Raw genomic sequence first — 57,671 nt, 5'->3', positions numbered from 1 at the left:
TGCTGCTCGTAAAAAACGATCTGCATCAGCTAATGATGAACCTCCAAACTTTAAAACGCGCATCCCTTTCTCCATAAGTCATAAAAATGGTACAAAAAAAGGCCTGTATCTTGTTGGATACAGGCCTTTTTTTTTAAAATCCGTTACTTAGCAGCCTGCCCCAACAATGTGAATGTCGGTAATAATAATGGTGGTGGTCATTACTAGGTGGCTTACGTGCTGCATATCAAATTCTCTGCTTGTGCTTTACTCTACGTGTATCAATTTTTAGCACTACACGTCAATGAAAAGTTGATTTTTTTTTACATTCACACCATTTTTCAGAGCAAACCGCCATTTCAGGGATAAAACAGCGGCTATAAGCCTACAATTCAAAGGTTGGGTTTGATATCAGAACAACAAAGTTAACCCATTGCATATATAGCCATAACAAAATGCTATATCGATTGTGCAGCGAACGTACAGATCTTGTGCTTTAATTGAACGATAACGTTCGAAGAACAATAATAATGACATCAGGAGTGGGAAGTGAAGAGATTACTTATTCTTTTAGCCTTTGCTATGCCTGTTGTTTGTTCAGCGAACAGCCTACCTCTGTTAAACAATTTGCCTTTGCTACCCAGTCAAATCGATCGTTCTGCCCATAAGTTTTTTATCTCCACACAAAATGCATCAAGTGAAAGCTTTGACACTTGGAAAGTCGATAGTGGCTATTCTTACAGTCTGTTTGCCGATGTAGATCTTTATGTCGGTACACGTATTAATAGTGATTCACTAAAATATGAGAGTGGATTCTTGAGTGGTGTCAGCTATCAATTCTCAGAGAGAGTCTCTTTCAACAGTTCTCTGCACACTTATAAAGATGAAACCGAGGACAGTGAAAAGTCAGTCGCCGCTGAGGTTTCAAGCCGAGTACAACTGACCGACAATCTAGATTTGCATGCCACCCTTGATTATGAAGAGTGGCAGCAAGGTGTTGAAGTGGGATTAGGATTTCGTTTCTAATCTATCTCACTTCTTGATTGATAAGTCCGTTAAGATTCAATCAACAATTCCGTTGAAATTAACACACCATTCCAATCAGCATATATATAGTCACCAGGCTGAATCAGTTGATTGTGTACCGTGAGCGTGACATTAACTTGCCCAACACCGTGCTTCTCAGTTTTGAATGGTGATGCCCCAAGCGCTTGAATACCAAGATCCATCTGCGCCATCATCGCTACATCACGAACCGCACCATTCACAATGACGCCTTCCCAACCGTTTTCTATAGCTAGAATCGCCAATTGATCACCAAGCAGTGCTTTCTGACACGAACCATTACCGTCTACGACGAGCACTTTGCCACTGCCGTCAGTCTCTAAAACCTCGCGAACCTTGGAATTATCGTGATAACAACGAACTGTTACAATTTTTCCCCAGAACGCGCCACGTTGACCGAAGTTCTGCAATGGCATGTTCAGTTGGGTGACTTTGCTTTCAAACTCGTCACACAAATCAGGTGTTATATCGTGCATATATCCTCCGTGAGTAAGGCGTTGCCGTCTAATGCGGGTGTGCCTCTATGCTTTTATATGTTGTTAGAATTAATCCTTTGTTTTCATTGTTCTATGCTCAATTTAATATTGAATTAGAGTTGATTGCGCATATTTATCTACTAGACTCTAAGGACAGCTTTCAGCTTCCTTGGTTCAAAATCTGGTCTTTAGCAAGCGAGATGTGAGAACTATCTCGAATAATCATTCTAGTTTTGCTGCTAAATAATCACCATAACATTGGTTAAGTTGTAGCCATACTATTAAAGTTTGTTGCGATACGGCAATTGATGTAAATCAACAAAGTGAATGGAATTAACATTCTCGCGTTGTTAGCATGCTGTTAACATTATAGAATCCACTGCAATCACTAACAGAATGATTGAAAGGCGTACTGGATCTACGTTATTGGGCAATACTTCAAGGAAGGCAGATAGCTGGAAGTAAGTGTTTTTTTGAAAACTTTAAGTTATCATCAAAAATACATTACCTGTATGTTATGTTTTTGCCTAGAATTTATTCTATTAGCACAGTTTCGTCACAAATTTAGGTACCGCCAAATGCAAACCCCGCAGATTCTTATCGTTGAAGATGAGCAAGTAACTCGTAACACTCTAAAGAGTATTTTTGAAGCAGAGGGATATGCTGTTTTTGAGGCTAGCGACGGTGAAGAGATGCACCAAGTGCTATCTGACAACCAAGTTAACCTTGTAATTATGGACATCAACCTTCCTGGTAAGAATGGCCTACTACTTGCGCGTGAACTACGTGAGCAAGCAAATGTAGCGCTTATGTTCTTAACGGGTCGTGATAATGAAGTTGATAAGATCCTTGGCCTAGAGATCGGCGCTGATGACTACATCACTAAGCCTTTCAACCCTCGTGAACTGACTATCCGTGCACGCAACCTTCTGAACCGTTCAATGAGCACAAGCTCTGTTCAAGAAGAAAAGCGTAGCGTTGAGAAGTACGAGTTCAATGGTTGGGTACTAGACATCAACAGTCGTTCTCTGGTTAGCCCAGATGGCGAAGGCTACAAGCTACCTCGTTCAGAGTTCCGCGCTCTACTTCACTTCTGTGAGAACCCAGGTAAGATCCAAACACGTGCAGACCTTCTTAAGAAGATGACTGGCCGTGAGCTTAAGCCACACGATCGTACTGTAGACGTAACAATCCGTCGTATTCGTAAACACTTTGAGTCTGTTTCTGGTACGCCAGAAATCATCGCAACGATTCACGGTGAAGGCTACCGCTTTTGTGGTGACCTAGAAGACTAATTCGATTCGCGCTTCGGGCCGTTTAGTTCTTGTAGTCGGTTAGCTGTTCTAAACCGATAGCACTTCTAAACCGTTAGTACTTATAAACTGATAGTACTTATAAACCAATAGTACTCCTAACAGTCGAAGCGTAATCAATAGTGATTAAAAAGGGAGAATGCCAACGCATTCTCCCTTTTTTATTGTTCATTGATCGCTAAGGTTTTAGTAAACCGTATCAACCTTAACGTCTTTCTCGACGAGCCACTTCACGGTTTCGCCGTCTTTGAGTTCAATCGCAACATCAACAGGCTTGTCACTATCGATCTCTAGCTGCCATACAAAAGCGACTTCCCACTGAGTTTCACTGTGTGTTCTTAAATCAAGATCGTCAGCTGTTACCAACAAGGTATCCGCACCCTGTTTAACTGTCACACTCTCAACCGCAAGCGTTGCTGGTAGTTGTGAGTCAGACTCTAGGTAGATAGAACCGTGCAGAGTCTTATCTTGAGCCTCTCCAATCGTAGGCATCTTGTTGTGCCACAGGTTGCTTTTCATTGTGACTGTCGCTGCAGATATTTCTACTTGGTTATCTTGCTGCCATTCTACTTGTGGTGCAGAACAACCCGCTAATGCCACGACATATGCGGCGAATGCTAATTTTTTCATTATTCTTCTACCTTTGATTTAACCAACTCTTTAAGACTTCAATGTCATTCTGGTATTCGTTATTTATTTCATCAACCCAATCTGAAATGTTCTCCCACCACGCAGGCATATCTGGAGATTGAGCTTTCTGAGCAACTTGCTGTATGCGCTTCAGGCCAATTGAACCTGCCGCACCTTTAATCTTATGCGCTTCAGAAACGATGCTGTCTTGATCTTTCGCCACCATGTTGGAATTCAATATTTCCATATATTCCGGCATCATATCTTCAAACATCACGATGCTGTCCAAAACCGGTTTCGACCCGACAATGTCAACATAAGACTCTAGCATATCAATATCAAGCAAAGTGGTATCAATCGTTGAAAGAGCAGGCTTACTCGCTACTACTTTTTCAGCACCTGTTACTTTCTCAATACCGGTTACTTTTTCAACATCCTTTGCAGTATCAATCCCCTTGGCTGTATCAATACCCTTAGCTTTCTCAATAACCTCTGGCGCATCCTCGATAAGATCACTGATGACATCCTGGATTGCACGAACCGACAGTGGTTTACTGATCGCTTCGTCCATGCCTTTCTGGAAGTACTCTTGCTTGTTGTTTAATACGTTCGCGGTTAATGCCACCAAAGGCGGCAGCTTGCTATATTTTTCGCGGTAGTATTGAGCAATATCGAAGCCCGTCATATCTGGTAACTGGATATCCAGTAATACCAAGTCATAATCTTTCGGGTTGAAAACGATTTGCGCCTCTTTACCCGTCATTACGACTGTCACTTCATGACCAAGGCTTTCAAGTAGAGAGCGAGCTACTGTGATATTAAGCTCAATATCTTCGACCATGAAGATCTTAAGATTGGACTGCTTTCTTGGCGTTTTGATCAGAGCCTGAGTATCGTGATTAACAGGCACTCGAATAGAAACCGTAAAGGTACTACCAAAGCCCTCTTCACTGGTGACTTCAATGTGACCATCCATCATATTGATCAGCTGTTGAGACACGGCAAGACCAATACCAGTACCGACAGCGTGTAGATTATCTGTTCCCGACTTCACCTGGTAGTACATCGCGAAGATCTTCTCGATTTCACTTTCAGGAATACCAATCCCGGTGTCTTCTACTTCCATGGTGATGTTGGCAAAGTCGCCATCAATTTCAGCGCTGACTGTCATCACCACACCACCATCTTTGGTGAACTTCATGGCATTACTAACAAGGTTCCACAACACCTGTCTAAGACGAGTGCCATCCACTTCGACCGCAGCAGGAAGATCCGATAACCTTTCAAGATCAAACCTTAACCCTTTTTGCTCTGCCATTAACGCAGAAATACTCTCGATTTCGACAACGAAATCTTCAAAGTTGAGCGGAGTTGGGAATAACTCAAGTTTACGACGATCAAATTTGTCCATATCGATAATATCGTTAAAGATATTACCCAATGTCACCGCGCTCACCTTGATGGTTTGCATCTGCTTGCGCTGCTCGGTCGTCAGTTGGCTATCCAACAACATACGACTCAAGCCGATGATGCCATTGAGCGGCGTTCTTAACTCGTGGCTAATGGTTGAGATAAAGGTGGTCTTATCACGACTGGCTTTCTCCAATGACTCTTGGTGCTCTTTACGCTCAGTAATATCACGGCCAAAACCGACCAAGCCCAAGTGACGACCTTCTTTACTGTAGAAAGGCACCTTACGCAGTTCGAAGTAGCTCTTACGACCATCAGGGTATTCCAACCATTGGTCATAAGTCAGTGCTTGGTTGTCAGCAAATACCTTCTTATCGGTTTCAACAACTTGTTGAGCGATCTCTTTGCTATAAACATCCCAAGGCGTTAAGCCAACGAGATCTTTTTCTGTCTTGCCAGTAAGCTCTTCAACTGCACGGTTACAACCAGAGAACACACCATCTTCATTGCGATAGTAAATAAGATCAGGAGAGGCATCGATAAACGAGCGTAGCAATGCCGTACGCTCTGCGAGTTCAAGCTGAGTTCGCTCACGCTGGAACACCTCATTTTCGAGATCGTGCATTGCTTCTGCACGCGCTTCTTCCGCTTTTTCACGCTCTTCAATTTCTTGATTAAGCTTCTCGATATTGAGTTGCAGTTTATTGTTGAGCTCTTGATCTCGCTCTCGCATGTCACCAAGCTTAGAGACCAATTTCGCCAACCTTTGACGAGACTCTTCCAGCTGGTCTACGACCACTGATAGGAAATAAACCGCCCAAGGCGTGATCACTAAACCGAAGAAAACCGAACGGACAATGTCGATATCATCAACATTACCTTTGAGTGCGAGGGTAATACCCACTTGCACAACAACTGCGAGGGCTACAAGCGCTAAGGCGAGTAAGATAGAAAAGCGGACAATCCCCAGTTTTACGAGTAGATCCACGTAATACTGAGCGAGATTTTTCATGGGTTTCATTTAACGCTCCATGCGATAAGACTAGCAATATTCTACCCTGTTTAAAGAGAGGAGGTAAGCTAGCTACATCACACGCAGCAAGAGAGCTACAGTTATATTGTTTAAAACAGATAAGTGGGATAAATAGAGGGGCAGCAAGAGATAAATGTGCTTATCGAATTGAGGAAGGATGCACCATCGAACGGTTTCGACCGTCGGATTTAGCTTGATACAACGCACTGTCAGCCAAGGCAACCGCCGAATCCATTTCATCATCAGGTGTCGGAATGTAAGAGATAATACCAATACTCACCGTGATGAATTCAGAGACATTCGATTTCTCATGCGCCAGTTCCAATTTAAGGATCCCATCATGGATACGCTGTGCCACCAGCTGAGCACCCTCAGCCGTGGTATTCGGTAGAATAAAGCCGAACTCTTCACCACCGTAACGAGCCACACAATCCGATGAACGGTTCAGCACCTGCTTAAATGCCTGAGAGACTTGGATCAGAGCATCATCACCTTGTTGATGTCCGTAAAAATCGTTGTAACCTTTAAAGAAATCGATGTCACACAGCATAATCGTCAGTGGTAATTTCTCACGCACATGATAATGCCACAGCGTCGAAAGCTGTTCATCAAAACGACGGCGGTTGGAAACCTGAGTCAGGCTGTCCATAAAGCTAAGACGCTCAAGCTCAAGGTTGGCTTCTTCAAGTTTCTGCTCCGCAAGGTAACGTTCTGTAATATCACGCGCCATGATCAACACACCATTAGTGCTTGATGCCAGATCTCTAAACGGCGATTTCACCACATCATACCAAGTGTACTCGCCATCACTAGAGACGACCTTATCGATATAGCGTAATGACTTACCTTGATGAAGCACTTGGTGATCGGTGTCTGAAATACGCATATACATACTATTAGGCACCACATCTTGCAGGCGCTTACCGACCAAATCACTCACTTCAGAGATACCCAGCGCAGCCACAAATGGCTTATTACATGCTTGGTAAACCATATTTTCGTTGAAGATACCAATCGAGTCAGGGCTCGCTTCCAAGATGTTTTGGAGGATGGTGTCACGTTGGGCAAGCGCGACTTCAGTATCTTTTCGCTTTTCCATTTCGCCGCGCAGCTTTTGCTGCATGTTGTGCCAGTCGGTCACATCATGGCTAATTGAGAGCGTACCTATGGTTGATCCATCTTGCGAGAGCAAGACACTTTGGTAGGTTTCAAGCAAGCACCCCTTACCGTCTTGATCCGTTGTCCACGAACGTTCACTGACTCGACCTTTTAAAGCCCCACCAGAAACACTCAAAGTGCCCTCTTCAGAGCGTCCATGCCAAAACTTTTTAAATGAGCGATTACTCGTCACCAACTCACCCTTTTGATCTTTTACATAGATCAGCTCAGATAAAGAATCCAAAGCGGTGCGCGCGACATTAAGCTCACGAACTTCTTGGGACACCTCTTCATCTGTATTTTTATACGGTGATGCGTGAATCATCCACGCTTTCTTACTTCTAAAACGGATCCTGCGACCAACCAAATTGATCTTAAAGGACTCAAATTCAGACAGCGCCCACAGGGAGACCTGCTCAAATGATCGAGAGTTGATGTGATTGGTTAAGTAATGACGAAAGCTATTCTCGCTTTCAACGGTAGGAAATCGAAAGTTAACGCCAACTTGGCGAATACCAAGCAGCTGCATAGCTTGGCGATTGGCATATAAGATCTCTCCACTTCGAACATCAACAAAGTAGAGTGGCGATGGAGTAGCGAGTAGAAGTTTTTCAAGATGCGACTGATAACGTGAATAAAGATGCCAGCAGATGAGAGCAATCAGCAATACAACAACGATATAAATACCGTAGCCATACGCCCTGTCCCACAACCAAGTCATTACCAGTTCCATTTACTCTCAATCTATACCATAAAATCTGTGAGGGAAATGTTACCACTATTTGTTGGTTTTATCTGCTGTTACCGACAGTCACCATTTTCTATCAATTGACTGCGTTTAAAACGGGCAGTGTGTACTCGAATGCAGAGCCAGTTTTGATGCCTTGTGCGCCAGTTTTATCAAGCGAACGGCCAATCTCAGTCATCGCTAACCAACGGTTCTCACACCACAAAGGAGAGAGTAACGTCGGGCGTCTCGCCGCAGAAGATACTCGGTGATAAACCACGTTTGCTGGAGTGCGTTGAATCACCTCAGTCGCGATATCAATGTACTCCTCAAGGCTTGGTGCTTCTAGCTTTCCGGCCTTCCACGCCTTAGCCATGGTACTGCCCTCTACTATATGGAGCCCGTGCAGCTTAATACCGTCGGTGCCAACGGCTAATACCTTATCTAAAGTTTCAAGGTTATCCGCTTTGGTTTCTTTGGGCAGGCCAACAATAAGGTGAGTACATATATTGATCCCCAAAGCACGAGCACGCCGAGTGATCGTTTCATACACCGCGAAATCGTGGCCACGGTTAATTCGCTTGAGGGTTTTATCATTGGCCGTTTGTAGTCCGAGCTCTAGCCAAATCTCATAGCCTTGTTTCACGTAACCCGACAGCAGTTCCAATACAGAATCAGGCACGCAATCGGGCCTTGTACCAACGCAAAGGCCAACAATATTGGCACCCGGAGCTTTAAGGGCTTCTTCGTACATGTTCTTGAGCACCTGCACTTCAGCATAAGTGCTAGTGTATGCCTGAAAGTAAGCAAGATACTTCTTAGCACGGGCAATCTCACCCGCACGGTCTTTTAATTGATCGGCAATACTTTGAATCTGAGTTTGTTCGTCGGAAAAAGACGCCACATTGCAAAAAGTGCAACCACCGCGACCGATTGTGCCGTCTCGATTTGGGCAGCTAAAACCACCATGAAGTGTCAGCTTGTGAACCTTTTCGCCATAACGACGTTGAAGGTCTTGGCCGATAGTATTAACCAACTCGTGTAATTGCATATTTTCAAAGTGCTCAAGTAAATAAAAATGAATCTCAGTCTTTTTCTGAAAAAAAATTACATCCCTGCAAAATTCGACCAATTAGTTTACGCAAGGCTTTTTGCGAGCAACCTATCAAATATCAATAAACATGCAAAAAATCGGCTCTATTTGCCTAATGTTGCACATTTGTTAGACATTAAATTCAAAATAAAACGAAAAAAATGGTCTACATGGAGCAACTTTCATTGCAATTCGCCTAGACAAAATTGTAGGATACTTACACATATTGGCTATTTTTGAGTATTTACTTACATCTAAAACTTGCCAATAAGTCGGTGATACCCATATCCCACCTATATAAACCACTAGTTTGTGGCTAAAAATAAACGGATATCACTAAGGATTGTTTTTCTCGCAATACTTTTCCTGCGAGATACGGAAAGGATTCAAACCGCCAGCATAGGCAGGTTTAGACCCATAAATATAAAAGGACAAGGCTAACTTAATACAAATAAGTTGCGCCTAGATTTAACTGGAAGGATGTATCTATGGTAGATCAAGAGCAGAACTCACAGGGTCTGTATACTCCTGAATTGGAGCATGACGCTTGTGGTATCGGTTTTGTTGCGCATCTAAAGAATCGCAAATCTCATGATGTAGTAACTCAAGCACTCGATATGCTTGCACGTATGGAACACCGTGGCGGCCAAGGCTGCGATCCGTGTTCTGGTGATGGTGCAGGTATCCTGCTACAGAAGCCGCACGAATTCTTACTAGAAGAAGCCGTAAAGCTTGGAATTAAACTGCCATCTTTTGAAAAATATGGTGTTGGTGTTGTACTTTTCCCTAAAGATGAATACAAACGTGCACAGTGTCGTGACATTCTAGAACGCAATGCACAACGCCTTGAGTTAGAAGTTATCGGCTACCGTGAACTTCCAACTGACAATTCAATGATTGGTGCTGACCCATTAAGCACTGAACCTCAATTTGAACACGTATTTATTTCTGGCGGCCCTGGTATCACACCAGAAGAGCTTGAGCGTAAACTGTATGTTCTACGTAACTACACGGTTCGTGTATGCCTAGAAAGCGTTTCAAATATCGGTGATGACTTCTACATCAACTCTATGTCTTACAAGACATTGGTGTACAAAGGTCAGCTAACAACTGAACAAGTTCCTCAGTACTTCCTAGATCTGCAAAACCCAACTATGGTGACAGCTCTAGCACTCGTACACTCTCGCTTTTCTACCAATACATTCCCTCGTTGGCGTCTAGCTCAGCCTTTCCGTTACATCGCGCATAATGGCGAAATCAATACGGTTCGCGGCAACCTGAACTGGATGAAAGCACGTGAAGCAATCCTAGAATCGGATCTGTTTACACAAGCTGAAATCGACATGCTGCTTCCTATCTGTCAAGAAGGTAGCTCAGACTCATCAAACTTCGATATGGCGCTTGAGCTGCTTGTTCTTTCAGGTCGTACTCTGCCGCATGCGTTGATGATGATGATCCCGGAAGCATGGCAAGAAAACAAAAACATGGATCCAACTCGTCGTGCGTTCTACCAGTACCACGCGAACGTAATGGAACCATGGGATGGCCCAGCGTCAGTATGTTTCACCGATGGTGTTCAAGTTGGTGCAACTCTTGACCGTAACGGTCTGCGTCCTTCTCGCTACACAGTGACAAAAGACGACTTCCTAGTGATGGCGTCTGAGTCTGGCGTTGTTGAGATCGCACCTGAAAACGTTGAATACCGTGGTCGTCTACAGCCTGGTCGTATCTTCGTTGCTGACCTTGAGCAAGGCCGCATCATTTCTGATGAAGAAGTGAAAGACGGTATCGCTAAGTCGCAACCCTACGAAAAATGGGTTGAAGAGAACCTTCTGAGCTTGAAAAAGCTACCGGATGCGAGCAACGAATTTAACCAACCTTCTCCAGAGAAACTGCTTCACAAACAACAATCGTTTGGTGTGAGCTCTGAAGAAGTAAACGAAATCATTCTCCCTCTTGCAAAAACAGGCTACGAGCCACTTTCTGCAATGGGTGCTGACTGGCCGCTAGCGATTCTTTCTCATCAATCGCAGCACCTTTCAAACTACTTTAAGCAGTTGTTTGCACAAGTAACTAACCCGCCGATCGACCCGATTCGTGAGCGTATGGTTATGTCTCTGAACACTTACCTAGGTAAAGATCAGAACCTACTTGCTGAAACACCTGAGCACTGTCAAAAAGTGGAACTTGAGTCTCCTGTTCTTTCTAACTCAGAGTTAGAGAAACTGCGTGCAATCGATAATGAGCACCTTCAATCGAAGACGCTGGATATCGTATTCCAAGCAAACGGAGACCAAGGTAAGTTAGAGCGCGCACTTAAACGTATCTGCCAATATGCAGAAGATGCAGTTATTGATGGCTACTCTATCATCCTACTGACTGACCGTGCGGTTAACTCAAACCACGCAGCTATCCCAGCAATGCTGGCGGTTGGCGCGGTTCACCACCACCTAATCCGTAAAGGCTTACGTGCTAAGTGTGACATCGTTGTTGAAACGGGCGATGCTCGTGAGACACACCACTTTGCAACCTTAATTGGTTACGGTGCAAACGCAGTTAACCCATACCTAGTTATCGAAACGATTGTTGAACTGCAACGTACTAAGAAGCTAGATCCAAACGTTCATCCACGTGAGTTATTCGATAACTACCGTAAGGGTGTTAACGGCGGTCTACTGAAGATCTTCTCGAAGATGGGTATCTCTACGCTGCAGTCTTACCACGGCGCTCAAATCTTTGAAGCACTTGGTGTTAGTAAATCAGTGGTTGAAAAATACTTCACTGGTACTGTTTCTCGTATCCAAGGTCTAACGATCGACGATATCGCACGAGAAGTATTAGTTCGTCACCGTGTTGGTTACCCTGCTCGTGAAATCCCAGCTCAAGTTCTTGATGTTGGCGGTGTTTACCAGTGGAAACAACGTGGTGAGAAGCACTTATTCAACCCAGAAACCATTTCTCTACTTCAAGAATCGACGCGTAACAAAGATTACGGTCAATTCAAGAAGTACGCGAACGCCGTTGATGCTCAAGGCGACAACGCAGCAACACTACGTAGCCAACTTGATTTCATCAAGAACCCAGCAGGCTCTATTCCTCTAGCGGAAGTAGAACCTATTGAGAAAATCCTTAAGCGTTTCGCAACAGGCGCAATGAGCTTCGGTTCAATCTCGCATGAGGCTCACTCAACACTGGCTGTCGCGATGAACCGCATTGGCGCGAAATCAAACTCAGGTGAAGGTGGTGAAGATCCAGCACGTTTCGAGCGTAAAGAAAATGGCGACTGGGAACGTTCAGCAATCAAACAGGTGGCTTCTGGTCGCTTTGGTGTAACGTCTTACTACCTATCTAACGCTGATGAGCTGCAAATCAAGATGGCTCAAGGTGCGAAACCTGGCGAAGGTGGTCAACTACCTGGTGATAAGGTTGATGACTGGATCGGTGCAACGCGTCACTCGACTCCGGGCGTAGGTCTTATCTCTCCACCGCCACACCACGATATCTACTCAATCGAAGATTTGGCTCAGCTGATCTACGATCTGAAAAACGCGAACCGTAACGGCCGTGTAAACGTGAAGCTAGTATCAGAAGCTGGCGTAGGTACGATTGCATCAGGTGTAGCAAAAGCGAAAGCTGACGTAGTACTTATCGCAGGTTTTGATGGTGGTACGGGTGCATCTCCGATGTCTTCTATCCGTCACACCGGTCTGCCTTGGGAGCTAGGTCTAGCGGAAACGCACCAGACACTGCTGAAAAACGGCCTACGTAACCGTATCGTTGTTCAGTCTGATGGTCAGATGAAAACACCACGTGACCTTGCAGTTGCAACCTTACTTGGCGCTGAAGAATGGGGCGTAGCAACAGCAGCACTTGTTGTTGAAGGCTGTATCATGATGCGTAAGTGTCACAAGAATACATGTCCTGTTGGTATCGCAACACAGAACAAAACTCTTCGTGAGCGTTTCGACGGCCGCGTAGAAGACGTAGTAACGTTCTTCCAATACATGGCTGAAGGTCTACGTGAAGTAATGGCTGAACTTGGCTTCCGTTCTATCGATGAGATGGTTGGTCAATCGCACAAACTTAAAGTTCGTGATGACATCGGTCACTGGAAGTACAAGAATCTAGATCTAACACCGGTACTGCACATTGAGCAGGCTCGTGCAGAAGATGGTATCTACAACCAGACAACACAGAATCATAATCTTGAAGACGTTCTAGACCGTAAGTTGATTCAGGCTGCAATCCCAGCGCTTGAGAAGGGTGAAGCGGTTACCGCTCAGTTCCCTATCATCAACACGGATCGTTCAGCAGGCACGATGCTGTCGAACGAAATCTCGAAGGTTTACAAAGACCAAGGTTTACCACAGCCAATGAACGTTAAGTTCCACGGTAGTGCTGGTCAATCTTTCGGTGCGTTCCTTGCGAAAGGCGTTAAGTTCGAAGTAGAAGGCGACGCAAACGATTACTGGGGTAAAGGTCTGTCTGGCGGTACGTTGGTACTGTACCCAGATGCAAGATCTACTATCGTTGCTGAAGATAACATCGTGGTTGGTAACGTATGTTTCTACGGTGCAACCTCTGGTGAGTCTTTCATTCGCGGTATGGCTGGCGAACGTTTCTGTGTTCGTAACTCTGGTGCGAAGGTTGTTGTTGAGGGTGTTGGTGACCACGGTTGTGAATACATGACTGGCGGCGCGGCAATTATCCTTGGTTCAACGGGTCGTAACTTTGCTGCAGGTATGAGTGGCGGTGTCGCTTATGTTTGGGATAAAGCAGGTGACTTCGAGACTAAGCTCAACGCAGAACTTGTAGACCTAGATCCAATTGAACAAGAAGATAAAGATCTTCTACTGGATATGCTAACTAAGCATGTTGAATTCACAGGAAGTGAAGTTGCTCAGTCTTTCCTAGACAACTTTGAAGCAAGTGTTGCATCGCTAGTTAAAGTAATGCCTCGCGACTACAAAGCGGTTCTTCAAAAGCGTAAAGCTGAAGCACAACAGGCACAAACGGAAGAAGTGGAGGCAGTATAATGGGTAAGCCTACTGGATTTTTAGAACACGGTCGTGAGCTTCCAAAGAAGCTCGACCCGTCAGTTCGAATTGAAGACAACAAAGAGTTCGTACTTAACGAAGAGTTTGGTGAAAAGATCAATACTCAAGCATCTCGTTGTATGGACTGTGGCGTACCTTTCTGTCACAACGGCTGTCCGATTGGTAACATCATCCCAGAATTCAATGACGCTGTTTATCGCGACAGCTGGGAAGAGGCTTGGAACATTCTTAGCTCTACCAATAACTTCCCTGAGTTTACAGGTCGTGTTTGTCCTGCTCCTTGTGAGAGTGCCTGTGTTCTTGGCATCAACCAAGACCCAATCACTATCTGTAATATCGAGAAAACGATTGTAGAAACTGCGTACCGTGAAGGGTACGCAAAGCCTAAAACACCACGCTCTCGCACAGGTAAAACTGTCGCAGTTATCGGTTCAGGCCCTGCAGGCTTAGCCGCAGCTGAGCAGCTAAACAGTGCCGGTCACTCGGTAACGGTATTTGAACGTGACGAGAAAGTGGGTGGTCTACTTCGCTTCGGTATCCCAGATTTCAAACTGGGTATGGACGTAATTGATCGTAAGATCAACCTAATGGCTGAAGCTGGCGTTGAATTTAAAGTTAACCAACACATCGGTGTTGATGTTAATGCTCAACAGTTACGCCAAGAGTTTGATGTGGTATTGCTAACGGGTGGTTCTACGGTTCCACGCGACTTACCAATCCCAGGTCGTGAGCTTAAAGGCGTTCATTTTGCCATGGAATTCCTTGGTCAAAATAATCGCCGTGCCAACGACTTAGATCTTAAGACACAAGAGCTTCACGCTAAAGATAAGCACATTGTGGTTATCGGTGGTGGTGATACAGGCTCTGACTGTGTAGGCACATCAAACCGTCATAAAGCAGCAAGCATTACTCAAGTTGAGATCATGCCGATCCCACCAGAGAAACGCCCTGCAAATATGCCTTGGCCTCAATACCCAATGATCATGAAAACCACCACTTCTCACGAAGAAGGTTGTGAACGTCATTGGAACATCTTAACCAAAGAGTTCATTAGCGACGATCAAGGTCAAGTAACGGGTCTACGTATCGCTGACATCGTTTGGCAAGACGCAAAACCAGGCGAACGTCCAGGTTTTGATGAAGTAGCGAACTCTGAACGTGTTATTCCATGTGACATGGCATTCCTTGCAATGGGCTTCTTACACCCAGAGCCTACAGGCGTGCTTGCTCAACTAGACATTAAACTGGACGAGCGCGGTAACGTCGCTTCTGAAGGTTTTGCGACGAACCAGAAAGGCGTTTTCGCTGCTGGTGATATGCGTACTGGTCAGTCTCTGGTTGTACGTTGTATTAATGAAGGTCGTGAATGTGCAATTGCCATTGATGACTTCTTAATGGGTAACTCAAACTTAGAAGCAAAAGCTGATTCACTCATGCTTTCCGCATAATATTTCTCGGGCTAACGTCGATGACGTTAGCCTAGAGGAAAAGCAACACCCTTCCTAACTTTTATGTTTGGCTAGCACTCGATGCTAGCCTTTTTTCTATCTGCCTTACGGCTCCTGGGACATTCCCTTCGTTGCACATGTTAAATCCCATTAACATCTACCTTTTATATCCCTTTGATATCATTCTACTATTTTAGATTATTACGTGGTTAATCGCGTTTACGCATGATAATTAACCATGAACTTGACCTTAAACACAATTAGCTATACGTTGTAAAGCTGGTGAAAATAAAACCAATAGGTTTTGTTAACACAACCAATAACGTTTTAACTAGCTAAAGACAAACTATAAGCTTATAAAAAATAACAAGTATATGAATAGTTAGTCATTTACTGTCTGGATGACAGAGAAGCAAAAGGGAGAATTGCAATGGCTCTATATGATCCTAGTCTTGAAAAAGACAACTGTGGATTTGGTTTAATAGCGCAAATGGAAGGCCAACCGAGTCATAAGTTGGTACGAACTGCTATTTCAGCCCTCGATCGCATGACACACCGTGGTGGTATTGCTGCGGATGGTAAAACAGGAGATGGCTGTGGCTTATTGTTACAGAAGCCAGACTCTTATCTCAGAATTATTGCAGAAGAGAATAACTTCAAGCTCGGCAAGCAATACGCTGTCGGCATGATTTTCTTCAGCCAAGACCCAATCAAAGCGCAATCCGCGCAAGACATCGTCAATAAAGAGCTCGCGCAAGAAACGTTAACCGTTGCAGGTTGGCGTGTCGTGCCGACCAACACCGACGTATTGGGCCCAATCGCCAAAGATTCTGTTCCCAATATTCAGCAAGTGTTTATCTCGGCACCTGCTGGGTGGCGTGAACGCGATATTGAACGACGCCTTTATATCGCTCGTCGTCGAATTGAAAAACAGATCACCGAAGACAAAGATTTCTATATTTGTAGCCTTTCGACACAAGTCATGGTTTACAAAGGCCTGTGTATGCCGGCCGATCTTCCGCGATTTTACCTCGATCTTGCTGACTTACGTATGGAATCGGCGATATGCCTGTTCCACCAGCGCTTCTCAACCAATACTCAGCCGCGTTGGCCACTGGCTCAGCCATTCCGCTATTTGGCGCACAATGGTGAGATCAATACCATCGAAGGTAACCGTCAGTGGGCTAAAGCTCGTGCCTATAAATTCTCTTCACCACTGCTGCCCGATTTACAAACGGCCGCACCCTTTGTGAATGAGACAGGCTCAGATTCATCAAGCCTAGATAACATGCTCGACCTGTTCCTTGCCGGTGGTATGGATGTATTCCGAGCGATGCGTATGCTCGTGCCGCCCGCTTGGCAAAACCACCCAGACATGGATCCCGATCTGCGTGCATTCTACGACTTCAACTCCAAGCACATGGAACCGTGGGATGGCCCTGCAGGTATCGTCCTTTCTGACGGTCGTTACGCTGCGTGTAACCTAGATAGAAACGGCTTACGCCCTGCGCGTTATGTGATTACCAAAGACAACCTGATCACGCTGGCATCTGAAGTGGGCATCTGGAATTACGCGCCAGACGAAGTGGCAGAGAAAGGGCGTGTCGGCCCGGGTGAACTACTCGTCATAGATACGCGCCGCGGTAAACTGTGGCAATCTAACGAGATCGATAATGACCTTAAAGGTCGCCATCCCTATAAAGAGTGGATGGAAAAGAACGTTCACAAACTCACACCGTTTTCCGATCTGCCCGATGAGCAAGTCGGTAAGCGCAGCTTTGACGATGACACGCTCAAGACCTACCAAAAACAGTTTGCGATGAGCAACGAAGAGTCGGACCAAGTACTGCGTGTGCTTGGTGATATGGGACAAGAGGCCGTAGGCTCGATGGGCGATGATACGCCGATGGCTGTGCTCTCTTCGAAAGAACGTCTCGTCACTGACTATTTCCGTCAAATGTTTGCACAGGTCACCAACCCACCGATTGATCCACTGCGTGAAAAGCATGTTATGTCTTTAGCCACCAGTATCGGCCAAGAGATGAACGTGTTCTGCGAAACAGACGGTCACGCCTACCGTGTGACATTTAATTCGCCAGTTCTGGTCTACTCTGACATGCAGCAACTTCTGCAGTTAAATCAAAAACACTACGGCCACGCGATTCTTAGCATGCACTATAATCCTGCTGATAAAGATCTCGAACAAGCCATTAATGACTTGTGTGATCGTGCGGTGCAAGAGGTCCGTGATGGTGCTGTTTTGATTGTACTTTCAGACAAGCACTTAGAGAAAGGCAAGCTCCCGGTTCCAGCAGCGATGGCTGTAGGTGCGGTGCAAACCAGACTTGCTGACACCAACCTACGTTGTGATGCTAACATCGTGGTTGAAACAGCAACCGCACGTGACCCACACCAATTTGCAGTATTGCTTGGTTTCGGCGCCACCGCGGTTTACCCGTATCTCGCTTATGAAGCTCTGGGCAAAATGTTGGACGACGGTTCATTAGATAAAGACTATCGCACTGCATTGCAAAATTACCAAAACGGTATCAACAAAGGTCTGTATAAGATCATGTCGAAGATGGGTATCTCGACGATTGCTTCTTATCGCTGCTCGCAATTATTTGAGGCGGTCGGTTTGCATACCGATGTCGTTGACTTGTGTTTCCGAGGCGTAACGACTCGTATCCAAGGCGCTAGCTTTAGCGACTTCCAACAAGATATCTATAACCTATCTCGTAAAGCATGGACTAAACGTAAACCACTGGAACATGGTGGTTTACTCAAATACGTACATGGCGGTGAATACCACGCCTACAACCCAGACGTAGTCAGTACCTTACAAACCGCCGTAAAGACAGGCGAAACCTCCGATTATCAATCTTTTGCGAAGCAAGTTAATGCTCGTCCTGCTGCCATGCTGCGTGACTTAATGAGCCTTAAAAAAGCAGCTCAACCTCTAGCATTAGAAAAAGTCGAACCGAGCAGTGATCTCTTTAAACGCTTCGACTCTGCAGCGATGTCGATTGGTGCCTTGAGCCCTGAAGCTCATGAAGCATTGGCCATGGCGATGAACCGATTAGGAGGCTACTCCAACTCTGGTGAAGGTGGTGAAGATCCACGACGCTTTGGTACTGATCGTAATTCTCGTATCAAGCAGATAGCTTCCGGTCGCTTTGGTGTGACGCCACATTACTTAACCAATGCGGATGTTCTGCAAATCAAAGTTGCACAAGGTGCGAAGCCGGGTGAAGGTGGCCAACTGCCAGGGCATAAAGTCACCGCAGAAATCGCCAAACTGAGATACTCAGTTCAAGGGGTAACACTGATCTCCCCTCCTCCGCACCACGATATTTATTCTATCGAAGATCTAGCGCAGCTTATTTTCGACCTTAAGCAAGTGAACCCTAAAGCCTTGGTTTCAGTGAAGTTAGTATCGGAACCGGGTGTGGGCACCATTGCTACTGGTGTGGCGAAAGCCTATGCCGACTTGATTACGATCTCCGGTTACGACGGTGGTACCGCGGCAAGCCCGCTGACCTCGGTAAAATACGCAGGTTGCCCTTGGGAGCTTGGCTTAGCGGAAACTCAACAAGCACTGGTGGCCAATGGCCTACGCCATAAGATCCGCTTGCAAGTCGATGGTGGTTTAAAAACCGGACTCGATGTTATCAAGGGCGCGATTTTAGGTGCAGAGAGTTTTGGTTTTGGTACTGCGCCAATGGTCGCGATGGGTTGTAAGTTCTTACGAATTTGTCACCTAAACAACTGTGCAACGGGCGTTGCGACTCAAGATGAAACACTACGCCGTGAATACTTCAAAGGCCTGCCAGACATGGTAGTGAACTACTTTACCGGCCTAGCCGACGAAGTTCGCCAGTACCTTGCAGAACTTGGAGTCGAAAAACTGACAGACCTGATTGGTCGCACGGATCTACTTGAAGCCGTTCAAGGCCTGACTGCGAAACAGAGTAAACTCGATCTCTCTTCAATACTCGAAGCTCCGGTATCTCCAGAAGGTCACCCACTGTTTTGGACCGAGCCAAACGCACCATTTGATAAAGCGCAACTCAACCAACAGATCCTTGATGATGCCATTGATGCGATTGAGAAACGTCAATCCACCAGCCTTTACTACAACGTAATCAACACCGATCGCTCGATTGGCGCTCGTATCTCTGGCGAAATTGCCAAACGTTACGGGAACCAAGGTATGGCGGGGTCACCAATTAAGTTGTATCTCGATGGCACAGCAGGCCAATCCTTTGCGGTTTGGAACGCTGGCGGCGTTGAGCTATATCTGACAGGCGATGCCAATGACTATGTCGGCAAAGGCATGGCAGGCGGTAAGGTGGTTATCAAACCTCACCAAGGCACTGCATTTGTTTGTAACGAAGCGACCATCATAGGTAACACTTGTTTGTATGGTGCGACCGGAGGCAAGCTATTTGCAGCTGGTACTGCAGGCGAACGATTTGGCGTGCGTAACTCAGGCACCGTTGCCGTGATTGAAGGTGCAGGTGACAATGCCTGTGAATACATGACCGGTGGTATTGTTGCCATTCTTGGCGCAACCGGAGTGAACTTCGGCGCCGGTATGACAGGTGGGTTTGCTTATGTGATGGATAAGAATGAAGACTTCCAAGGCCGTGTAAACAACGAATCGGTCGAAGCACTTTCTCTGTCGGACCTATTTATCCACCAAGAACACCTGCGCGGCTTGATTGCGGAGCACTTAGAAGAGACTGGCTCAGTACACGCTGAAGCTATTCTGGCGAACTTTGATGAATGGATTCCAAAGTTCTACCTAGTGAAGCCGAAGACGGCGGATCTCAACACCTTGCTCGGTCACCAAAGCCGCAGCTCTGCTGAACTTCGTGTTCAAGCGCAATAATTGGAAGGAGCCAATCATGAGCCAGAATGTATACCAATTTATTGATGTGAATCGCGTAGACCCAGCGAAGAAACCAATCAAGATACGTAAGATTGAGTTTGTAGAGATCTACGAACCTTTCACGAAGCAACAAGCTAAGGCACAAGCCGACCGCTGTTTAGACTGTGGTAACCCCTACTGTGAATGGAAGTGCCCAGTCCATAACTACATCCCTCAATGGCTCAAACTTGCCAATGAGGGGCGCATTATCGAAGCGGCTGAACTGTCCCATCAAACCAACAGCTTGCCTGAGGTTTGCGGACGAGTTTGTCCTCAAGATCGTCTATGTGAAGGCTCTTGTACCCTCAACGACGATTTCGGCGCAGTAACCATCGGCAACATTGAAAAATACATCAATGACAAAGCGTTTGAGATGGGCTGGAAGCCAGATATGTCTCACGTTGAATGGACCGACAAAAAGGTCGCGATCATCGGCGCAGGCCCAGCAGGCCTTGCAGCAGCGGATATCTTAGTTCGAAACGGTGTGAAGGCTGTAGTATTTGACCGCTACCCAGAGATCGGAGGCCTACTGACGTTTGGTATTCCATCGTTCAAACTCGAGAAAGGCATCATGGAAAACCGCCGCCGTATCTTTAGTGGTATGGGTGTCGAATTTAAGATGAATACCGAAGTCGGTAAAGACGTTCAACTACAACAATTGGTCGATGACTATGATGCTGTTTTCTTAGGGGTCGGTACTTATAAAAATATGCGTGCTGGGTTAGACAACGAAGAAGCACCGGGCGTTTATGATGCCCTACCCTTCCTTGTTTCCAATACCTACAAGGTCATGGAACTGGACAACCCAACACCATTCATCGACATGAAAGGCAAAAAAGTGGTTGTGCTTGGTGGTGGTGATACCGCGATGGACTGTGTACGAACGTCTATTCGTCAGCATGCTGCTAACGTCATCTGTGCTTATCGCCGAGATGAAGCCAACATGCCAGGCTCTCGCCGTGAGGTGAAGAATGCAAAAGAAGAAGGCGTGAAGTTCATGTTCAACCTTCAGCCATTAGCATTGGAAACCGATTCATCTGGTCATGTTACTGGCGTCAAAGTGGTGAAAACGGCGCTAGGTGAACCCGATGACGCAGGTCGCCGTCGTCCGGAACCCGTAGAAGGCAGTGAGCATGTTCTTGAAGCAGACGCCGTTATCATGGCATTTGGTTTCCAACCTCATGCAATGGAGTGGCTAGAACCATTTGGTGTAGAGCTCGACCAATGGGGTCGCATCAAGGCTCCCGGTAAACAAGAATTTCAATACCAAACCACCAACAGTAAGATCTTTGCAGGTGGTGATGCCGTTCGAGGATCTGACTTAGTGGTAACCGCTATCGATGAAGGCCGTAAAGCAGCAGAAGGGATCTTGGACTACCTAGAAGTGTGATTGGTGTAGGGTTTCCTTTATTACTCAGTTCGTTACTATAAAAAAGGATCCAATCATGGATCCTTTTTCAATTCGATACGTTTGATGACAAGCACAACGATAAATAATTAGAACAATCGCAAAAGAACCAATACCGATAACTAGAATTAAAACTAAAACAACGCCATAGGAAACACTATGAAAAAAGCCGCTCTCCTTTCTCTATCTCTTTTGACCTTAACCGCTTGTAGCCAAGGAATCACGGACATGAAAGACAGAACTTCATCACCTTGTGGAGACAAACCAAACTGCGTATCAACTCAAGATGACCGTGAACAGCATACATTGGCCGCGTTTGAGTTATCAGATTCAGCAAACTTAGATGCGATTGAGCAGGTTGCGCTAACCTTACCGGGATCGAAAACCGCGAGTAAAACAGAAGATTACCTGCGTGTTGAATGTACTTCTCGCATCATGCGCTTTGTCGATGACTTAGAACTTAAGATCACTGATGGCAAACTGATCGTGCGTTCAGAGTCTCGTACTGGTCACTCTGATTTTGGCGTAAACCGAAAGCGTGCTGAACAACTTCGCGCTAGCTTAAAAAGCGAAGGCCTGATCAAATAGATAAAAGAATACGCAGATAAATCGCTGCTATTCGGATGAGAAGTGCCTCTGGGCAGTCGCTCGACACTTCTTATCCATGCTACAATTTCGCTCTACTGTTTAAATATTATTTATTAAGAGACTACACATGAAAATCGGCATCATTGGCGCAATGGAGCAAGAAGTTGCGATCCTAAAGGCAGCAATTTCAGACATTACTGAAGTTAATAAAGGCGGTTGTACCTTTTTCTCTGGTCAGATAAATGGTGTTGACGTTGTTTTGCTTCAATCAGGCATTGGTAAAGTAGCCGCTGCAGTGGGTACTTCAATCCTACTAAGCGAATACCAACCAGACGTAGTACTGAACACGGGCTCTGCTGGCGGTTTTGATTCAACACTGAACCTTGGCGATGTGGTTATCTCAACTGAAGTTCGTCACCACGATGCAGATGTTACAGCTTTTGGTTACGAAATCGGCCAAATGGCAGGTCAACCAGCAGCGTTCAAAGCGGACGACAAATTGATGGCTGTTGCTGAACAAGCACTAGCGCAAATGGAAGATAAGCACGCTGTTCGCGGTCTTATCTGTACTGGCGACGCATTTGTTTGCACAGCAGAACGCCAAGAGTTCATCCGCAAGCACTTCCCATCAGTGGTTGCTGTAGAGATGGAAGCATCGGCTATCGCTCAAGCTTGTCACCAATTCCAAGTACCATTCGTGGTTGTTCGTGCAATATCTGACGTTGCAGACAAAGAATCACCAATGAGCTTCGAAGAGTTCCTGCCACTAGCAGCTCAAAGCTCTTCAGAAATGGTTATCAAGATGGTTGCCCTACTAAAGTAAGCGACTAGACATGCAAACACTGTTTGATCAGGTATTTGCAAATGGCGTGCTCCTTGTAATGTGGGGAGCACTGCTTTTTCATTTGATTTTACCTATCCCCCATGCCGCACACCCTACGACCTTATGGCATAAGTTTGCTGAGCTTTTAGCAAGCAAGGTTAATAACAACCAAAACTATTCCCAAAGCTTAATCTCGGGCACATTAGCCTGGGGCGTAATGGTACTGCCGACTCTGATAATTCTATTGGCACTGCAACCATTGGTTTGGCAATCTCAACTGTTTGAATTAGCGCTGTTATTACTGGCGATTGATTGGCGCAATAATGAAAAGCTAGCAAATCAGCTGATCAAAGCGCTTGGTCGAGAAGATAAAGCTGCCGCTCGTCAGTTACTGGCTCCGGTTGTAAATCGTCAAACTGAATCACTGTCATCACTTGGGCTTGGCAAAGCCGCTGCTGAAACCATCATCATGGGTTACGCTCGCAATGTGGTATGTGTTTTATTCTGGTACGCCATTGGTGGTGGAATTGCGGCTTTAATGTATCGCCTTGTAGTCGAGTTAGCTCGAGCTTGGTCGCCAAGTCGCAAGCAATTTTCTCCGTTCGGCTCAACGGCTATCAAGATAGTCGCTATCCTAGAATTCATACCGATGCGTTTGTTTGCTTTGATGATCGTATGTGGTGATAAAGCAATGCACACATCCAAGATGATGCTTGCCCAAAGCCGTTCTTGGCCACTGCCTGGGCCTGCTTGGTTGATCACGGCCGTTGGCAACAAGCTGGAATTATCATTGGGTGGCCCTGCTATTTACAACAACACCAAAGCCATTCGCGCAAAATTGGGTGGAAGAATCGCCCCATCAGCTCTGCATCTATCTCAGGTTCAGAAGCTGCTGTTTGGTCGTATTGCTATCTGGATATTTTTACAAAGCCTAATCTTACTATTTGTTCACCAAGGGATTTAGAGTGAAACCTTCAGCACTTGTTACAAGCCTTACTCTTTTGTCTTCCAGCTTATGGCTGCCTTTATCATTTGCGGAAGAAACATCGCTGACTCCAGAAAAAGTACAGCCAGCTCAACGCGTAGTAAGCCTTGCTCCTCACGCCACTGAACTCGCGTACAGTGCTGGCTTAGGTGATAACCTTGTTGCGGTAAGTGAGCGGAGTGATTACCCACCACAAGCAGACCAGCTTGAAAAAGTGGCAAACTATCAAGGCATCAAGGTTGAGAAGATCATCGCACTGCAACCTGATTTGATTCTTGCGTGGCCAGCGGGAAACCCGCCCAGAGAACTCGCGAAACTAGAGCAATTTGGGTTTAATATTTACTACTCGAAAACCAAAAGCCTAGACAGCATTGCGACCAATATTGAACAACTCAGCCAATACTCCAGTGATCCGAGTATTGGGAAAAACAATGCCAAGCAGTACAAAGAAAAACTCAACGCATTGAGACTAAAATATAAAGATGCCGAACCCGTAAACTACTTTTATCAGCTAAGTGAAAAGCCGATCATCACCGTCGCTCAAGGGCACTGGCCAAGTGAGGTGTTTGAGTTTTGTGGCGGCCAGAATATTTTCGAAGACAGTGCTTCCCCTTATCCACAAGTTGGTATTGAACAAGTTGTATTAAGGAAACCGCAAGTGATCTTCACTTCTCAGCACGCAATTGAGAATGGAACCATGTGGCAAACTTGGGAGGACGAGATCCCAGCAGTCGCTCAAAATCAGATTTGGTCACTCAATTCTGACTGGATTAATCGCCCGACAACGAGAACTTTGAAAGCGATCCAACAAGTATGCGATTTCTTCGATAGAGCTAGGCAAAATCACTAACTATTTGCTGCGTTTTTTCGTACAATTCGCCACCGACCTGTCCCTACAATTTTAACTATAAGAGCACCAGTATCATGGACTCCATGCTGCTTTATATTATCGATTTATTTGGCACTGCCATTTTTGCTGTCTCAGGCGTATTTGTCGCTGGCCGTCTTAAGATGGACCCCTTTGGCGTAGCCGTTCTAGGCAGCGTGACCGCGATTGGCGGCGGCACTATCCGTGACATGGCATTGGGTGCGACTCCCGTGTTTTGGATCACCGATACCACCTACCTTTGGGTCATTATCACTACCTGTTTGCTGACCATGATTATTGTAAGACGTCCTAAACGTCTGGCTTGGTGGATATTGCCGGTATGTGATGCGATAGGCTTAGCCGTATTTGTTGGCATTGGTGTTGAGAAAGCGCTGAATTATCAAGACTCGGCATTAGTGGCTATTATCATGGGTGTTATCACAGGCTGTGGTGGCGGTATTATCCGTGACGTGCTTGCCCGTGAAGTGCCGATGATCTTAAGAAGTGAAGTCTACGCCACGGCTTGTATCATTGGTGGTGCTTTCCATACCATGGCGATTCTCATGGGGCACGATTCAGAAACCGCATTTTTGGCCGGTGTGTTCACAACACTATTGATTAGGCTTGGCGCTATTCGCTGGCACTTGTCATTGCCAACCTTCGCTATCAAATAGATAGAACGATGACTAAGAGGCTCCGCAAAGGAGCCTTTTTTAATTCGCTTTCAAAGTACTTATCCCCTCTATTTCCATTATTCAAAGATCCCCTCCTTTCCTAACACTCTAGTTAGCTCATTAACTCATTCACCACTAGGTTAGTAATGTTTTTTGTTTACTTATCTAATTCACAGGCTATATTAATAAACAAATAACTTTATAAATTATTTTGTTTACTAATATAGTCTGCCAATAAGGAGTTCAAGATGAGTATCAATAAAGTAGGCATTGTTTTCTTCTCTAAGAATGGAGCGACTAAGCAAGTCGCTGAGACAATCGCAGAAGGCATTAACACTCAACAATCTAACTCAGCACTGCTCATCGAGGTGCTCTCTTCTGAAATAGTCGAAGGAAGATATGACAATGACGATAAGCTCAGCGCATTAGACAATTGTGATGCGATTATCTTTGGCGCGCCAACCTACATGGGCTCACCAGCAGCTCAATTTAAGAGCTTTATGGATGCGAGCAGTGATAGCTACTGTAAGAAAGCGTGGCGAAATAAACTCGCAGCAGGCTTTACCACTGGTGGTAGCCTTAACGGTGAACAACAGCAAACCCTACTGAGCTTTTTCACTCTGGCTTGTCAGCATGGCATGATTTGGGCAGGGCTTGATATCTCAAAGCATATTGATGATTTAGGTTTGAATCGCACCGGTTCAAGTATTGGTTTGGTCGCCAGTGATGATCAGACGGCTGAGAGCAACGATAATCACATCAATAGTAATGATCTTAAAACCGCTTTCTATTTTGGCCAACGCATCGCGAGTCTAGTTAAGAAAACCTAACGAGCTAATTTCCTAATTAACGAGCTAACGTCAAAACACCTAGCTGGTCTGATATCTATGAGCTCAGACTAGAGAATGAATGGCGTTTGAGGTAACTTGGTTTAATCATTCCCAACTTTCATGAATATAACTCAATGCTACTCGAAGGAATCGAAACTCTATTGGTTTTAAGTAAAGCAAAAACCATGAGCCGCACCGGCAGTTTGCTTTATATCAGCCAATCAGCGGTCAGCAAACGGATTGCTAATTTAGAGAAGAAGTTAGGCAAGAAACTCATAGAACCGAGTGGTCGACAGATCAAACTGACGCCAGATGCGATTGCATTAATCGAGAGTATCGGCCCTGCATTCAATGAGCTTCGTGGTCTTATTTATGAGCAGCAAGAGTTGGAAGATACCACTCTCATCACCTTAGATAGCTCTAAGTCGCTGATCGCGGGTTATCTAGGTGAGATGATGGGCCAATTTATCCAGCAAGATAAATACATCACCATTACCACTAACCATACCCCAAGAATCATAGAGCGAGTGCAATCTGGCAAGGCGACCTTAGGGTTGTGTGCTGGTTTACTGCCGCCGCATCATGGGTTGATGACATTCCACCTGTTTGATGAGCCGTTTTACATAGTAAGTAAGTCGCCGTTAACGGAGCTTCCTCCAATGGTCATTACTAACGACATGACCAATCCGGCAAACTCGTATCAGTTATCTGTGCTTGAAAAGTTTGGCATCAAACCCTTGATGGAGATGGATGCCTACACCGCAGCAGCCCAGCTAGCGTTGGGAGGAACGGGGCCGGCTTTGATCCCGCTCTCTATCGTAAAGACACTCAATATTGAGCCTCAATACCTATTTAGCTTCGCTGAATTAGAGGGGTTAATTCGACCTATTCATATCTGTGTAAGGCCGAACAGCTATCAATCTCCGCGAGTTAAAATACTGATAGAATCCATTGTTGATGCTGTTCCCAAAGCAGTTTAGACGCCATTAACATCGACATCACGATCACAAGGGGGCGAATCCATTTCTGCCCTTTTGTCACCACTACTTTAGCGCCAAGCTGAGCGCCCATAAAGCCACCAACCGCCATCACTAAGCCTAGTTCCCAGATGGGTAAACCAGCCAAAATAAAGAAGATTAAAGCTGCGATATTCGAAGTGAAATTAAGAACCTTAGTACGTGCCGTTGCATCCACTAAAGAGAAATGGCCGATAGCGACAAAACAGACGGTGAAAATAGAACCCGTTCCTGGGCCAAAGAAGCCATCGTAGAAACCAACACCGCCACCAATGCACAAAGCAAACACGGCTTCAGACATCTTTTGCTTACCTTCAGACGCTCTAGTTTGGGGTGCTAATAGGAAATAGAGAGAGATCGCGATAAGCAGTAAGGGGATCATGCTCGTCAATAAGCTCGCATCAATATGCTGCACTAACTCGGCGCCAATTGCAGACCCAATAAAAGTACAGAAGATCGCGAGGCGCATTTCTTTAATACTAACGATACCGTTGCGTACGAAATACCAACTGGCGGAGAAGCTGCCAAAAGAACTTTGAAGTTTGTTGGTTGCCAGTGCCTGCGTTGGTGGTACTCCAGCCGCTAGCAATGCTGGTAGAGTCAATAATCCACCGCCGCCAGCCATTGCATCAATAAAGCCTGCTGCCGTTGCAACAACAAACAAGATAGCCAATATTTCTAGAGTGATTTCCATATACCCAACGCCTTAAATTCTCGTGAAGCGACAACTTACCACCGTGAGCAAACAATCAACAACGAAACACAAGATTGTAACCTATTCCAAATTTTCATCATTTAGCCATTACCAGACTTTCGCCAGATGACAGACATAAAAAAGCCCACTCCGAAGAGTGGGCTTTGAGCATTTATATCCGCTTAACAGCGATACACGTGAGTCAATTAAGCTTGAGAAGCTTTAACTTGTGCGTGTAGCTCTTGAACTGAAGTTACTGACGTTTTCGCGTCTGCAGTGTGCGCCATACAAGTCGCGAATGCAGCGTTTAGCGTAGTCGTGTAGTTCACTTTCTCAGCCAGTGCGCCACGACGAAGAACTTTAGAATCTTCAATCGCTTGACGGCCAGCTGCAGTGTTCACGATGTACGTGTACTCGTTGTTCTTGATACGGTCAAGAATGTGAGGACGACCTTCGTGTACCTTGTTTACTAGACGTGGGTTGATACCCGCTTCACCAAGGATAACCGCAGTACCGTGTGTTGCGTCTAGCTGGTAACCAAGCTTAGATAGCTTAGATGCTAGGTCAACAACACGCTCTTTGTCGCCTTCGCGAACAGAAAGAAGTGCACGGCCGCCTTCTGGGTAGATGTTGCCACAACCCAATTCAGCTTTAGAGTATGCTTCAGCAAACGTTGCACCAACACCCATAACCTCACCAGTAGAGCGCATTTCTGGGCCTAATAGTGGGTCAACACCAGGGAATTTGTTGAACGGAAGAACAACTTCTTTCACTGAGTAGTATGGTGGAATGATTTCTTTCGTAAAGCCTTGAGACTCTAGCGATTGACCTGCCATAACACGAGCTGCAATCTTAGCGACTGCTGCGCCTGTTGCCTTCGATACGAACGGTACTGTACGTGCTGCACGAGGGTTAACTTCGATTAGGTACACTTCGTTGTTCTTAACAGCAAACTGCGTATTCATTAGACCACGAACACCCAACTCGAACGCTAGCTTTTCAACTTGCTCACGCATTACGTCTTGGATTTCTTGGCTTAGCGTGTAAGCAGGAAGAGAACATGCTGAGTCACCAGAGTGAACACCCGCTTGTTCGATATGCTCCATGATACCCGCAATAACAACGCGCTCACCGTCACAAATCGCATCAACGTCTACTTCAATTGCATCATCTAGGAAGCTATCAAGTAGTACTGGAGATTCGTTTGAAACACTTACAGCTTCGTTGAAGTAGCGACGTAAGTCTTGCTCGTCGTATACGATTTCCATCGCACGACCACCAAGAACATAAGAAGGACGAACAACTAATGGGAAGCCGATTTCGCGAGATTTCTCTACCGCTTGCTCCATTGTTGTTACTGTCGCGTTTTCTGGTTGTAGAAGACCAAGACGGTCAACAGCAACTTGGAAACGCTCACGGTCTTCTGCACGGTCGATTGCGTCTGGGCTAGTACCAATGATTGGTACGCCAGCAGCTTCAAGCTCACGAGCCAGTTTTAGTGGTGTTTGACCACCGTACTGAACGATAACGCCTTTTGGCTTCTCAACACGAACGATTGCTAGTACGTCTTCCAGCGTTACTGGTTCAAAGTACAGACGGTCAGACGTATCGTAGTCTGTGGAAACTGTCTCAGGGTTACAGTTAACCATGATTGTTTCGTAGCCATCTTCACGTAGTGCTAAAGATGCGTGTACACAACAGTAATCGAATTCAATACCTTGGCCGATACGGTTTGGACCGCCGCCTAAGATCATGATTTTCTCTTTGTCTGTTGGGTTCGATTCACATTCGTCATCGTAAGATGAGTACATGTAAGCCGTATCAGAAGAGAACTCAGCCGCACACGTATCTACGCGCTTGTAGACTGGGTGAATATCGTATTGGTCACGTAGACGACGAATTTCACTTTCAGCCACACCTAGAATCTTAGACAGGCGAGCATCAGCAAAACCTTTACGCTTAAGCTTCATTAGCTCGTCTTTATTCAGACCAGCAAAGCCTTTCGCTTTAAGTTCTTGCTCTAGTTTTACGATGTCTTCGATTTGAACTAGGAACCAACGGTCAATTTGCGTTAGGTTGAATACACCATCAACTGACATACCAGCACGGAAAGCGTCTGCGATGTACCAAATACGGTCAGAACCAGCTTCTTTAAGCTCATGGCGAATCGTCGTTAGAGCGTCAGGTGCATCTAGGTCAACCATTTCGTCAAAACCAGTTGCGCCTACTTCTAGACCGCGAAGTGCTTTCTGTAGAGATTCTTGTTGGTTACGGCCGATAGCCATAACTTCACCAACCGACTTCATTTGCGTCGTTAGACGGTCGTTAGCACCTGCAAATTTCTCGAAGTTAAAACGAGGAATCTTAGTTACTACGTAGTCGATTGTTGGTTCGAATGATGCTGGTGTTGCGCCGCCAGTGATGTCATTCATTAGCTCGTCTAGCGTAAAGCCAACAGCCAGTTTCGCTGCAATCTTAGCGATTGGGAAACCTGTTGCTTTAGAAGCAAGTGCAGAAGAACGAGATACACGTGGGTTCATCTCGATGATAACCATACGGCCATCTTTCGGGTTGATACCAAACTGTACGTTTGAACCACCCGTTTCAACACCAATCTCACGCAGTACCGCTAGAGAAGCGTTACGCATTAGTTGGTATTCTTTGTCTGTCAGCGTTTGAGCCGGAGCCACTGTGATCGAGTCACCCGTGTGAATACCCATTGGGTCAAAGTTTTCAATCGCACATACGATGATGCAGTTGTCGTTCTTGTCGCGAACCACTTCCATCTCGTACTCTTTCCAACCGATAAGTGATTCATCGATAAGAAGTTCGTTAGTTGGAGATAGGTCCAAACCACGACGACAGATTTCTTCAAATTCTTCTTTGTTATAAGCGATACCACCGCCTGTACCACCCATCGTAAACGATGGACGAATGATACAAGGGAAACCAACCATTTCTTGAACTTTGTAAGCTTCTTCCATCGTTTTCGCTGTATCAGCCGTTGGACACTCAAGACCAATCGATTTCATTGCTTTATCAAAACGAGAGCGGTCTTCAGCTTTATCGATAGCGTCAGCAGTTGCGCCAATCATCTCTACGCCGAACTCTTCAAGTACGCCGTATTTTTCTAAATCTAACGCACAGTTAAGTGCAGTTTGGCCACCCATTGTCGGTAGAACTGCATCTGGCTTCTCTTTAGCGATGATGTTACGAACCACTTCCCATTGGATAGGTTCGATGTAAGTCGCATCAGCCATGTCTGGGTCAGTCATGATTGTCGCTGGGTTCGAGTTTACAAGAATAACTCGGTAACCTTCTTCGCGAAGTGCTTTACAAGCTTGAGCACCAGAGTAATCAAACTCACATGCTTGACCGATAACAATCGGACCAGCACCCAGAATTAGAACACTTTTAATGTCAGTACGTTTTGGCATTATCTACTACTCCGAATTACACTGTGTGCTGTTTGATTAGTTCAATAAAGTGGTCGAATAACGGCGCTGCGTCTTCTGGACCTGGGCTTGCTTCTGGGTGACCTTGGAAGCTAAATGCTGGCTTATCTGTACGGTGGATACCTTGTAGAGAACCATCAAATAGAGACTTATGAGTCGCTCGTAATGTCTCTGGAAGCGTATCTTCGTCAGCAGCAAAGCCGTGGTTTTGTGAAGTAATCATCACAACATCACGATCTAAATCTTTAACCGGGTGGTTTGCACCGTGGTGACCAAACTTCATCTTCACTGTCTTAGCGCCTGACGCAAGAGCAAGAATCTGGTGACCTAGACAGATACCAAAGATTGGTAAACCTTTTTCTAGGAACACTTTTGTTGCTTCAATTGCGTAAGTACATGGTTCTGGGTCACCAGGGCCATTTGAAAGGAAAACACCATCAGGGTTCAGAGCGAGTACTTCTTCTGCTGAAGTTTCAGCAGGAACAACCGTTAGGCGGCAGCCGCGATCAACAAGCATTCGTAAGATGTTTCGTTTTGCGCCGAAGTCATAAGCAACAACGTGGTATGGCAATTCAGAGTCTGCTTTCGCTTCAGGAAGTCCACCCGTAAGCGTCCACGAACCTTGTTTCCATTGATACGCTTCTTTTGTTGTAACTTCTTTCGCAAGGTCCATACCTTTCAGGCCAGGGAATTCTTTTGCTTTAGCTAGAGCCAAAGCTTCGTCTAAATTTCCATCGTTTACTGAAGAGCCAGCTACGATACAACCGTTCTGTGCGCCTTTTTCACGAAGAATACGCGTCAGCTTACGAGTATCGATATCAGCGATACCAACAACGTTTTGCGACTTAAGGTAATCAGAAAGGGATTGTTCATTACGGAAATTAGAAGCGATTAGAGGGAGATCGCGAATCACAAGGCCTTGAGCATGGATTGAAGAAGATTCTTCATCTTCGGAATTGGTTCCGGTATTGCCAATGTGAGGGTAAGTAAGGGTAACGATTTGCTGAGAATAGGAAGGATCAGTGAGGATTTCTTGGTACCCCGTCATCGAGGTATTAAAAACGACTTCACCAACTGCAGAACCTACAGCGCCAATGGCTTCACCGTGAAATACTGTCCCATCTTCTAGGACGAGTAGTGCTGACTTCTTCAAGACAACCTCCAGAAATAAAAATGCATTAAAATTGATTTAATTTGCAAATCTACCTTCCTGCAACACCAAAAACTGCGTGTTTATGGAAATTAGACAAATTGGCGGTATTTTAGTGATCTGCGTGATACGTGTCAACATTTAACGCAAAAGAAATTAAACATTTGTAAGAACTAATTCAATTTCCTTTACCAAAGCTTCAAAAGTTCAACTTTCATACTCAATTAATAGGAATATTACGATTTTCTAATTTTCACCCGTCGTTTTAGCTAACCATAGAGTGCCAAAAATATCAGCGACAAAACGCAATCGATAAATACCAAGAGAAAACATGATAATTTAAAGATCTAAAACAAAAAACACACTAAAGCCTGCATAAATAGCATAAAAATAGAGGGAAAATGGCGATAAGAAGAAAGTAGAAGGAAGATCGTAGAAGAGAGATTATTAAGGAAAAGCCACCAAATAAAGAAAGCGCCGGCAATTGCCAGCGCATAAATATCTATTTACAGGTCATTCAAACTAAGGACATCAGTCATGGTATAAAAGCCTGCTGGCTTGTCATTTAGCCAAACAGCTGCCTTGATTGCACCATTAGCAAAGGTCATTCTATCCGTTGCTTTATGGGTAATTTCAACGCGCTCACCAATATCAGCAAACATTGCAGTATGTTCACCAATGATGTCACCGGCACGAATCGTCGCAAAGCCGATCTCGTCTTTGGTACGCTCGCCAGTAATACCTTCACGTGACCATACAGCGACATCGTTTAGATCATTGCCCATCGCACCAGCAATAGCTTCGCCCATACCAATCGCAGTGCCTGACGGCGCATCGACTTTATGGCGATGGTGAGCCTCAACGATCTCAACATCACAATAATCGCCCATCACTTTAGCGGCCTTTTCTAGCAGCTTGAACACTAGGTTTACACCAACGCTGTAGTTAGGAGCCATTACGATAGGCATCTCTTTTGACGCCGCATCAATCACCTGTTTCTCTTCTTCAGAGAAACCTGTCGTACCGATAATTAGCTTCTTTCCGTGACGTTTACAAAGTTCAATATTCGCTAATGTGCTCACAGGTGCGGTAAAGTCGACGATCACGTCAAACTCTTCAATCGCTTTCGAAAGGTCATCGACTAGAGCTACATCAAAACGGCCTTCACCGCATAACTCGCCAACATCAACACCGACCAAAGATGACTCTGGGCGCTCTGAACCAGCGCCAACGCTTGCTTCTGAATTTTGGTGAACGGCTTTCACCAAGTTACGACCCATACGGCCAGCTGCTCCTGCAATTGCAATTCTTACCACTGCGAATATCTCCATTGTTTTGGTTACCGTCACTGCTCATCTGTCGCAGCAACGTTCATTCGATTAATCTCTTTAAACTAACAACAATCTCAAACTCAGGCTAGCAATTACGAAAACTCTTTTATTACTCGCTCTAAAATGGGCACATTCGCTTCAGGGAATGCGTATTGACTCAATGATTCAAGATCGACCCATTCACCTTGTTGCCCTTCTTTACCATAAGGCTGTTGCTCGAAATCAGTCACAAGAATGAAATCAAACTTAAGCGACTTGTCACTGTAATCAAATTCAAGGTGCTCAAACAGAGACTGATCTGTCACCTTAATGCCAATTTCTTCATCAAGTTCACGAGCCATCGCCTGCTCAATGGTTTCGCCCGCTTCTACTTTACCACCAGGGAATTCCCAGAAACCGCCTTTGTGCTTGTCGTCTGGGCGTTTAGTGATAAAGACCTGTGACTTATCTTGGTTGAAGATAATACCTGCGACAATATGGATTCTTTTCATATGATGATGTTCCTTAATAAACGCTTGGCCTACGTTGCCCCTAAATTCGTCACCCTCCAGGAGGAGCAACGACTGAGTTGGGGAGCAAATACAACAACCTTAAGCCAAACTATCAAACAAGATTCCCTACTGCGCTCGTTCCTCGCTATAGGGAATGACGACTTTCCTTTCGACAAAAAGATAAGTCATGAAATTTACATACAAAAAGAGCCGCCTAAGCGACTCTTTTTAATAGCAGTAAGTTTTTATGAAGCTAAGTTGTAACGCGTTAAGTGCAAGGAGGAGGCACGGAGCTTACGTTAGTAAGTGAGTACCTCCGACACTGCAATTATCCGTTACAGCGAAGATTCACCAAACTTAGTCAATTTTACCGTGACACTGTTTGTATTTTTTACCACTTCCACATGGGCATGGTTCGTTACGACCCACTTTACGCTCATCACGTACTACCGTTTGTGGAGATGCCGCATCCGCTTCATCGTCAGCTAGCTGGTTTTCAGCCGTTGCGTGTTGTGCTTGTGCACGACGCGCCGCTTGTTCAGCTTGAGCTTGACGTTGAGCTTCCATCTTTTCAACTTCTTCTTGTTGCTGAACGCGAACTTTAGAAAGGATGGTAACAACATCTGTTTTCAGCACATCGAGTAGGCCTTCAAACAGTTCAAACGACTCACGCTTGTACTCTTGTTTCGGGTTCTTCTGAGCATAACCACGTAAGTGGATACCTTGACGAAGGTGATCCATCGCAGCCAAGTGCTCTTTCCAAAGACCGTCTAGCGTTTGTAGCATCACAGACTTCTCGAAGTTACGCAGTACTTGAGCACCAACCACTTCTTCTTTCTGTTTGTACGAATCTACCGCCATACCAAGAATGCGCTCACGCAATGCTTCTTCATAAAGCTTGTCGTCTTCGTCTAACCAACCTTGAATATCAAAGTCTAGGTCGAAGTCATTCTTCAGACGATCTTGCAGACCCGCGATATCCCACATGTCTTCAAGAGATTGAGGAGCGATGTATTCATCAATGACTGACGCCAGTACATCTTCACGGTTGTGTTCGATCATCTCGCTGATGTCATCAGAACTCATCAGTTCATCACGTAGCTCATAAACAACCTTACGTTGGTCATTGGCTACATCATCGTACTCAAGAAGCTGCTTACGGATGTCGAAGTTACGACCTTCCACTTTACGTTGAGCTTTTTCAATTGAGCGAGACAGCATCTTAGATTCAATCGCTTCGCCTTCGTCCATACCACTTTGGATAAGACCAGCCATACGATCAGACGTAAAGATACGTAGTAGAGAATCTTCCATTGATAGGTAGAAACGAGAAGAACCCGCATCACCTTGACGACCAGAACGACCACGTAGCTGGTTATCGATACGGCGAGATTCATGACGCTCAGTACCAATGATGTGCAGACCACCTGACTCAAGAACTGTATCGTGGACAACTCTCCAGTCAGCTTTGATCTTGTCGATCTGCTCTTTCGTTGGATTATCTAGCTTCTCAATTTGTGCCTGCCAGCTACCACCTAACACGATATCGGTACCACGACCTGCCATGTTAGTTGCGATAGTTACCGCACTCGGCATACCAGCTTGCGCAACGATCTCAGCTTCCATCTCATGGAACTTAGCATTTAGTACGTTGTGCTTAATTTTTGCTTTTTTCAGTGCGTTAGACAGCAGTTCAGATTTCTCGATAGAAACCGTACCAACCAGTGATGGCTGACCAGCCGCAACACGGTCTTTGATGTCTTCAATGATCGCATTGAACTTGTCTTCTTCAGTACGATAAACCACATCTGGCATATCGTTACGAACCATAGGCTTGTTGGTTGGGATAACCACCGTTTCTAGGCCGTAGATAGACTGGAATTCGAAAGCTTCAGTATCAGCAGTACCTGTCATGCCTGACAGTTTTTCGTACAATCGGAAGAAGTTCTGGAATGTAATCGATGCTAGCGTTTGGTTTTCATTTTGAATCTTCACACCTTCTTTAGCTTCAACAGCTTGGTGTAAACCTTCAGACCAACGACGACCTGGCATAGTACGACCAGTATGTTCATCAACGATAACCACTTCGCCTTCTTCAGTAACGATGTAGTCGACGTTTTTCTCAAACAATACGTGTGCACGAAGCGCAGCATTCACATGGTGCAATAGGCTGATATTGGTTGGAGAGTAAAGTGTGTCACCCTCTTCCATCAAGCCGTTTTTGACCATTAGTTCTTCTACAAATTCTTGACCGTTTTCAGTCAGGTGAACCTGTTTTGATTTTTCGTCCATGGTGTAGTGACCTTCACCACGGTACTCTTCTGAATCTTCTTTATCTTGACGCTCTAGAGAAGGAATTAGAGTGTTAATGCGCGTATAAAGGTCAGAACTATCTTCAGCTGGGCCAGAGATAATTAACGGAGTACGAGCTTCATCAATTAAGATTGAGTCAACCTCATCGACTACAGCGAAGAAGCGCTCACGTTGAACTCGGTCTTCAGCACGGAAAGCCATGTTGTCACGAAGGTAATCAAAACCAAACTCGTTGTTTGTTCCGTATAGGATGTCAGCTTGGTACGCTTCTTTTTTCTCTGGCGGAGCCATGTTTGCCACATTCACGCCAACAGTCATGCCAAGGAATTCAAATAATGGACGGTTTGTTTCCGCATCACGCTTCGCTAGGTAATCGTTCACCGTTATTACGTGAACACCTTTGCTTGGTAGCGCGTTTAGATAAGCTGGTAGGGTTGCGGTAAGTGTCTTACCTTCACCAGTACGCATCTCTGCAATTTGGCCAGCATTTAGAACCATGCCACCAATCATTTGCACGTCAAAGTGACGCATGCCGTAAACACGCTTAGACGCTTCACGTACCGTAGCGAAAGCTTCAGGTAGAAGTTGATCTAACGATTCACCTTTATCTAAGCGCTCACGAAACTCAACCGTTTTTGCTTTTAGCTCTTCATCAGAAAGTGCTTCAAACGTTGGTTCGTAGTTATTAATTTCTTTTACAATTTTTCTAAGGCGGCGCAGTGTTCTGTCATTGCGACTGCCAATTACCTTTGTCAGCAGCTTAGTAATCATGTGCTTGGAATCTCTTCGTTCTCAGATCGTCCGCGATCTATTTTAAATGCCGTCAGTCTCTACTAGCTATGAACTAGTCTTCAGTTACTAACCAAGGATACTGAGATAAATCTAGTATCTTTGATATTGTACTTGAGAGTAGAGTTTTCAAGGCTTGAGTTAAAATTAATGCCCTTTAGTGTAAGTAATTTTCACACTAACGACCATTTAGAACACCATTTGTTTGATGTGCTTGGAACTTTTCTTTCTAATTGCTGATGGATTAAGCAGACAGCAGCCCATTAGCCAGCAATTTCCGGAGGTTAACGACACTGTATCTGGAAAATAGATACAAAAAAACCAGGCCAATGGCCTGGTTTTTGAAATCTTATATTGTTGTAAACAACAATTACGCTAGAACCATACCCGGTTCTGCGAAAGCAACTGGAGAGCCAGCTTCTTCTTCGAATGTTGCCCACTCCCAAGCTTCTGCGTCAGCAAGAACTGCACGTAAAAGTTGGTTATTTAGGCCGTGACCTGATTTGTATGCACGGAACTCACCAATAATAGCGTGTCCACACATGTAAAGGTCACCAATCGCATCCAATACTTTATGAGTTACAAACTCATTGTCGAAACGAAGGCCTTCTTCATTAAGAATTCGGTATTCGTCCAGTACGATAGCATTATCAAAGCTACCGCCAAGTACTAGGTTTTGAGACTGAAGGTACTCAATATCGCGCATGAAACCGAAAGTACGAGCGCGAGAAATCTGCTTCACAAAACCTTGTGATGAGAAATCAAACAACAAACGTTGCTCATCGGATTCAATTGCAGGGTGGTTAAAGTCGATCTCAAAGTCCATACGGAAGCCGTTAAATGGAACAAACTCTGCCCACTTATCGCCATCTTCAAAACGGATAGGCTTTTTGATTCGAATAAAACGTTTCGCTGCATTCAGTGTTTCTACACCCGCTTGCTGTAGCAAGTATACGAATGGGCTTGCGCTACCATCCATAATTGGAATTTCTGGAGCATCGACTTCAACAATAATGTTGTCGATACCCATTCCAGCTAGAGCTGCGTTAAGGTGTTCCACTGTAGAGATACGTATGCCTTCGTCATTAACAAGAGCAGTACATAACATAGTGTCACGAACTGATGCTGGATCAGCTGGGAAATCTACAGGTGGATTGACATCTGTACGACGATAAACAATACCTGTATTTGCAGCTGCCGGGCGAAGAGTAAGTGTGACTTTACGACCAGAGTGGAGACCCACACCAGTTGTTTTCACAATTTCTTTCAGAGTACGTTGTCTGATCATCTGCTTGCCTCGTTATCAGTGCTACAAATCACGGTCAGTATTTACCAACCGCGAATTTTACCATTAATTCGACGATAGTCAAATTTTGGGTATTTGTTAATCAGCCTGACGTCGTAAAAATGCTGGAATATCTAAATATCCGCTCTCTTTCTCAGCTTTAGGTGCTGCACTCTGGCTAGCGCCTGTACCCGAAGAAACAGGTGACGTTGTTGGCTGTGGTTTAACTTGAGGTTTTACCTCAGTTTTTTCCTGCAATGGTTGTGCCACTTTCTCTTCCACTTTTGCTGCTGTTTGAACAGCAACTTGAGGTTGAGGCGTTGACGCTACTTTTGCTTTACCACCAGCAACTAGAGTAATGTCTGGTTTTTTCTCTGTGCCGATACCTGTTGCAACAACAGTTACACGGATTTCATCCGTCATATCAGGGTCTAGAGAGGTACCAATAACAACCGTTGCGTTATCAGAAGCGAATGCCTTAACTGTATTACCCACAGTTTCAAATTCATCTAAACGCATATCTAGGCCTGCAGTGATGTTCACAAGAACGCCACGCGCGCCAGCTAGGTCGATGTCTTCTAGTAATGGGCTAGAAATTGCCGTTTCAGCAGCTTCTTCAGCACGGTCTTCACCTTTTGCGATACCGCTACCCATCATTGCATGACCCATTTCCGACATCACAGTGCGAACATCCGCGAAATCGACGTTAATCATACCAGGGCGAGTAATTAGCTCAGCGATACCTTGTACAGCGTTTTTAAGTACATCATTTGCACTTGCGAAAGCTTCTAGCAGTGTTACGCCACGGCCAAGTACTTTAAGTAGCTTTTCATTTGGAATCGTAATTAAAGAATCCACATGTTTAGAAAGCTCTTCGATACCTTGCTCAGCAAACGCTAAACGCTTTTTGCCTTCAAAGCTAAATGGCTTAGTTACAACAGCAACCGTTAGCACACCCAGCTCTTTCGCAACTTCAGCAATAACTGGAGCAGCACCTGTACCTGTACCACCGCCCATACCAGCTGCGATAAATACCATATCGGCGCCAGTTAGAACTTCTTTAATTCTTTCTCGATCTTCGAGAGCTGCATCACGGCCTACTTGTGGATTTGCACCAGCGCCCAAACCTTTAGTGATATCACCACCAATTTGGATCACGCTGCTCACGCTCGTTTTACGAAGGGCTTGTGCATCAGTATTAACACTGATGAACTCTACGCCTTCGATCGATTCACGTACCATGTGCTCAACAGCATTACCGCCACCGCCACCAACTCCAACGACTTTAATTACTGCATCGTCAGACATTTCCATCATCGGTTCAAACATGTGTTATCTCCGTTTTTTCCTGCAACTCAGGTTAAAACTCTTTTTGTATCCAATTACGCAATTTACCAAACAAGCCTGACATAGAAGGTGCTGAACGCTTAGGTTCGCTGTAATCACCCTCATCACTTATCTGACAATCTCTTGCGTAATGAAGTAAACCAACCGCCGTAGAATGATACGGCTCTTTAACATAGTCAGTTAAGCCACTAACTTCTAACGGCTTACCAACTCGAACTTGATTGCGGAAAACACGTTCCGCACACTCTACCAATCCGTCAATTTGTGCCGCTCCACCAGTGAGAACGACGCCAGCTGCAAGGTGGTGTTTAATACCTTCATCTCGTAGCTGTAATTGAACCGTATCAATAGTTTGGTTAACGAGACCCATAAGTTCAGTGTAACGTGGTTCAATTACTTCCGACAAAGTTTGTCTTTGCAAACTTCTCGATGGACGGCCACCTACACTAGGGACGTTAACAGAATCATCCTTGCTTACGAGTTCACTCAGAGCGCAACCGTGGTTTACTTTTATCTCTTCAGCATCGCTCACTGGCGTGCCGAAAGCGAAAGCAATATCACTGGTTACTGCATTTCCTGCGTAGGAAAAGACTTCTGTGTGTCGCAATGCGCCGCCAGTCCAAATGGAAATATCCATCGTACCAGCACCAATATCAACAACACATACTCCAAGCTCTCTCTCGTCGTCAGTAATTACCGCATTGCTTGAGGCAAGTCCTGAAAACACGATTTGTTCTACAGTGAGACCACATCGTTCAACAGCTTTAATAATGTTTCTCGCCATGTCGCTGTGGCAAGAAATTAGATGAACACTGACTTCCATTCGAACACCAGATAAACCAAGTGGATTCTTGATCCCCTCTTGATAATCGATGGTAAATTCTTGTGGAATCACGTGCAGAATTCTCTGCTCATCACCTATTTTAATTGATTTCGCGGTATGGATCGCTCGATCCATATCGTCTTGAGACACCTCTTCATCAGAAATAGTGCCCATGCCTTTTTCAATTCGGCTTGCGATATGTTTGCCCGATAGCGAGATAAACACATTGCTGATTTGGCATTCCGCCATCAACTCTGCTTGATCAATGGCTCGCTGAACTGACTTCACTACCGACTCTAGGTCGTTTACACCACCTTTATCCATACCTCTGGATGGGCTTTGCCCTGAACCAATGATATTGATTTGACCATCAGGCAATATTTCACCAACTAGAGCTGATATGGTCGCAGTGCCTATATCAAGACCAACGATTATGTTGTCATCTGCGGTCTTAGTCATCTGTGCTCTCTTCTAACTCTTGCTCTGGAAACCAGCCTACAGCGGCTCCCGTATCATACCTGAGGTCGATGTAGCTCACTTGATTCGCTTTACTACCAAGTTCGTTGTAAAGCGAAATGAAGCGTTCAACACGCTCATCTAAAGAATCTTTACCTAGTTCTAAACGGATACCGTTATCTAGGATTATTTGCCAAGCGCGACGCTCATTGAGAACGAGCGAGGTAACGGTTAACCCTAGATTGTTAATCAAAGGAGTTATTTGTCGCCACTTTTCTATCACTTTTTGGCTGGTGCCGTCTGGGCCGTAAAGCTTGACTCTATCGCCCTTCAAAAGACCGATATCACCATTAAACACCTGACCATTATCATTCAACAGCATGTTACCGTTCCAGATTGCTGCTGCATGATACTCAGTCAAAAATACTTTTATTGTGTCTGGCCACTGCTTACGAATGGACACCACTGAAACCCAAGGTAACGCTTCTAAACTGTCTTGCAACACACCGATGTCTTGCGACATGAACGTTCCAATATGCTCTAGCTCGCCAAAGGCATGTTGAACATCACCAGCAGTTACGTAAGTTAAGTCGCCTTGAAGTACTATTTTGGAGAGAGGCAATCGCTGATCGTCCCACATCCAAGTCAGTGTGGTATAGAAAAGAAATCCAATGAATAGCAGTACCATGACAAAAAAAGACCCGCCTACAGCGTGTTTCTTTAGCGATGGTAAACTGAATAGGTGGCGGTTTTCGCTAAAAGTACTTTCTACCAAAGCCCGCATTCCCTGTCGTTGGTTCGCAATTCTATTCCCTATCTTCGTAATAGAGGTAAAAGCACTTACTTTAACCTATGAATTATACTGAGCAAAATCAAACTATCAAACGTTGATAATAAGATTTTTGGTCAATTTTAGGTCAATCGCAAGAAGTGAGCGATCAACCACAGTCTGTATACAGTATTCTGTTACGCGTTTTGCATCTTATTAATGTCTAATTGTAGCGATTCAAGTTGCTTCGCTACACGACCAACATCACCAGCACCCTGTGTTAAAACAAGGTCTCCGCCTTGAATAACGTTGGCTAAAACCGACGGCAGCGTGTTGATATCAGCAACAAAGATGGGATCAATCTTACCACGCCCACGAATAGTTCGACTTAACGAGCGTCCGTCAGCCCCTGCAATAGGTTTCTCACCTGCAGAATAAACATCTAACAGAATAAGCACATCAACCTGCTCAAGAACGTTCGCGAAGTCATCATACAGATCGCGAGTGCGGCTATAACGGTGCGGTTGGAAGATCATCACAAGACGTTTATCAGTCCAACCACTTCGTGCAGCTTGAATGGTGACATCAACTTCGGTTGGGTGATGGCCGTAATCATCGACCAGCATTGCAACACCCTTACCCGTTTCATATTCACCAAGGTGATCGAAACGACGGCCAGTGCCTTCCGTTCCTGCCATCGCTTTTAGAATCGCTTCATCGCTGATGTCATCTTCCGTCGCAACCGCAATCGCCGCTGATGCGTTCAGTGCGTTATGGCGACCGGGAATGTTCAACGTAATATCGAGATTGGCTTTACCTTTGCGAACAACCGTAAACTTGCCTTGCTGACCTTGTTGTACATAGTTTTCAATGCGGATATCAGCGTCTTCTGAGAAGCCGTAGGTAATCACTTGGCGGCTCACCTGAGGAATAAGCTCACGTACTACCGGATCATCCACACACATCACAGCCTGACCGTAGAATGGCAGATTGTGTAAGAAATCAATAAACGTCTGCTTTAGCGTTTCAAAATCGCCGCCGTAGGTATCCATATGATCCGCTTCAATGTTAGTCACAATACTAACCATTGGTTGCAGGTGTAAGAATGACGCGTCACTTTCATCGGCTTCAGCGATAAGAATACGACTCGAACCTAGGCGAGCATTGGTGCCCACACTTTTTACCAAACCACCGTTTACGAAAGTTGGATCTAAACCCGCTTCCGAATATATTTGTGTCACTAGCGCGGTCGTAGTGGTTTTACCGTGCGTACCTGCCACAGCAATGCCATGACGAAAACGCATCAGCTCAGCCAGCATTTCTGCACGACGAACGATAGGTATACGCGCTTCACGAGCAGCAATAATCTCTGGGTTTTCTTCGTTGATAGCGGTTGAAACCACCACCACACTTGCATCAGCAACGTTACTTGCTTGGTGGCCGATGTAAACGGTAGCACCCTTGCTAACTAAACGATCGGTCACTGGGTTTTGAGCAATATCAGAACCCGTGATCTGGTAGCCTTCATTAAGCAAGACTTCAGCAATCCCGCTCATTCCTGCGCCACCAATACCGATGAAGTGGATAGATTTAACACGGCGCATCTCTGGCACCATTGCACGGATTTGCGCTAAGTCTTGGGTATGTTCAATCGTCATCAATTCAATCTCATTATTTTGCTAAAGCTTTAATCGCTTCAGCGACGGTCACATCAGCATCAAGCTTGGCTGCTTGACGAGCTTTTGTTGCCATCATTTTTAATTCATTTCTATCAAGCTGAGCAATCGTGTTCGCTAGCTTATCAGCCGTCAATTGAGGCTGTTCAATCATTAACGCTGCGCCACATTCAACTAGGTGATCGGCATTCAACGCTTGCTGTCTGTCTTTATGCATAAACGGAACGAAGATAGAACCCACACCGGCTGCAGACACTTCTGATACGGTTAATGCACCTGAGCGACACACTAATAGATCTGCCCACTCATAAGCTTGCGCCACATCATCAATAAATTCAGTCACTTGAACATTATCTACAGAATGTGATTTGTATTGTTCAATCACTTGCTGTTGATTGTTTTTACCGGCTTGGTGCATCACAGTAAAACCAGCGCCTAACTGAGCCAATGTTACAGGCAGAGTATCGTTAAGAATTTTAGCACCTTGGCTGCCACCCATAACTAGGATACGAATATCACCGTCACGCTCTGCCATGCGTTGCTGGGGTTCAGCTAAGCCAACAACATCTTCACGTACTGGGTTCCCCACAACTTCTGCGGCAGGGAAAGCACCAGGAAAGGCTTGGAATACCTTTTTCGCAATTTTAGATAGCCATTGGTTGGTTAAACCCGCCACGGCATTTTGTTCATGAAGAACCACGGGAATACCGGATAGCCATGCCGCAATGCCACCGGGGCCACTCACGTAACCACCCATTCCAAGCACCACATCTGGTTGCCATGCTTTGATGTGCTGTCTTGCTTGAAGTATGGCATTAATAATCTGGAATGGCGCTTTAATTAGCTTGCTAATGCCTTGACCACGCAGGCCTTTCACCTTAATGAAGTCGATCTCAATACCATGCTTTGGCACTAAATCCGCTTCCATTCTGTCTGCGGTTCCTAACCAGCGAATTTCCCAACCTTGTTGCTGAAGCTTTTTCGCCACCGCTAACCCTGGGAAAACGTGACCGCCAGTTCCACCAGCCATCACTAAAAGTTTTTTGTTTTGTTTCATCACGTTAGATTCTTATTCTACTAATTCGTTTTGATTGTCGGCTTGTTCTTTTTGTTGTATTCGGCATTCGTGATCGATACGCAGCAGCATAGAAACCGCTACTGACATCACGATAAGGCTTGAACCACCGTAACTGATAAGCGGCAGGGTTAGACCTTTGGTCGGAACAATACCCGATGCAGCACCTACGTTAACAAGCGTCTGAAAAGCAAACCAAATACCAATACCAAAGGCAAGATAACCACTGAATAACTGGTCGCTCTCGAAGGCTTTTTTGCCAATTAAAATGGCTTTAAGCACCAAACTAAAAATAAGGATCAGCACTAAGGTCACGCCAACAAAACCCAACTCTTCAGCCAATACCGCAAACACAAAATCGGTATGTGCTTCTGGTAAATATTCTAACTTCTGAACCGAGTTTCCAAGGCCTTGCCCCATCCAATCACCACGACCAAATGCCATTAGCGATTGAGTTAACTGGTAGCCACTGCCAAACGGGTCATTCCACGGTTCCCAAAATGAGGTAACACGTCGAACACGATAAGGTTCTATAACAATCAAGCCAACGACCGCAGCAATACCCGCCACCATCAAGGCAATAAACTGTGAAAGCTTGGCTCCTGCGATAAATAACATTCCGAACAAGGTCACCAGCATTACAACTACTGTACCTAAATCGGGCTGGCCAAGTAGTAACACAGCAAAAGCACCGAATACCATGATCGGTTTACCAAAGCCACCGAAGAAGGTTTTTCTCACTTCGTCTTGTTTACGAACTAAATAACCCGCCATAAAGACAAACAGCGACAACTTAGCGACTTCAGCGGGTTGTAAGTTAAATAATCCAAGAGGGATCCAGCGCGATGCACCGTTAACCGACTTACCGACAGCCAATACCACAACCAACAAAAAGAAGGATAAACCCAATAAGTACATACTGTATTGAAACCAACGTTTCATTGGAATTTGCAATATGACGCTGGATACGATTAACGCCAACACAAGGAAAATGGCATGGCGGAACATAAAGTGAAACGGCTGATCAGTTAAACGTGCACTGATTGGGAACGAAGCAGACGTTACCATCACCAATCCGGTCAGCATCAGTCCAAGAGCAATCCATACCAACTGACGATCGTAGAGCGCCTCTGGAGTGGCACGGTTTAGCCATTGCCAAATGGATTGATTAATCTCTTTCACTCTTTGCACTGAATGTTAGTCCTTCAACACGTTAGGCATACTCATGGGCAAGGTCAGTGAACGCATCACCTCTCGCCATGAAGTTATTAAATTGATCGAAGCTCGCACACGCTGGAGACAACATCACCATATCACCGGCAACTAACTGCTTCGAGACACTCTCGATAATGTCACGCATGGTATCAAACGTCTTAGCCGATGGATGCAATGGCATAAATTGCGCGGCATCTTCACCGAAGCAACACAATTGAACACGCTCTAGCTGTGACAACACAGGTTCAAGCTCACTAAAATCAGCGCCCTTACCTACACCACCAACCAGAAGATACAAGGTGCCTTGATATTCTAAGCCCGACAGAGCCGCTAATGTACTGGCTACGTTGGTTGCTTTCGAGTCGTTAACCCACTTAATAGAACGCTTATCAGCCACCACTTGGCAACGATGCGTTAAACCGTTGTAGGCCTTCAGAGCTTCAAGGCTTTTGCTGTAATCAATACCGACTTGTTTAAGCAGTGCGAGCGAGACTAGCGCATTTGCCACATTGTGACGTCCAACCAATGTTAAATCTTGAGTAGGAAGTACTGGCTTGCTGTTATCCACCAGCCATTCAGTACCATCAATCGTCGCCACACCAAACTCTTGGTCGTCGAGTCCGAATGTCACTAATGGCATACTGTGGTCAGGATAAGTCTCTTTGTCTTCGCGGTTTACAATCGCGTACTGAGCGTTGTTAAAAATTCTTAATTTGGCGTCACGGTAATCGGCCATGCCTTGATAGCGATCCATATGATCTTCTGACAAGTTCAAAAAGGCCGCCGCTGCAAGGTTTAGACTGGATGTTGTCTCTAGCTGAAAGCTTGAAAGCTCAAGGACATATAAATCAGCATCAAGCTCAAGAAGGTCTAAGGCAGGAATACCGATGTTGCCACCAACACCAACGTTAAGACCAGCAGCCTGTGCAAGTACACCCGTTAGATCGGTCACTGTGCTCTTGCCATTGGAACCTGTGATAGCCACAACAGGTTTGTCTACCGCCCAGCCAAACAGTTCAATATCGCCAACAACCGGAGTTCCCGCTTGAATAACATCTTGTATTTCAAGCGTCGCTAAGGCGATACCTGGGTTAGCAATCACCAAATCAGCTTCCGCTAACCATTGACTATTCCAACTTCCAGAATGCAGTTCTACCGATTCAGGTAAAGATTCCTTTCCTGGTGGTAGCTCTCGAGTATCAATCACCTTCACATGAGTATGAGGCTGATATTTTACGAGATGTTTAACGACAGAGAGCCCGGTAATACCGAGCCCCACAACCACTACATTTTGAATATTTTGCCAACGTTCCATTTAAACGAGATGCTCTTAATAGTTTTAAAAAGCCTCTAATCAGAGGCTCACATAAGATTAACGAACTTTCAGTGTCGCTAGGCCAACCAGTACTAATACCATTGAGATGATCCAAAAGCGCACGATTACGCGCGGCTCTGGCCAACCTTTCAGTTCATAGTGGTGGTGAATCGGAGCCATGCGGAAAATACGCTGACCACGTAATTTGTAAGAGCCCACCTGCAGAATAACTGACAAGGTCTCCATTACAAACACACCGCCCATGATAACCAGTACCAACTCTTGGCGAACTAACACCGCGATCACACCCAGTGCACCACCAAGCGCTAGTGAGCCAACATCGCCCATGAATACTTGCGCTGGGTAAGTGTTGAACCATAGGAAGCCAAGTCCGGCACCGACGATAGCAGTACATACCACAACCAGTTCAGAGGTGTATGGAATGTATGGAATGTGTAGATATGCTGCAAAGTTAACGTTACCTGTTGCCCAAGCAATCACAGCAAAACCAGCAGCAACCATAACCGTTGGCATAATGGCCAAGCCGTCTAGGCCGTCTGTTAGGTTCACCGCGTTACTGGTACCCACAATAACAAAATAAGTCAGTACGATGTACAATAAACCTAATTGTGGCATCACATCTTTAAAGAAAGGAACCACCAATTGAGTTGCTGCAGTATCGTGCCCGTGAGCATACAGAGCAAATGCCACAACCAATGCAATAGCCGATTGCCAGAAGTACTTCCAGCGAGCAATCAAGCCATCGGTGTTCTTACGAACCACTTTACGGTAGTCATCAACAAAACCGACCGCGCCATAACCAGCAAGTACAACTAATACAGCCCAAACATAAGGATTGGAAAGATCAGCCCACATCAATACCGTAATAATGATCGCAGCTAGGATCATCACGCCACCCATGGTTGGTGTACCACGTTTGCTAAAGTGAGATTCAGGGCCGTCATTACGAACAACTTGGCCAATTTGTAGCATTTGCAGACGCTCAATTAAACGAGGTCCCATCCACAGCGACAGACATAAAGCCGTCAAAATACTCGCGATTGCACGAAACGATAGGTATTCGAACAAACGGAAAAAAGAAAGGTGTGGCTGTAGTAGCTCTGCAAGCCAAATTATCATGAAAAGTTCTCCTTTAAAGCAGCGGCTATTTTACTCATTCCTGCACTATTCGCGCCTTTTACCAACAAGGTATGTGACGCGTTTTCTGGCAAGCGTAAGTGCTGCTCTATGTGCGCGATCATCGCTTGATGCGTTGCAAAGTGGGTACCGTTACAGACCTCACTAATCACCTTGGTATCATCACCGTAAGTGAGTACATGCTCAAAAGCGAATGGGGCAGCATATTCACCGACTTGACGGTGAAGTGCAAGACTTTCGTCGCCTAATTCAGCCATATTGCCTAAAATCAACCAACGTTGACCTTTGAAGCTCGACAGCAGTTTGGCTGCCGCCTTCATCGCGGGTACGCTGGCGTTATAACTGTCATCTATCAGCTTGATATTCTGACTTAATTGTTGAACCTCAACTCGTCCTTTAACCGAGATAAGATTCGCTAAACCACTTTTTATTTCATCAAGCGTTGCGCCAAATTGAATGCTCAACGCTGCAGCCGCCAACGCGTTCGCCACGTTATGCTGACCAATAATACCAAGTTCAACAGCCGTAGCACCTTGTGGTGTTTGCATATCAAAGCAAGCTTCGCCTTGGTCGTTGATTTCGATATTTTCAGCAAAATAATCGGCTTCACGACTACCTTCAGAAAATGTCAGCACCGCTTTATCCGCAAGTACTTCATTCCAAAAATCACCACCGTTGCTCTCTAAATTAACAATAGCAGTATCACCAGCAGCAAGCCCCTGAAAAATTTCACCTTTCGCTTGTTTCACACCATCAATCGAACCAAAGCCTTCTAAATGAGCCGCGGCTACATTATTAACTAAGGCAACTTGTGGCTTCACTAGCTGAGTGGTGTAGGCAATTTCACCAATATGGTTAGCGCCTAATTCGATCACAGCATAGTCATCACTTGATTCACTGCGTAACAAGGTCAAAGGCACACCAATATCATTATTGAAGTTACCCGCCGTAAACAGCACCTTGCCACGCTGCTGTAAAATGCTCGCCACCATCTCTTTAACGGTCGTTTTGCCACAGCTGCCTGTAATCGCCATCGTTGGCACGTCACATTGTTTGTGAATCCAAGCACTTAGTTCACCTAAAGCAAGTTTAGTGTCTTCGACAACAACTTGAGTAATATTTAGGTCAAGTTTTCGTTCGACTAACAACGCGCTCGCGTTTGCTTCAACGGCTTGATGGCAAAAGTCATGCGCGTCGAAACGCTCTCCAACGATAGCGACAAACAAGGCGCCTTCTTCAACGGTACGAGTATCCGTTGAAACTGCATTGATTACGTTATTGTTCGAGTTGCCCGCTTTAATCAGCTCACCACTGACCACGGAGCAGATTTGCTCAAGTGATACATCAATCATTATGAAATACCTAAAAGTTGAAGCGCAGACTCTCGGTCTGAGTAATGTACCGTTTTGTCTTTCAATACTTGATAATCCTCATGGCCTTTACCAGCCAGAAGAATAATGTCATCGCTGCCTGCCTGCTCAAGCGCAAACTTAACGGCTTGATAGCGATCGTGTTCGACAAACGCAGCTTTAGGTTTACTTAAGCCAGCCAGCATGTCTTTGACAATCAGTGCCGGTTCTTCGCTGCGAGGGTTATCATCTGAAATAATGATTTTATCGGAGAACTGCTCTGCGGTCGCAGCCATCATTGGGCGCTTACCAGTGTCGCGATCTCCACCACAACCAAAGATTGCCCACAGTTTACCGGAGCAATGCACGCGCAGTGCTGCCAATGCTTTCTCTAGCGCATCGGGTGTATGAGCGTAATCGACAACCACCTTGGCTTTGCTCGGAACTTGGAAAAGCTCCATACGGCCAATCACAGGTTGAAGCTGAGGCGCAGTGTCGACCAAGGTTTGCTTTTCGATACCCAAAGAAAGCAAAGTCGCAAAAGCAACCAATACATTTGATGCGTTGAACTGACCAATTAAAGGAACAGACAGTTGCCCCTGCCCCCAGTTACCATCGAAAGAGAGCTGAATACCGGTTTCTGCATAAGCGACATCAGATGCCCATACCGATTGTTGATAGCCCGTTAACGGTGATAGTGAAACTGCAATGGCATTGGATAAATCTGACATCCAAGCTTTACCCACTTCGTCATCCACATTAATGACTGCGTGCTTGCATTTGTGTTGAGTAAACAGGCTCTTCTTAGCCAATGCGTACTCTTCCATCGTGCCGTGGTAATCAAGATGATCACGACTCAAGTTAGTAAATACACCTACCTCAAAGTCCAAAGCCTTTACTCGACCTTGCACCAAACCGTGAGAAGAGATTTCCATTGCCGTGTAGATAGCTTTTTCTGCAGCTAACTCACTCAGTGTGCGCTGTATTTCGATGGCACTGCCTGTGGTGTTCGCTGCGGTTTTTAGATTGTCTAAGAAACCATTACCTGTCGTGCCCATTACTGCTGAGCGTTGACCGACGAGATCAAGCCATTGAGCAATCAGCTGGGTGATGGTGGTTTTGCCATTGGTGCCGGTAACACCAATCAACTTAGTCGCTTGAGACGAGTAAACACGACCAGCTAACTCAGATAGCACCAAGTTAAGGTTGTTAATGTAAATAACAGGGACAGTATCCAACCATTCAATCAGACCATGAGGCTTTTCAGCATCGGCCTGTGCAATAACAGCATCAGTTCCCAGTGCGACCGCTTTGTCGATAAAACGACGGCCATCAACAGCATGTCCGACTACGGCAACAAAAATATCACCTTCCTTGATGGCTCGGCTATCTAGCTCCAATTGCTCAACAGCAATCGACTCCAGTTCAGGTGAACTAAAGTCTCCCCAAGGAGAAAGTAAAGATGACAGCGTGAGGCTATTACTCATATTGAATCCTGATTAACTCTATTCTTGAAACTTATTTTCATCAGCAGGGACGTTCATTATTTGCAGTGCGCCCTTCATGATTTCAGAAAAGACGGGGGCTGCGACTGAACCACCATAGTAAAGGTCGCCTTGAGGCTCATTGACCACAACAACCAATGCCACTCTTGGATCACTAACTGGAGCAAAGCCTGCGGTAACCGCGATGTATTCATCACTGTAGCCGCCAGCTTCAGCCTTACGAGAGGTACCCGTTTTGGCTGCAACGCGGTAACCCGGAACGGCAGCTCTTGTCGCCGTACCACCTTTTTGAGTCACCCCTTCTAGCATATTCAAAACCAGTTCAGCGTTCTCGCGCTTGATGATTTGCTTAGAAAAATCTTGGTCGTTACTCTTAATAATATGAATCGGCTCATACAAACCTTTGTTAGCTAACGTCGCATAGGCATGTGCCAACTGCATCGGCGTAACAGACAAGCCATAACCGAACGCTAAGGTGGCAATTTCAAACTTTGACCAACGACGGCGATTCGGGAAAATACCGCTCGTTTCACCAACCAAATTCAGCCCAGACATCTCGCCTAGACCAACCGAACTGTACATCCCAAGCAAGGCTTCAAGTGGCATGTTAAGCGCCAATTTAGCAACACCGATGTTACTCGATTTCTTGAGGATCAGCGCTAAGTCAGCCTTACCCACTTTAGAAGAGTCTCGTACGCGACTACCACCGATCTGCATAATGCCATTGCCAGTATCAATCACTATATCTGGGTCTGCAGTGCCGTTCTCCAGCGCCGCCAAAACCACAAAAGGTTTCACGGTCGAGCCAGGTTCCATTGCATCGGTGAGCACGCGGTTACGCATTTTGAAGCTTTGTAAGTCAGCGCGGTTGTTCGGATTATAAGAAGGGGCATTAACCATGGCTAACACGGCACCCGTTTTCACATCGAGTAGTACAGCAGAGCCTGAAGTCGCCTTGTGATCGGCTACGGCTTGCTTAATAGCGCGATAAGCAATGGCTTGTAATCGTTGATCGATCGTTAATTCGAGTGGTTTGCCTTCTTCACGATCTTCTAAAGCAATGTTTTCAACAACGCGTCCATAGCGATCTTTACGAATCGTTCGCTTACCCGCCTCGCCCGTGAGCCATTTGTCATAGCTGCGTTCAACGCCTTCCAAACCGTGCCCATCAATGCCAGTAACACCGATAAGGTGTGCACTGACTTCGCCTGCTGGGTAGTAACGTCGAGATTCCGCTTTCAGGCCAACACCCACCAGCTTTAGTTCACGAATATACTTAGCCATCGCTGGGCTAACTTGTCTTTGTAGGTAAACAAATCGGCGGGATTTGTTGCTAGAGATCTTGTCGATCATCGATTGTCGTTCTAAGCCAAGTACATCAGCTAACGCATACCAACGATCAATCTGGGCCATGCCATTTTTATCGAAAATCGTTTTCGGGTCGGCCCATACCGCCTCAACTGGAACACTCACAGCAAGCGGTTCGCCATTGCGGTCTGAGATAATGCCACGGGCGGAAGGAATAGCCTTAACACGTACCGAGCGAAGATCGCCCTGACGGATTAAGTTATCTGGTTCAATAATTTGGATGTAAGCCACACGACCAATGAGTGCAGCAAAGGCAAGAAACACGAAAGCAATAACGACGTTGAAACGCCATTTAATAAGAATTGGATCCGAATCCTTTTCGCTCTTCACTCGCTCTTTCGTTGATTTCTTAACGGGTTTGGCGGGTGCTTTTTCCTTTTTACCGGTCATTTCAGTGTGATCACAACTTCTTTGTCAGAGTCTGGACGTTTCATGTCTAGCTCTCGTTTTGCCGATGCTTGAACGCGGCTATGTTCAGCCAAAGCCGTCTCTTCAAGCATTAAATTTCGCCACTCATCATCAAGCTGTTCTCGTTCCACTAATGCCATGTCTTTCTTCGTGATCGCCTGACGTGAATTATGTGTCGTAAGAACGACCCCCATCGCACTCGCAAAGATACAGATAAGAAGTACCAATGGAACCTTGCCCACGGAGATCAAATCAAAAAATATTATCTTGGCTAAGTTAGGCTTGGAGGTCTTCATTGACTATAGCTTTTCTGCGATTCGTAGTACTGAGCTACGTGAACGAGTATTCTCATCCACTTCATCTTTAGAAGGCTTGATCGCTTTACCAATTGGTTTTAGATCGGCACTGCCTAAAGCTTTAATTTGATCTTCTGTTAGCGGTAAACCGTGAGGAACTTGTGGCCCTTGGCTCTCTTTACGGATAAAGCGCTTCACCATGCGGTCTTCAAGCGAGTGGAAGCTGATAACAGAAATACGACCTTGAGGAGCAAGAATGCTTGCTGCGCCTTTCAGTGCGGTATCGATCTCTTCAAGTTCGCTGTTGATGTAGATACGGAATGCTTGGAAAGCACGTGTCGCTGGGTGCTTTTTCTCTTTGAAGCTCTTTGGAGCGACGTCAGAGATAAGCTTAGCCAGTTGACCAGTACGCGTTAGCGGTTCGTTCTCTTCATTCTCTTGATAAGCGATGATGCCTTTCGCGATACGACGAGCGTGTTTGTCTTCACCGAACTCACGAATAACCCATGTAATGTCATCAAGATCCGCTTCAACTAACCACTGAGAGACAGGAACACCTGTTGTTGGGTCCATGCGCATATCCAGCGGACCATCTTTCATAAAGCTAAAGCCACGTTCAGCATCATCCAACTGTGGTGAAGAAACACCTAAATCCAGCAATACGCCATCCACTTGACCGACTAAGTCATAACGCTCTGCATATTCAGCCATACCCGAAAATGGACCATGGATAATCGTAAAACGAGGATCATCAATCTTCTGAGCTTCAGCAATCGCTTGTGGATCACGGTCGATACTAAAGAGTCGTCCATTCTCGCCCAGTTTAGACAGGATTGTACGGCTGTGACCACCACGGCCAAAAGTACCATCAATGTAGGTACCGTCAGGTTTGATCGCAAGTCCGTCAATAGATTCGTTAAGCAATACTGAAATATGTTTGAATGCTTCTGTCATAGTCTTCTCAGTGAGTGGATTGAGCCATTAGTTCGGCAATAATTTGTTCTATTAACGTTTTAGTGTACTGATTTCACGCCGTATCTCCACCATATTGTGTATAGGCTTTGGGAATTTTTGACCCAAGCTCATATCAGGGTGAAGGATTCTAAGGAAATCTAAATCATTTACGTCAATATAAAGCAAAAAACCCATCACTACCGTTAAGTAATGATGGGTTCTTTATATAGGTGGAGTTGACACATACGCCGGGTTCTGTTCCGCTTGCGCGGCGGTAACCATTCGTCTAGGCCTGCAATCGCTCACAGGCTCAAGCAATCTACCCGCCCCCATACGCGAGCAGCGCAATGCGAGGGCCTATTTGATCTTGCTCCGGGTGGAGTTTACCTTGCTACGAACTGTTGCCAGTCGCACGGTGCGCTCTTACCGCACCCTTTCAGCCTTACCTGTGCCTCTTCCGAAGAAATGAGGCCATCGGCGGTCTTCTCTCTGCTGCACTTGTCGTGGGCTCGCGCCCCCCAGACGTTATCTGGCACCCTGCTCTATGGAGCCCGGACGTTCCTCCCCTCTACCAGTCTCCCGAAGGACTTCAACGTCAGTTTCCCGAAGGACCTCAACGTCAGTCTCCCGAAGGACATCAGCAAAGCAGCGATTACCCGTTCAACTCCGAGGGCGGATTGTATAGAGATTAGTGAGCAGTGTCTAGCGAGATCACAAATATGCTGCAAACCTCTAATCGAATGCATAATTTTTACACAATCTAGACAAAAAAAGAGGAATAACGGTAATACCATCATTCCTCAGAAGCTTTTTCAATAAAGGTTATCTACTCTATAAAGAGGTATCTAGTTGTCTAGATGCTCTAAACCCCATTTGTATAAAGCGTTCTTTTTCAGATTGTAGATTTCTGCTGTCATCGCCGCCGCTTTTTTAAGGGGTAGCTCTTTGGTTAGAATGCCGAGTGTGCGAGTTGCTTCGTCTGGCAGATCGGTGCTCGCTTCTTCACGGTGACCATGGATCAGCAACACCATCTCACCACGTTTGCGGTTCGAGTCTTCTTCTATCCATTCAATCAACTCACCTAATGGTAATCCTTGAATGGTTTCGAATGTCTTGGTTAGCTCACGAGCCAACACGACCTCACGGTCTGGTCCTAAGATTTCTAGCATGTCCTGCAGAGAATCCGTAATACGGTGCGGTGATTCGTAGAAAATACATGTGCGCTCTGCTTTTGCAATCTCTAAGAACTTGTCTTTGCGACCCTTACTCTTTGGCGGTAAGAAGCCTTCAAAGCTGAAACGATCTGACGGCAAACCTGACGCACTGAGTGCGGTAATCACAGCACAAGCACCAGGAAGTGGCACAACTCTCACACCCGCTTGACGACATTGTGAGACAAGATGGTAACCTGGATCACTGATTAAAGGAGTACCCGCATCAGAGACTAATGCGATAGACTGACCTTCTAATAACCTTTCGACTAGAACTTGCGCTTTAGTTTGTTCATTGTGATCATGTAAAGCGAACGTTCTGGTTGATATATTGAAGTGAGCAAGCAGCTTACCCGTGTGGCGTGTGTCTTCGGCTGCAATAACATCGACACTTGATAAAATTTCAATTGCTCTTTGAGTGATATCTCCCAAATTTCCGATTGGGGTTGGCACAATGTAGAGAGTTGGGCTCTCTGTGAGCAAGGTTTTGTTATCTGTCATTTGTTTACCATCACTTCAACGATTAATATAGATACAAATTTATACGGAATTTAAAGAACTCATGGCAACGATGAACCATAAGAGACTCAGTGTACCACGCTTACTAACTCCAATTGCATTAGCAATTACATTGGCGGCTTGTTCTTCAGGTCCTCAAGCGCCAACGAGCGTTGATATTACACTAGATCCAGCGCAATCAACTGAAAGTTACATGATGCAGGCGGATAGTAGCAAAGGAAGTCTACAAAACGACTGGTTAATCATGGCGCTTAAGGCTTCTGTGCAAGCTGGAAAAACCGATCAAGCGACTCTGCTTATCAAGCGCTTAGCCAAACAAGAGCTGAGTGAAGTTCAACAAGCAGAATGGCAATTAGCTCGCGCTCAACTGCTGGTGAATAACTCGCAACCACAACAAGCGTACAGCCAGCTGAACTTTCAGCCTTGGTGGAAGCTTCCGAACGAGCAGTGGAAAGATTATCACGAGCTACGCGCTAACATTTCTGAAATGCAAAGCGAGTATTTCGAAGCAAGCCGTGAGTTAGTCCTTTATTCAGAATACGTAGACGCTGATGACGAAAGCCAACAGATAACTGCCGACCGTATTTGGCAGAACCTGAATAGCTACTCTCAATATGAGATTCTAGAACTTAAGACTTCTCCGACAGAAGACGTTCTAGCAGGTTGGTTACAGCTGGCTATTTATATGAAGACGCTGAACTCTAACCTTCCAGACCTACAGAAAACCCTGTCTGATTGGCTGGCTGAGAACCCTCGTCATCCTGCAGCAACATACACACCTCAGGCGATCACTGACATATTGGCGCTAGAGATAAGCAAACCAACCAGCACTGCGCTATTACTGCCGCTCACGGGTAAGTACGGCAAGCAAGCACAGCTTGTGCGTGATGGTTTCATCTTTGCGATGATGAATGACAAAGAGCGCGAAGAAAACGCAACGCTAACAGTTATGGACACCAACGTACAAAGTGCTGCTGAAATTAAAGCGACACTGGAAGAGAACAATGTAGATTTCATCGTTGGCCCGCTGATTAAGAGCAATATTACCAAGCTTCAGCAAGCGCAGAAAAACCACGAAAATTCGATTCCAGCTTTAGCTCTAAATATTCCGACGCAGCTAGAACCTGATACCAATATTTGCTATCTCGCTCTATCGCCAGAGCAAGAAGTCGCTCAGGCAGCGAAACACCTTTTTGCTCAAGGCT

The 57,671-nt window shown here is 45.5% G+C and carries 42 protein-coding genes, 1 other RNA gene and 1 other annotated feature (2 of these 44 cut by a window edge); of the genes, 15 read left to right on the top strand and 28 right to left on the bottom strand.

Features of this window, described 5'->3' with window-relative positions; all coding sequences use genetic code 11:
• Nucleotides 1-63, bottom strand: partial view of a bifunctional aspartate kinase/homoserine dehydrogenase I gene (gene thrA / locus H5300_RS01110; RefSeq protein WP_017087520.1) — the start only. The gene continues 2,397 nt to the left of window position 1, outside the view; 63 of the gene's 2,460 nt are visible here — the first part of the coding sequence; the start codon lies at nt 61-63; its stop codon lies off the left edge, out of view.
• Between the two features lie 29 nt (nt 64-92).
• Nucleotides 93-212 (bottom strand) — a sequence feature (Thr leader region).
• Between the two features lie 316 nt (nt 213-528).
• Between thrA and H5300_RS01105 the strand changes: the two genes are divergently transcribed.
• Nucleotides 529-1,005, top strand: a complete 477-nt coding sequence (locus tag H5300_RS01105) for a hypothetical protein (RefSeq protein ID WP_017077706.1) — start codon at nt 529-531, stop codon at nt 1,003-1,005.
• Nucleotides 1,006-1,034: 29 nt separating this feature from the next.
• Here the strand turns inward: H5300_RS01105 and H5300_RS01100 are convergent, their stop codons facing one another.
• The gene (locus H5300_RS01100) at nt 1,035-1,520 is read right to left on the bottom strand and encodes a putative 4-hydroxy-4-methyl-2-oxoglutarate aldolase (protein WP_004734993.1); all 486 of its coding nucleotides are present in this window, start codon (nt 1,518-1,520) and stop codon (nt 1,035-1,037) included.
• Nucleotides 1,521-1,567: 47 nt separating this feature from the next.
• Here H5300_RS01100 and H5300_RS28295 point away from each other — a divergent pair, with 47 nt between their 5' ends.
• The gene (locus tag H5300_RS28295) at nt 1,568-1,726 is read left to right on the top strand and encodes a hypothetical protein (protein WP_004734992.1); all 159 of its coding nucleotides are present in this window, start codon (nt 1,568-1,570) and stop codon (nt 1,724-1,726) included.
• Nucleotides 1,727-2,098: 372 nt separating this feature from the next.
• Nucleotides 2,099-2,815 carry a two-component system response regulator ArcA gene (gene arcA, locus H5300_RS01095; protein WP_004741534.1) on the top strand — a complete coding sequence of 239 codons (717 nt, stop codon included), beginning with the start codon at nt 2,099-2,101 and terminating at the stop codon, nt 2,813-2,815.
• A gap of 204 nt (nt 2,816-3,019) precedes the next feature.
• On the opposite strand, the gene H5300_RS01090 is transcribed toward arcA, so the two are convergent.
• The 4 genes from H5300_RS01090 to H5300_RS01075 form a co-directional block, all read right to left on the bottom strand.
• A complete protein-coding gene (locus H5300_RS01090; protein ID WP_182795266.1) occupies nt 3,020-3,463 on the bottom strand; it encodes a hypothetical protein in 444 nt (147 codons plus the stop codon).
• Between the two features lie 7 nt (nt 3,464-3,470).
• The gene (arcB, locus tag H5300_RS01085; protein WP_065681773.1) at nt 3,471-5,894 is read right to left on the bottom strand and encodes an aerobic respiration two-component sensor histidine kinase ArcB; all 2,424 of its coding nucleotides are present in this window, start codon (nt 5,892-5,894) and stop codon (nt 3,471-3,473) included.
• 151 nt (nt 5,895-6,045) lie between these two features.
• Nucleotides 6,046-7,797 (bottom strand): diguanylate cyclase domain-containing protein, encoded by a 1,752-nt coding sequence (locus H5300_RS01080; RefSeq protein WP_182795265.1) that lies wholly within the window; start codon nt 7,795-7,797, stop codon nt 6,046-6,048.
• Between the two features lie 91 nt (nt 7,798-7,888).
• Entirely contained in the window at nt 7,889-8,842 is a 954-nt protein-coding gene (locus H5300_RS01075) for a TIGR01212 family radical SAM protein (RefSeq protein WP_017084781.1), read from the bottom strand.
• A gap of 530 nt (nt 8,843-9,372) precedes the next feature.
• Here H5300_RS01075 and gltB (H5300_RS01070) point away from each other — a divergent pair.
• The 11 genes from gltB (H5300_RS01070) (at nt 9,373) to H5300_RS01020 (ending at nt 27,478) form a co-directional block, all read left to right on the top strand.
• Complete coding sequence (gltB, locus tag H5300_RS01070; RefSeq protein ID WP_004734986.1) at nt 9,373-13,920, top strand: glutamate synthase large subunit; 4,548 nt, start codon at nt 9,373-9,375, stop codon at nt 13,918-13,920.
• Nucleotides 13,920-15,389 carry a glutamate synthase subunit beta gene (locus tag H5300_RS01065; protein WP_182795264.1) on the top strand — a complete coding sequence of 490 codons (1,470 nt, stop codon included), beginning with the start codon at nt 13,920-13,922 and terminating at the stop codon, nt 15,387-15,389. The genes gltB (H5300_RS01070) and H5300_RS01065 overlap by 1 nt, the downstream gene beginning before the upstream one ends.
• A gap of 430 nt (nt 15,390-15,819) precedes the next feature.
• Nucleotides 15,820-20,283: a glutamate synthase large subunit gene (gene gltB / locus H5300_RS01060; protein WP_182795263.1), complete on the top strand. Its 4,464-nt coding sequence runs from the start codon at nt 15,820-15,822 to the stop codon at nt 20,281-20,283.
• A gap of 16 nt (nt 20,284-20,299) precedes the next feature.
• A complete protein-coding gene (locus H5300_RS01055; RefSeq protein WP_029224682.1) occupies nt 20,300-21,712 on the top strand; it encodes an FAD-dependent oxidoreductase in 1,413 nt (470 codons plus the stop codon).
• A gap of 177 nt (nt 21,713-21,889) precedes the next feature.
• Entirely contained in the window at nt 21,890-22,318 is a 429-nt protein-coding gene (locus H5300_RS01050; protein ID WP_065207238.1) for a DUF1499 domain-containing protein, read from the top strand.
• Nucleotides 22,319-22,445: 127 nt separating this feature from the next.
• On the top strand, nt 22,446-23,141 hold the full coding sequence (gene mtnN, locus H5300_RS01045) for a 5'-methylthioadenosine/S-adenosylhomocysteine nucleosidase (RefSeq protein ID WP_017090520.1): 696 nt from the start codon (nt 22,446-22,448) through the stop codon (nt 23,139-23,141).
• A 10-nt stretch (nt 23,142-23,151) separates the two neighbouring features.
• Entirely contained in the window at nt 23,152-24,105 is a 954-nt protein-coding gene (locus H5300_RS01040) for a cobalamin biosynthesis family protein (protein ID WP_102440852.1), read from the top strand.
• Nucleotide 24,106: 1 nt separating this feature from the next.
• A complete protein-coding gene (gene btuF / locus H5300_RS01035) occupies nt 24,107-24,976 on the top strand; it encodes a vitamin B12 ABC transporter substrate-binding protein BtuF (protein ID WP_102440851.1) in 870 nt (289 codons plus the stop codon).
• 74 nt (nt 24,977-25,050) lie between these two features.
• Nucleotides 25,051-25,668, top strand: a complete 618-nt coding sequence (locus H5300_RS01030; RefSeq protein ID WP_004734978.1) for a TRIC cation channel family protein — start codon at nt 25,051-25,053, stop codon at nt 25,666-25,668.
• Nucleotides 25,669-25,916: 248 nt separating this feature from the next.
• Nucleotides 25,917-26,498, top strand: coding sequence for a flavodoxin family protein (locus tag H5300_RS01025; protein ID WP_182795262.1), 582 nt, complete (start codon nt 25,917-25,919; stop codon nt 26,496-26,498).
• Nucleotides 26,499-26,632: 134 nt separating this feature from the next.
• Nucleotides 26,633-27,478: a LysR family transcriptional regulator gene (locus tag H5300_RS01020; protein WP_102453233.1), complete on the top strand. Its 846-nt coding sequence runs from the start codon at nt 26,633-26,635 to the stop codon at nt 27,476-27,478.
• On the opposite strand, the gene H5300_RS01015 is transcribed toward H5300_RS01020, so the two are convergent.
• The 22 genes from H5300_RS01015 to rsmI all read right to left on the bottom strand — a co-directional run bounded on the left by H5300_RS01015 (nt 27,429) and on the right by rsmI (nt 56,448).
• The gene (locus H5300_RS01015; RefSeq protein WP_004734975.1) at nt 27,429-28,208 is read right to left on the bottom strand and encodes a TSUP family transporter; all 780 of its coding nucleotides are present in this window, start codon (nt 28,206-28,208) and stop codon (nt 27,429-27,431) included. The genes H5300_RS01020 and H5300_RS01015 overlap by 50 nt on opposite strands.
• A 206-nt stretch (nt 28,209-28,414) precedes the next feature.
• Nucleotides 28,415-31,645 carry a carbamoyl-phosphate synthase large subunit gene (gene carB, locus H5300_RS01010; protein WP_004734974.1) on the bottom strand — a complete coding sequence of 1,077 codons (3,231 nt, stop codon included), beginning with the start codon at nt 31,643-31,645 and terminating at the stop codon, nt 28,415-28,417.
• 16 nt (nt 31,646-31,661) lie between these two features.
• The gene (gene carA / locus H5300_RS01005) at nt 31,662-32,816 is read right to left on the bottom strand and encodes a glutamine-hydrolyzing carbamoyl-phosphate synthase small subunit (protein WP_004734973.1); all 1,155 of its coding nucleotides are present in this window, start codon (nt 32,814-32,816) and stop codon (nt 31,662-31,664) included.
• A 503-nt stretch (nt 32,817-33,319) separates the two neighbouring features.
• Nucleotides 33,320-34,144 carry a 4-hydroxy-tetrahydrodipicolinate reductase gene (gene dapB, locus H5300_RS01000; protein ID WP_182795269.1) on the bottom strand — a complete coding sequence of 275 codons (825 nt, stop codon included), beginning with the start codon at nt 34,142-34,144 and terminating at the stop codon, nt 33,320-33,322.
• A 92-nt stretch (nt 34,145-34,236) separates the two neighbouring features.
• Entirely contained in the window at nt 34,237-34,635 is a 399-nt protein-coding gene (gene mutT / locus H5300_RS00995) for an 8-oxo-dGTP diphosphatase MutT (RefSeq protein ID WP_017084773.1), read from the bottom strand.
• Between the two features lie 357 nt (nt 34,636-34,992).
• Entirely contained in the window at nt 34,993-37,719 is a 2,727-nt protein-coding gene (gene secA / locus H5300_RS00990; RefSeq protein ID WP_017077687.1) for a preprotein translocase subunit SecA, read from the bottom strand.
• A 388-nt stretch (nt 37,720-38,107) separates the two neighbouring features.
• A complete protein-coding gene (lpxC, locus tag H5300_RS00985) occupies nt 38,108-39,025 on the bottom strand; it encodes a UDP-3-O-acyl-N-acetylglucosamine deacetylase (RefSeq protein ID WP_017080243.1) in 918 nt (305 codons plus the stop codon).
• Between the two features lie 96 nt (nt 39,026-39,121).
• Nucleotides 39,122-40,351: a cell division protein FtsZ gene (gene ftsZ, locus H5300_RS00980; protein WP_061024523.1), complete on the bottom strand. Its 1,230-nt coding sequence runs from the start codon at nt 40,349-40,351 to the stop codon at nt 39,122-39,124.
• Between the two features lie 31 nt (nt 40,352-40,382).
• Nucleotides 40,383-41,651, bottom strand: a complete 1,269-nt coding sequence (ftsA, locus tag H5300_RS00975) for a cell division protein FtsA (RefSeq protein ID WP_004729844.1) — start codon at nt 41,649-41,651, stop codon at nt 40,383-40,385.
• Entirely contained in the window at nt 41,644-42,336 is a 693-nt protein-coding gene (locus tag H5300_RS00970; RefSeq protein ID WP_004729846.1) for a cell division protein FtsQ/DivIB, read from the bottom strand. Before H5300_RS00970 ends, ftsA begins: the two co-directional genes overlap by 8 nt.
• 278 nt (nt 42,337-42,614) lie before the next feature.
• Nucleotides 42,615-44,075 (bottom strand): UDP-N-acetylmuramate--L-alanine ligase, encoded by a 1,461-nt coding sequence (gene murC, locus H5300_RS00965; RefSeq protein WP_182795261.1) that lies wholly within the window; start codon nt 44,073-44,075, stop codon nt 42,615-42,617.
• 13 nt (nt 44,076-44,088) lie between these two features.
• Nucleotides 44,089-45,150: an undecaprenyldiphospho-muramoylpentapeptide beta-N-acetylglucosaminyltransferase gene (gene murG / locus H5300_RS00960; protein ID WP_004735988.1), complete on the bottom strand. Its 1,062-nt coding sequence runs from the start codon at nt 45,148-45,150 to the stop codon at nt 44,089-44,091.
• 12 nt (nt 45,151-45,162) lie between these two features.
• Nucleotides 45,163-46,359 (bottom strand): cell division protein FtsW, encoded by a 1,197-nt coding sequence (ftsW, locus tag H5300_RS00955; protein ID WP_182795260.1) that lies wholly within the window; start codon nt 46,357-46,359, stop codon nt 45,163-45,165.
• 22 nt (nt 46,360-46,381) lie between these two features.
• Nucleotides 46,382-47,698, bottom strand: coding sequence for a UDP-N-acetylmuramoyl-L-alanine--D-glutamate ligase (gene murD / locus H5300_RS00950; protein WP_182795259.1), 1,317 nt, complete (start codon nt 47,696-47,698; stop codon nt 46,382-46,384).
• A 57-nt stretch (nt 47,699-47,755) separates the two neighbouring features.
• Nucleotides 47,756-48,838: a phospho-N-acetylmuramoyl-pentapeptide-transferase gene (gene mraY / locus H5300_RS00945; RefSeq protein ID WP_004735991.1), complete on the bottom strand. Its 1,083-nt coding sequence runs from the start codon at nt 48,836-48,838 to the stop codon at nt 47,756-47,758.
• Nucleotides 48,835-50,208, bottom strand: coding sequence for a UDP-N-acetylmuramoyl-tripeptide--D-alanyl-D-alanine ligase (gene murF, locus H5300_RS00940; RefSeq protein WP_102453228.1), 1,374 nt, complete (start codon nt 50,206-50,208; stop codon nt 48,835-48,837). The genes mraY and murF overlap by 4 nt, the downstream gene beginning before the upstream one ends.
• A complete protein-coding gene (murE, locus tag H5300_RS00935) occupies nt 50,208-51,692 on the bottom strand; it encodes a UDP-N-acetylmuramoyl-L-alanyl-D-glutamate--2,6-diaminopimelate ligase (protein ID WP_182795258.1) in 1,485 nt (494 codons plus the stop codon). The genes murF and murE overlap by 1 nt, the downstream gene beginning before the upstream one ends.
• A gap of 18 nt (nt 51,693-51,710) precedes the next feature.
• Nucleotides 51,711-53,468: a penicillin-binding transpeptidase domain-containing protein gene (locus H5300_RS00930; RefSeq protein WP_182795257.1), complete on the bottom strand. Its 1,758-nt coding sequence runs from the start codon at nt 53,466-53,468 to the stop codon at nt 51,711-51,713.
• Nucleotides 53,465-53,782, bottom strand: coding sequence for a cell division protein FtsL (gene ftsL, locus H5300_RS00925; RefSeq protein WP_004735995.1), 318 nt, complete (start codon nt 53,780-53,782; stop codon nt 53,465-53,467). The genes H5300_RS00930 and ftsL overlap by 4 nt, the downstream gene beginning before the upstream one ends.
• Before the next feature lie 3 nt (nt 53,783-53,785).
• On the bottom strand, nt 53,786-54,736 hold the full coding sequence (rsmH, locus tag H5300_RS00920; RefSeq protein WP_004735996.1) for a 16S rRNA (cytosine(1402)-N(4))-methyltransferase RsmH: 951 nt from the start codon (nt 54,734-54,736) through the stop codon (nt 53,786-53,788).
• A gap of 228 nt (nt 54,737-54,964) precedes the next feature.
• Nucleotides 54,965-55,404, bottom strand: an RNA gene (gene rnpB / locus H5300_RS00915) — RNase P RNA component class A.
• A gap of 177 nt (nt 55,405-55,581) precedes the next feature.
• A complete protein-coding gene (gene rsmI, locus H5300_RS00910; protein ID WP_004735998.1) occupies nt 55,582-56,448 on the bottom strand; it encodes a 16S rRNA (cytidine(1402)-2'-O)-methyltransferase in 867 nt (288 codons plus the stop codon).
• Between the two features lie 61 nt (nt 56,449-56,509).
• On the opposite strand from rsmI, the gene H5300_RS00905 reads away from it, so the two are divergent.
• Nucleotides 56,510-57,671, top strand: the 5' portion of a protein-coding gene (locus tag H5300_RS00905; RefSeq protein ID WP_017077678.1) for a penicillin-binding protein activator. Its footprint extends 656 nt past the window's final position; 1,162 of the gene's 1,818 nt are visible here — the first part of the coding sequence; the start codon lies at nt 56,510-56,512; its stop codon lies off the right edge, out of view.

The organism is Vibrio sp. SG41-7, assembly GCF_014164465.1.
In the GTDB taxonomy this organism is placed as follows: Bacteria; Pseudomonadota; Gammaproteobacteria; order Enterobacterales; family Vibrionaceae; genus Vibrio; species Vibrio splendidus.
The sequence above is the reverse complement of the archived record's forward strand: the minus strand, read 5'-3'. Positions and strand labels throughout refer to the sequence as shown.

Excerpts from the sequence above, each read along its gene's own strand:
- mutT (WP_017084773.1), bottom strand. The coding sequence starts at position 34,635 with ATGAAAAGAATCCATATTGTCGCAGGTATTATCTTCAACCAAGATAAG.
- murG (WP_004735988.1), bottom strand. The coding sequence starts at position 45,150 with ATGAAACAAAACAAAAAACTTTTAGTGATGGCTGGTGGAACTGGCGGT.
- murD (WP_182795259.1), bottom strand. The coding sequence starts at position 47,698 with ATGGAACGTTGGCAAAATATTCAAAATGTAGTGGTTGTGGGGCTCGGT.
- H5300_RS01100 (WP_004734993.1), bottom strand. The coding sequence starts at position 1,520 with ATGCACGATATAACACCTGATTTGTGTGACGAGTTTGAAAGCAAAGTC.
- H5300_RS01065 (WP_182795264.1), top strand. The coding sequence starts at position 13,920 with ATGGGTAAGCCTACTGGATTTTTAGAACACGGTCGTGAGCTTCCAAAG.
- mraY (WP_004735991.1), bottom strand. The coding sequence starts at position 48,838 with ATGATAATTTGGCTTGCAGAGCTACTACAGCCACACCTTTCTTTTTTC.
- mtnN (WP_017090520.1), top strand. The coding sequence starts at position 22,446 with ATGAAAATCGGCATCATTGGCGCAATGGAGCAAGAAGTTGCGATCCTA.
- murC (WP_182795261.1), bottom strand. The coding sequence starts at position 44,075 with ATGACGATTGAACATACCCAAGACTTAGCGCAAATCCGTGCAATGGTG.
- ftsL (WP_004735995.1), bottom strand. The coding sequence starts at position 53,782 with ATGAAGACCTCCAAGCCTAACTTAGCCAAGATAATATTTTTTGATTTG.
- H5300_RS01040 (WP_102440852.1), top strand. The coding sequence starts at position 23,152 with ATGCAAACACTGTTTGATCAGGTATTTGCAAATGGCGTGCTCCTTGTA.
- H5300_RS01090 (WP_182795266.1), bottom strand. The coding sequence starts at position 3,463 with ATGAAAAAATTAGCATTCGCCGCATATGTCGTGGCATTAGCGGGTTGT.
- rsmI (WP_004735998.1), bottom strand. The coding sequence starts at position 56,448 with ATGACAGATAACAAAACCTTGCTCACAGAGAGCCCAACTCTCTACATT.
- secA (WP_017077687.1), bottom strand. The coding sequence starts at position 37,719 with ATGATTACTAAGCTGCTGACAAAGGTAATTGGCAGTCGCAATGACAGA.
- murF (WP_102453228.1), bottom strand. The coding sequence starts at position 50,208 with ATGATTGATGTATCACTTGAGCAAATCTGCTCCGTGGTCAGTGGTGAG.
- gltB (WP_182795263.1), top strand. The coding sequence starts at position 15,820 with ATGGCTCTATATGATCCTAGTCTTGAAAAAGACAACTGTGGATTTGGT.
- H5300_RS01020 (WP_102453233.1), top strand. The coding sequence starts at position 26,633 with ATGCTACTCGAAGGAATCGAAACTCTATTGGTTTTAAGTAAAGCAAAA.
- gltB (WP_004734986.1), top strand. The coding sequence starts at position 9,373 with ATGGTAGATCAAGAGCAGAACTCACAGGGTCTGTATACTCCTGAATTG.
- H5300_RS01055 (WP_029224682.1), top strand. The coding sequence starts at position 20,300 with ATGAGCCAGAATGTATACCAATTTATTGATGTGAATCGCGTAGACCCA.
- H5300_RS00970 (WP_004729846.1), bottom strand. The coding sequence starts at position 42,336 with ATGGTACTGCTATTCATTGGATTTCTTTTCTATACCACACTGACTTGG.
- ftsA (WP_004729844.1), bottom strand. The coding sequence starts at position 41,651 with ATGACTAAGACCGCAGATGACAACATAATCGTTGGTCTTGATATAGGC.
- H5300_RS01050 (WP_065207238.1), top strand. The coding sequence starts at position 21,890 with ATGAAAAAAGCCGCTCTCCTTTCTCTATCTCTTTTGACCTTAACCGCT.
- rsmH (WP_004735996.1), bottom strand. The coding sequence starts at position 54,736 with ATGACAGAAGCATTCAAACATATTTCAGTATTGCTTAACGAATCTATT.
- carB (WP_004734974.1), bottom strand. The coding sequence starts at position 31,645 with ATGCCAAAACGTACTGACATTAAAAGTGTTCTAATTCTGGGTGCTGGT.
- H5300_RS28295 (WP_004734992.1), top strand. The coding sequence starts at position 1,568 with ATGCTTTTATATGTTGTTAGAATTAATCCTTTGTTTTCATTGTTCTAT.
- H5300_RS00930 (WP_182795257.1), bottom strand. The coding sequence starts at position 53,468 with ATGACCGGTAAAAAGGAAAAAGCACCCGCCAAACCCGTTAAGAAATCA.
- arcB (WP_065681773.1), bottom strand. The coding sequence starts at position 5,894 with ATGAAACCCATGAAAAATCTCGCTCAGTATTACGTGGATCTACTCGTA.
- H5300_RS01025 (WP_182795262.1), top strand. The coding sequence starts at position 25,917 with ATGAGTATCAATAAAGTAGGCATTGTTTTCTTCTCTAAGAATGGAGCG.
- H5300_RS01080 (WP_182795265.1), bottom strand. The coding sequence starts at position 7,797 with ATGGAACTGGTAATGACTTGGTTGTGGGACAGGGCGTATGGCTACGGT.
- murE (WP_182795258.1), bottom strand. The coding sequence starts at position 51,692 with ATGAGTAATAGCCTCACGCTGTCATCTTTACTTTCTCCTTGGGGAGAC.
- lpxC (WP_017080243.1), bottom strand. The coding sequence starts at position 39,025 with ATGATCAGACAACGTACTCTGAAAGAAATTGTGAAAACAACTGGTGTG.
- ftsZ (WP_061024523.1), bottom strand. The coding sequence starts at position 40,351 with ATGTTTGAACCGATGATGGAAATGTCTGACGATGCAGTAATTAAAGTC.
- H5300_RS01030 (WP_004734978.1), top strand. The coding sequence starts at position 25,051 with ATGGACTCCATGCTGCTTTATATTATCGATTTATTTGGCACTGCCATT.
- dapB (WP_182795269.1), bottom strand. The coding sequence starts at position 34,144 with ATGGAGATATTCGCAGTGGTAAGAATTGCAATTGCAGGAGCAGCTGGC.
- arcA (WP_004741534.1), top strand. The coding sequence starts at position 2,099 with ATGCAAACCCCGCAGATTCTTATCGTTGAAGATGAGCAAGTAACTCGT.
- H5300_RS01075 (WP_017084781.1), bottom strand. The coding sequence starts at position 8,842 with ATGCAATTACACGAGTTGGTTAATACTATCGGCCAAGACCTTCAACGT.
- H5300_RS01015 (WP_004734975.1), bottom strand. The coding sequence starts at position 28,208 with ATGGAAATCACTCTAGAAATATTGGCTATCTTGTTTGTTGTTGCAACG.